The organism is Xanthocytophaga agilis, assembly GCF_030068605.1.
GTDB lineage: Bacteria > Bacteroidota > Bacteroidia > Cytophagales > 172606-1 > Xanthocytophaga > Xanthocytophaga agilis.
Window position 1 is genome coordinate 57,672 of record NZ_JASJOU010000024.1, and the last position, 46,227, is coordinate 103,898.

Sequence of the window (46,227 nt, forward strand, 5' to 3'; positions counted from 1 at the left end):
AGATACAGTTGATGTTGCTGGTCTTTGATGTGCAGAAAAATATGAGATGCTTTGGCATGCTTTAATGTGTTGCCGATTAGTTCCTGTATAATCCGATAGAGAATAAGTTCAGCCTCTTTACTTAGTTCAATAGTGATTTGATGGGTAAACTGAAATTGTATTCCTGCTTCATTTAATTTTTCTGAAAGGCTCTCAACTGCTTCTATCAAACCTAGGTTTTCCAGAATAACAGGACGCAAATCATGTGAAATACGCCTGATATTAAACATCATTTCATCAAATAAGCCATTCATCTTGTTGCTTACCTGTTGCAGGTGTTCTTCCGCTTTGACATAACTGAGTTGGTTGAAATATAGTCGGGATGTCGTAAGTAGTACACCAATTTCATCATGGAGATCATGAGCAATACGATTTCGTTCTTTTTCCTGACTTTCAATAGTAGCCTTTAATAATTGTTTCTGATAATGATGCTCTAGTTGCTTTTGCTGTAAATCCTTGGCAACCATTCTGCGTTGGTGAATCACAAATATTAAGACAATACCCATGGCAAGAGCAAAAAGCCCTATCATGCTTGCTAACAGAATTTCTGATAAACCAATACCATTTTGCTCCATCTCAATTTTAAAAAATAAATGCAGACATGCGATGCCTATAGATAGAAATTATAGCAGTTGAAACGCTTCTAATGAATCCTAATACAATTTTTTGTGGTTGAAGCAATATCTGTTTAGCTTTTTGACGTGCGTGTTTTCTCCTGATTCCTGATTAAAAGTGCTATTGCATACAGGATATAGTGCACAATATTAAACAAAGCATGTGTACCCCAGATTACCCCTTTTGTTTTCATTGACTCTGATATCAAATCATTAGCCACATAAAATAAAACCAAAGAGCCTGAAAAATAGGTAAGTACAGATGCATTAATCCAGAACATAGGCACACGCTCCAGATGTCGGTTTTCCAGATCACGCAGCTCTTTATAAAAATAGAGAATAGCCAGTACAATTAATAAAATGCATTCAACAAATATGGTATGTGAATTAAATTGTTTCAGGCTTTGAAAAAAAACAGTGTTGATGATAGCAAATAAGGCAAATGCAATCATTACCGCAAGCACATAAACAGATTTTATCAATGTATTTATATGTTTTCGGTAAATAGTAGCCAATAGTAGGAATTCTGCAATAGTATAAAAATGGAAAATGAAATTATTATTTATGTGTATTTTCCATAACCATACTGAAACCAATTCGACAGGTAAGGTTATAATAAGAAGATAGAATACTATTTTTTGCTCAAATCGTAAGGTTCGGAATCTGAGAATAGCGATAAGTATACAGGCTAAGATAAGAAGATGGACTATCCATCTTGTTATCTCAAGAAACACAAAGTTCTCCATTTGGATTTTCTACGTTGGGCAGCTTGATGGACAAGGGGATGTGTATTCATAAAAAATGCTGATTGACCCATCTTCCTGTTTGATACTTCTTAATCCAAGTTTATGAATACTAAGAATTAGTTTTGTCTCATCCAGGCGATTTGTATTGAGAACTAATTCAAAGATAGGAGAGAATGTAAACATGTCAGAATGCCTTTCCTTATTCATGTCCGCACCTAAGTGGAAGATTATTTTTTGGATGTGGCCTCTGTTGTCGTTTATCACCTGCCAGAATACTGGATTGATATTTTTTGTGAAATGGTATCCCAACAGTCGTTTTCTGACCAGTCGCTTCAAAGAGCCTATCTTTGCCATCGAATTATCTTCCAGTTTTGCCCCAAATACATCAGTAATCGTCTCAGACTCCATTTCTCTCCAGTTTTTGGATAACCAGTCGAAAAGTTCATAAGAAATTTTGGCGATAGTTAGAGTTACAGATGGAGGCTCTATGTATTGAAACTCAAATGGTTTATCAGGTTCACAGCTAGTTTGAAGAATTGGCTTAAATGTGAAATACTCAGGATTAGATTCTATGGAATCAAGTCCCATCATTATGTTAAAGTCTATGAAATCATTCGCTTGGACCTTGTCAGGAAAAGCTTGATCAAGATCGCGAGCAGTAAGCTCAAGTGAACACAGTCTTTCAAACTGTAATCCATTGTTTTTAGTAAAGTGGTTAACTAATCCAGAAGAATAACATTGCTGCCAGTTTCTAATTTTTTGTTCTGCCTGAGGACGAGTAATTGAGCAATCTTCCATGAGATAAAATGATTAAATAAATGGGTTTGTTATTGGCTCAAGTTATCTGCAACGGCTACAATATCCAAACACATTCATGCTAACCTATTGAAAAACACGGGAAAACCCCTATGTGAATCCGTCATTTCCCCCGTTTGATAAAACAGGAGTTTTTGCGCTTAAAGGCTCTGTCGTTTCTACTGACCTTTGTTATATCAAATGCATTTGAGAAAGGTGGAGCGAAACCACTTTAAAAATGAGCTGGCCTGCACAGAATACAAAGTAGGAGGTGTGTTCCGAAAAGCCTGAAAAGAGTAGGAAGAACTTTTAACTACAACACTAAATTTATGGGTACCAAAAGAACAGAATTCGAATTAGTAAACAATGATCCTCTCAAGACAATTGTTGCTATCAACGTTACGAACTGGTCACGTTATGATTATCCGGAAGAACTTAATCCTTCCCAACTAGAATCTTTGGTTCCTATTAAACCAAATGAGAGCAAGATGATGAGCCTGGAATTACGGAATGGAGCTACCGGATGTCCTTTTTATGTGAAGCTGATTTTTAGTGATAACAGTTATGCTGAATTCAATGTTGTGCAAAGAGATGCATTTGAAAAGATCACAGATAGATCTGTACCATTGTTAACAGGTGTTAGAGCTTTTGAAAATGCAGAGGACAATCAACCTGAAGGTTATCATGGACAGGTACATGTTACTCTTACTAATTACACTTGTTAACGTTGGTTAACAGATTCCTCAAAGGTGAATGCCGAAAAACCTTTATATAAATAGAGTAGGCAGAAAAAAACAATAAATACATTTATGGCAAGTACATATAAAACCCAGTTCGAATTAACAAATAATCTGGAGTTTCCTATCAGTATCCAGAAGGTTACTTTTGATGAATATGATTTTCCAGATGGGCATAACACTCCAGAACAATTAAACAAGAAAACGTTACAGAAAGGTGAAAGTCTTAAAGTTCCTCTAGAACTTCGTGAAGGTGCCAGGTATTGTGGGTTTACAACTGTAGCAGGTGTAAATGAGGATGTTATAACCTTTAAGGTTATTCAGAGAGATGCCTATGAACGGATTATCCGGAAAGAGATACCTGTAGCTACAAGTCTCATCGCTGTCCAGAATTGTACTCAGGAAAAAATGAAAGAAGGTGTACATGGTCGTAATACTATTACAATCAAGATTGAAAGTGCGAACTAGTATTGACTCAACTAAATTACAAACACAACAGGCTCTGAATAGTCAGAGCCTGTTGTGTATATTAAATATATTCTGCCAGTTCCAGCCAACGGTCTGTCTTGGTTCCCAGCGTACGTTCGATTGTTTCAATTTCTTTGGCCCAGCCTGTTATTTCTTCATGGTTGGGACTACCTGTATTTAGCTTGGCAACTAGTTTAGACTTTTTCTCTTCCAGTTCTTCAATCTCTTTTTCCAGTGTCTCATATTCCTTCTGCTCTTTGAAGGACAGCTTTCGCTTGGCTGCTTCCTGGGTAGGAGTAGAAGTCTGTACCACCGGCTCTGGTTTATTTGCTTTCTGAGCCTGAACTTTTTCCTGCTCGTCCTTGTCCTCCAGCCACTCGCGGTAATCGGTATAGTTACCAGGGAAATCGCGAATTTTGCCTTCGCCTTCAAATACAAACAAGTGATCTACCAGACGGTCCATGAAGTAACGGTCGTGTGATACCAATAGTAAACAACCACCAAAGTTTTCGAGAAAATCTTCCAACACGTTTAGCGTAGTAAGATCCAGGTCGTTGGTAGGCTCATCAAGAATCAGGAAGTTTGGATTTTTGATGAGTACACGAAGCAACTGTAACCGACGTTTTTCACCCCCACTAAGTTTTGCTACCAGATCCCATTGCTTGGCAGGCGGGAAAAGAAACAGATTCAAAAACTGAGAGGCTGTTAGTGTTTGTCCATTGGCAAGTGTTACTACCTCTGCTATTTCCTGCACCAGTTCAATAACCCGCTGGTTGTCTTTGTAAACCAATTCCTGCTGAGTGTAATAACCGATTTGAGTAGTATCTCCTTTATCTACAGTTCCTTTGTCAGGTTGCAGATTGCCTGTCAGCAGATTTAGAAAGGTAGTTTTTCCAATGCCATTTTTACCGACAATCCCTATCCGATCCTGTTTTTTGAATACGTAGGTAAAGTCGTCCACCATTTTCTGAGCGCCAAATGACTTGTATACATGGTCCAGTTCAATGATCTTATTACCAAGCCGGGTTGTTTTTACGCTTAATTCCAGTTGGGCATTGGCTTTGGTTCCAGCTGCTTTTTCTTTTAGCTCATAAAATGCATCAATCCGATATTTGGCTTTTGTTCCACGGGCTTTCGGCATACGACGCATCCATTCCAGTTCCTTACGAAGCAGATTGCGGGCTTTTTCCGTTTCTGCTGTTTGTTGTGCTTCCCGTTCCGCTTTCTTTTCCAAAAAATACCCATAATTGCCCTGATAACGGTATAATTGTCCCCGATCTATTTCAACAATGGTATTGGTTACCGCATCCAGGAAATACCGGTCGTGTGTAATCAGGATCAATGTTATGTTTTGTGAAGACAAATGATGTTCCAGCCATTCAATTGCACCCAGATCCAGGTGGTTGGTAGGTTCGTCCATAATCAGCAGATCGGGATGCTCAATCAATACTCTTGCTAGTGCTACCCGTTTACGTTGTCCTCCGGATAGCTGGCTAATCTTTTTCTCCAGATCATGAATATCCAGTTTACCTAAAATCTGTTTTACTTCTGATTCATACTCCCACGCTTTGGTTGCATCCATTTGTGTAATGGCTTTGTCCATCAGGTCTGAATTTTCCGGATGCTCCATGGCCTGTTCATACAACTTAATAGCAGAGAGTGCAGGATGACCAGTGGAAAACAAGGTATCCATAATACTTAGGTCCTGCTCAAAATCAGGATTTTGAGATAAGAAGCCAATGGATATTTCTTTGCGGGTACTAACCTTACCTTCATCAGCAGGCAGTGTACCTGCCAGGATATTCAAAAGTGTACTTTTGCCAATACCATTTGGCCCAACGATGGCTACCTTTTCGCCCCTGCTGACACCAAAAGAAATGTTACGAAACAACCAGCGGTCACTAAACGACTTGCCTATATTTTCGGCGGATATATAATTCATAGGATAGAAAAAACAAATAAACGAAATGCTTGTCAGACAGATAAATCATTGTTTGATGTCATCTATCAAACAAGTATTCTAATAAATACTGAATAAGTTTGCAAAGGTAGGGCTTTTTATATTCAGAAAGATATTATTTTGAAAAGGACTCTATTGTTACTATTTCTGAGTTATTGCTATTTATATACATGAATATCTGGGATCATTGTTTATTGTCACAACGAAAGTTTGGAGGGCAACCGGGAGATTATGAGAAGATCCATAGCTTTATGGATTCTTCCAAATATTTTTTCTATCATAATAAACATAGGTTACTGATACACAATTTATTTGGGGTAGAACTGGCTACAGAGCTATTGGGAAACTTTATTGAAAACTCAGATCATAAAAAGGTATTGGTGCGGGATGTGGCTATCGAACATTGCAGGGAAGATCTGGATGGCAAAATCCCTACGCTGTATGACTGGCTCAAAGATAATACGGAACTGGAAAGTATGCTAGGAGAAGTGCCTGACTTGGGAAATGACACCTGGAATCGGTTTTTATGGCGACCCTTTCTTCGCAGTGAGTTGAAAGCCTCGCTGATTATCACCTGTAGCGACTTTGGTGTATTTCTAATGGAGCATTTTCATGGATTGGAAGCCGCTAAACAGCTTGCACGTAATTTAGATCCGGAGTGTAAAGTAAAGCCGTTTCTGGAGAAATTCAGATTTACACAACGCTGGCAGTACACTCCTCAACAGGAAGAATTGGAGTGGTTGCGTAAAAATGCGGTTTCTCAAAAGTAACAAGTATTGTATGTGGTTTTATTTAAAAAAGGTGTTTACTAACAAAGAGGTAAAATACGAAAAGGGAAAGCTTCTATCAGCATGGCTAAGTAATTCTATAATTCCTCCCTTGACGATTAAGGAGCTTGTAAAGAGTGCTCGTATTGCTGATGAAAAGATTTTAGCAGAGTGGGATGCAGGTGGAGATAATAAGTGTATCAATATAAAAGTAGGGGATGAATATGATGATAGGTTCTTTGGGAAGTTGTGTTCAGAAATTGTGGAAAAGCTGCAGTTGCCTCATGATGGTGATTACTATAATAAAGGATGTGGAGAAATTGATATAAATGAGAAGGGCCAGATTGTATTGACCTATTCTACGCGTGCCCATTATTATGATTATAATGGAGCATGGACAAATCAATCAGCTGGAGACAATTTGATTTCTATTGAATGGGTAGATATAGAAGATGTATTTCAACTTGAACAGTATTTACATCGAGTCAATATTTCCTTTTTGTTAACAATGGGATTAGATGAAAATAAGGAGATTAACTACACTACCTATGGGGAATTGATTGATGTTCGAATTTGGGAAGGTGATGGATTAGATATTTTTGTGCCTTCTGCTGCTTCTGAATTTTATTTGAAAGTTATTAAAGACTACATGAAGAAGTTTGAAAAGGAATTTAATAAGATAGAAGACGTAAGTGGTAGTAAAGAGATGGATTCCATAGAGATCAATGGTACTCTGGAACCTGGAAAAATTAGATTGGAGTTACGAAAAACATATGTAGTCATTGATTATATTATTGAAAATAAATCGGTAGTTTTAATTTACTAATTAAGGTGTCTTATCTACTCTATTTTTAGACATTATAACTATAGCAAAATGTGGTCTTATTGGAAAAAGATATATAATTCATTCTTTACAAACCAGGTAAATACAGAAAAGGAAGAATCTATAATACATAAACAGGGGCCAACAGTATATCCTCCTTTGAATGCAGTGACAACTAAATCAGAAGAAGCGGAGATAGATGTAAGAAAGGAAAGAGATATAAATACTGTTTTGAAAGAGGCAATAGTTGAACAATTATCTGCTGGAAAACCTATTCCTGTAGACTGGAACGCTGGAGGAGACGAAACTATTTGCAATGTACAAATCGGGGAGGCATATGACTACAAGAAAGATGGAATCAATATTGGATGGGAATTGGGCGATCTGATTGCACAGGTATTGGAGTTACCCAATGCTGGAGAGTATTTTAATAATGGAAAGGGGCATATCGAAGTAGACCAGAAAGGGCAGGTTGTATTACATTATTCGGCGCGAGCTTACTACTATGATTACGAAGAAAGTGATTGGGTAGATGGAGAGCCAGCCGAAAATGTTTCGTCTACTGAATGGATACCTGTAGATGATCCCTTTCATCTGAATCAATACTTACATAGGGTCAATATTAACTTTTCTGTCTGGATGCATGTAGAAGGGCGTAATACTATTACGTATGATTCGTATGGAGGCCTGATTCATACACAGGTCCGGGAGGGAGACGAAATGTCTGTTCCTATTCCAAAAGAGGCAGAGGCTTTTTATGGAGAAGTAATCCGGAAACGATTGCAAAAGTTTGAAAAGGACTTTGAATTTAGTGAGGAAGTTGCGAAGAGTAAGTCGTTGCATTCGATTGATGTGAGTGGTAGATTAGAGGAAGGTGGGGTTCGGTTAGAATTACAAAAATCCTATGTAGTGATCGATTTTATCGCTGACAATGAATCTGTGGTTTTAATCAAATAGTACTATGGCAGTGTATACAAAAGGTATAGCTTTCGAGAAATTGGAAACTGTGCTGAAGATTTATAAAAAACAGGCACGATCACAAAAGGAGGTGTTGTCATTGTTCTCTCAGGAAAGCCATCGAAAGACTATTGAAAATACCTATGAGAAACTGACACCTCTGACTATTGCGGAAGCTTTACTGTTATCTAATGCAGAACAGCGTATGGTTGCTTTACAATGTTTTGGGGTCGAAGAGTTGGTGACTAAACTGAATGCAAAACAGTTAGATGCACAGACTATCACCAAAAAACAGATCCGGTGGGATGAGCATCTGAAACCCTATGAACATACCTATGAGGATACCTATGAGCTATACAAGATAGATGCTAAATCACTGGGTATAGAACGTCATTTCTGGCGTGAGCCGGCTATTTATTTTGTCAAGTGTCAGTGTGCTTCTACAGATAGACTATATTATTTGTATGTGTCTGAAGATATTGCTCAGCAACAAGATGCTATTGCCGCTATTGCCTGGACTATGCGATTCAATGGTAAACCGCTGACCAAGCAACAGTATTTGAATCTTATGTATTCAGAAACGTAAACTATGCATAATTTTATGGAATTTGAAAGAGTGTATCGGCACGGTGATGTGCTGTTATTTAAGGTTGCTGAGGCAGGTGTTACTGCCAATGTGAAGGAACGTACCAAAAAACTGACACTCGAACTGGGTGAGGTAACTGGTCACTCACATCAGCTTGCAGGAGATGTAGAAGTATTGGATTCTCCTGTGGAAAAGGATCAACTGCTGTTCAGAGTAACTGATCAGGCTGTGTTAACACATGAGGAGCACGAACGTATTGTACTGGAAAAAGGAGTTTATCTGAAAGTAAGTCAGGTAGAATACGATCCGTTTCAGGACTTGATTGTACGAATAAGAGACTAATATATTTGATACCTACAAAAAGCTAGCTGGTTATATACAATCAGCTAGTCTTAGGTTTTTAATGTGTTAAACGCCTTAACTTACAATGATTGAATTTTTTGATATAGGTTGGTTGACTATAAAATCAGAATCTAAGGAAGCCGTGATTCAGTCTCTGAATCTGAGTGAACCATTTATACAACTAGATTGGAATACTGGAGTTTCTGTTGTGATGGGTGATATTTGGGATGGAGTGCCTTTTAGTAGAGTGTATGTAAGTAGTCCTATGCGAGGTTGGGTTCTGGTTGTTGGAGACTGGATTAGTCAAACAGATAAAGCGGCTTTATGTCAGCGATTAAGTGAAACTTACGAGGAGGTATGGGCTTTTTCTACCCAGATGCGAATGGACTTCTGGTTTTATCTGTATTGCAAAGGTGGGAAGGTAATCCGACATTTTGAAAAAGATGGAGAGAACATTATAGATGAAGGGGAGTTATTAAAGAAAGAAAAGACTTTGCGAAAAGAAAGTCTGCTTGATGAAGAGGAGGATGTAAATAATCCGGAAAACTGGTATGGTGAAGATATTGTGATGGGTGTGGCTGAACTATTTACCATTGATCCTAACGAGCTTCCGGAAGCTATACTGAAAAAACAGTTAGGAACATTGGCTGTAACCGATGTGGGCAGAGAAAAAGGAATATCTGAAAACCCTATCGAACAATGGAAAGAGTCTTAAAAGTGAATCTGTGTATAAGGCAGTAGTTTTTTAATCCGATTTATTTCCTGTTCTGAGAATAAGTTATCCTGTAAATCGAGTTGTTTTAACCGTTTTAGATTCTGAATGCTGTCTGGCAGACTTGTCAAGCGATTTTTGTTTAGACTCAGATACTGAAGATTTTCCAGACTCCCAATACTTTTTGGAATGAACTCCAACTGGTTATTATATACCCTAAGCTCTTTCAGTCTTTTTAATGCCCCAATATTCTCCGGCAACTGCTTTAGCTGATTATTATGCAGGTGCAGTTTGGTCAGCTTTGGTAAGCTATTGAGATCAATATCTAACTCTTCCAATTGGTTGTTGACCAGAAACAAACGTTTCAATTGAGACAGTTTTTGAAGGTTAGCTTTTTTGATTTGGTTGAAACTCAGGTTGATTTCCTGCAACGGCTGAATTTCGTTTAAGGTATCAGGCCATTGAGTTAGTTGATTGATATATAAATTGAGTATCCGCAACGATTTGGATCGTGTCAGACCAAAAGGAAGTTTCTGCAGATAATTATGACTAAGATTAACCAGACGTAAATGTTCAAGTTCTCCTATACTATCTGGCAGAGTTTGCAAATAGTTATGTGGTAAGAAAAGGACAGATAAATGCTTTACATTCCCTATTGTATCTGGTAATTGTGTAAGTTGATTAAAACCTGCATATAAACTTTCCAACTGTTTGAGATCCTCTACTCTGCGTGGAAGGGTTGTAATCTGGTTGTGATTGATGTTAATGGTTCTGAGACCAGCTTGTTTGAGTAATGCCTCCGGAAAATAGCGAAAACGATTATATGCTAGGGAGATGCTCTGTACAGCGTTGGCTACATGTTTATCTTTGTAATAAAAAAACTCAAATGGAAGATCTTCCAGAAGATTGTGACTCAGATTAAGAGATGTAGAATACCGGGATGTTGATAATAGACTACCTATAGTGGGAGGAAGTTTGGTGAGGTTGCAATGACTCAGATCAAAGTTCGCATTCCAACGGTCATAGGTTTGAATCGTAATCTGATCATAGGCAAGCTTTAACCATAATTTTTTCTTTTCAATAGAGGCATTGACAGGTATGTATTTTACAACAGGATGTTTTAATCCTTTCAGCATCTGAAAGGCCAGTTCAATATTGGTATTATAATCAGAAGCAATCAACCGGATTAGGTTCTGCGTCATCTCAAGCCCTCCTTCTAAGTCTTCCGGATAACCGTTATACGTTACCCAAGAACGGGTAATAGGTGTAGACGCTTCTGTGGATACTTCTTTTGTCTGTTCAACTGGTAAATGGACTACCTGTTCCTGAGTTTCTTGTTGAACTGGTTGCTGCTCCTGTAACGGTTGAGATACAGACGAACGGGTGAGTTTATGAATAAATGCTTTTAATGACTTCAACATCTGTAGTGGTAATAACAGTTGATTCAGGCACTCTCTCAGGCTTTTCTTCCTGGTAATCCGCAATAGATTGTATATACTAAACCAAAGAAAACACTTGTTTGGATTTATTGCTCAAAAAATAATCAAATAACCTTTTGTCCTTTCTCTTTTTTTGACCGCTTTTTGTTGCTAAAGTGAATAAGGGTATAAGGCAGTAGTTTTTTAATCCGATTTATTTCCTGTTCTGAGAATAAGTTATCCTGTAAATCGAGTTGTTTTAACCGTTTTAGATTCTGAATGCTGTCTGGCAGAGCTGTCAAGCGGTTTTTGTTCAGACTCAGATACTGAAGTCGCTCTAGGTTGCCAATGCTTTCTGGAATAGACTCCAGTTGATTATTATAGACCCTAAGTTCTTTTAGCTTTTTGAGTGAACCAATACTTACTGGCAGGTTTTTCAATTGATTATTATGTAAGTGAATTTTCTCTAATTGACTCAGATTTTCAGGCTCAATCTCCAATACTTCCAACCGATTACTGACCAGTAAAATACGTTGTAGCATCGGAAGATCCTTCAGATGTAATTTACGTATTCTGTTAAAGCTTAATTTAATTTCCTGTAGCTGTACCAGTGCACTGAGATCGGTAGGCCAATACTCAATCTGATTAATATATAGATTGATTTTTTGTAGAAATCTTAGTTTGCCCAAGCTTTCCGGAAGCACTTTTATACGATTGTTACTTACATCTAATTCAACCAAGGAGTCGAGATTACCTATACTTTCAGGTAAAAATTGCAATAAGTTATTTTTAACTGCCAGGTTGCGTAGAAACCATATGTCTTTGATTGTATAAGGTAGTTCTGTGAGTTGATTGAAGTTTAAAGATAACCAACGCACTTTTTTGAGTCCCTTTAACTGATCAGGTAACACAGACAACTTATTTGAACTTAAATCCAGCTTCTCCAGATTAATTTGTTCCTGTAATACTACTGGGAACTTTTTCAAGCGGTTGTGGGCTAGCGAAATGCTATAAAGCTGATTAAAAGCTTCTTTATCGTTATAAAATAAAAACTCAAAGGGAAGATCTTCCAGAAGATTGTGACTCAGATCCAGATAGATAGAACCAGATGCTGTTGATAGTAGATTTCCAATAGAGGGCGGGAGGTAAGTGAGCTGCAGATGGCTGAGATCAACGTTGTACCAACTTTTAGAAGGATGACCCGTAAGTTGATCATAAACAAGTTTTAACCATACTCTTTTCTTTTCAACAGGTGCGTCAGCCGGAATTTGTTTTATAACAGGATGTTTTAAACCCTTCAACATCTGAAAGGCTAAATCAGTATTAGTGGTCTCACTGGAGGAAATTAACCGGATAAGGTTTCGGGTTATTTCCGGCGGGCCTTCCAAATCTTCCGGATAACCGTCATACGTTACCCATGAATTTTTTGTTACTGATGAATCTGATTGATTTTCCATAGTTGGTTTGGTTGTTTACTATATTACTTGTGTATATACCGATTGAAAAGAGATTTGGCTTTTCTTTCTAGCGATAAACACTTTTGATGACTTTTACATCCTCGGGAATACTATTGTGTTTCGGTTGCGATGATTGATTCTGTATAATAAATTCCTGGAGCTGAGGATCTTTTTTTCCTGTGATTGTTAGTTCCTGAATATATGTGTTAGTAGCCATCCCTTCTCTCAATCGTGCTTTGCCAAATTTTGTCATACCAGTTCTGTTCAACTTAAGTGAGATTACTGTCTTATTCTCTTCCAGAAATTTCTTCAATGCCCTGGCTGCACGATCAGAGATATGATTGGCAGAAGCTCCCATTACCCTGGTAGAAATACTATAACCCAGATCCAGTGAATGGATGCTGTTATTAGTTGCCATATGTGTAAATAAGGTAACCATTGCATTTTCTCCCAGACCACAACTGGCAAGTCCGAGTTCTTCCAGTGTCGTATTGTCTGCCAATGCTTCAGCCAGTATAGTTCCGCCTTTATCACCTAGTTCGTTTACGCTAAGAAGTAGAGCTTTCAGTGTTTTGTTCTGGCGCAATACCTCTGCCAGATAAGAGGCTCCTTCTGCATTGATCTGATTCCCTCCCAGATATAATCTTTCCAATGTCTGGTTTTGTGTAGCCAATACTTCGCATATCGCTTTTAATCCTGCAGTGCCAATCTGTGTATTGACCAGATCTAGTGTTCGGAGATGGCGATTTTGTTTCAGTACATTCGCTATGTGGTAGGCTCCTTGTTCTCCGATCGGATTACGTTTTAACCACAGTCCCCGTACAGATGTATTGGTGATCAGGGCTTGTGCCAGTTTTTCGGTACCTTCGTTTTCAATTAGATTACAACCAAGATAGATTGTCTCCAGGTTTTCGTTATGTCCAATAAGTTGAGCTACTTTTTCTGCACCTCCATTTCCGATCCCATCTGTTCCCAGTAGCAAACTTTTGACACGAGTATTGTTCCACAAAGACTCTACTACAAAGCTACATCCTTCTGGACCCAGGCTTTGTTTGCATAGATCCAACCGTCCATCGTCGGTAATCGTACCTCTTGGAAAAGCCATGTTGATGGAAGGTAGTTCATCTTTCTTAAGATAGGAAAGCAAAGGTTCTATTTCCTGAAAATCATAGGGAAGTAGTTCTGTAATACCTTTGATAGGACAAACAATGATGTTCTTTTGCATAGAAGTTAAGATAAAGTAGGTTGTGCTAATCAGACTTTACCATGGATAGGGTTGGTAATCCTTCAAAAAGTGTCCATATAATGGTGTTTCCGGATTGTTGATACCACAGGCCACTGGATCATAGATACGTGCCATACCATCCGTTTCGTCCAGTGGGGTTACAAATCCTCGTTCCCGGATTCGGGATCTTTTAGGAAATGGATTTTCCTGTGTAATCCAGCCTGTATCTACACTATTCATGTAGATACCATCCTTTGCATAGTCGTTGGCAGAAGTTCTTGTGAGCATGTTCAGCGCTGCCTTTGCCATATTGGTATGCGGATGGAAGACGGTTTTATTTTCACGGGCAAACTGACCTTCCATAGCCGATACATTGACAATAAAGCGTCTGTCAAATTCAGACTGTTTTAGCAATGGTTTTAGTCGGCTATTGAGTAAGAATGGAGCTACTGAGTTTACGAGTTGCACTTCCAGCATTTCTATCGTATCTACCTCATCCAGTTTTAATGTCCAGCTATTTTGTGGACGAAGATCTATTTGCTGGCGATCTCTATCCAATTTTCCTTCCGGGAAATAATCATTGCTATTGGGAAGTGCAAGCTGATGTTGTTTTTCTATTAGCTGAAAGCGGGTTTCCTGGCCTAATGGCAGGATAGATTGCAATTCAGCAGAAAGTTGTTCAAAAGGCGTTTGTTCAAATTCAAGCAGGTGTCGGTAAAACTCCAGAGGACGTTTTACTGTTTGGGCAGCATTATTAATGATAATATCTAGTTTGGGTTCATGTACAAGCAGATAGTCAATAAATTGTTCGACAACAGGAATATTGCGCAGATCCAGTCCAAATATCTGAAGACGATGCTGCCAGTCGGCAAAATCTGCTTCTTCACTAAAACGTCTGGCACAGTCTTTCGGAAAGCGGGTAGTGATAAGTACTCTTGCTCCATCACGTAACATACGCAGGGCGGTCAGATAACCAATTTTGATACGTCCGCCTGTTACCAATACAACCCGATTGGTAAGATCGCTACGCTGAAAACGTTTTTCATAGTTTAAGGATGCACAATCAGGGCAAAGCAAATGATAGAAGAAATGAATATTCTGGTAGGGATTCTTACATATATAACAGTTAAGCGGGCGTTGAATACGAAGAACAGAAGGAGACGTATTTTCTGGAAGCACTAACGGTTGGGTTGTTTCATCAACCGGATTATTCTGATGCAGGAAAGTCTGTTCCAGAATGGCTTTATCTGCTAACTGAATTTTTTGCAGGTTTTCCTTTCGGATCGTTTTTCGGGCGTTCTTATGTAGTTTGGTTACCAGCCCTTTGAGTGTCATAGTATCCAGAGCCAGATCAGGATCTCTGGAGAGTGCTTTCAGTACCTTTATACAGGTGTCCCATTCTTCAGAAGTAAAGGGCGATTGTGTGTTCATCATAATCGATATAAGGTAGAGGCAGACAGGGCTCGAACCTGTAGCCGCCCAGGTTATGAGCCAGGGCATCTTCCAATTGAGTTACTGCCTCTGTATACATAGTTTTTGCGAAACTGAGAGGATTCGAACCTCTAACCTTTGCCACAGGTAGCAATGCTCTTCTATTTGAACTACAGTTTCCTTTGTGAGACTAGGGAGAGTCGAACTCCCAACTTCCTTCCTGAAAAGAAGGCGTTCTTCCAGTTGAACTACAGCCTCATAGTAAATAGTTTTTTTCAGGTATAGTTACAAAGATGGAGGAAGACAAGCGTCGAACTTGTATTCATCCGGTTAGGAACCGGATATTCTTCCATTGAACTACTTCCTCCGAATTTAGTGGTGAGACAGGGAAGAGTCGAACTTCCAGCCCCCTGCTTGCAAAGCAGGTGCTCTTCCAGTTGAGCTACAGTCTCTTTTTATTATGCTTTCAAGGAAAGTTTCCGATTGTTAGACTGGGAAGGTTCGAACTTCCGACCTACTGCGAGACAGACAGTTGCTTTTCCACATCTGAGCTACAGTCTAAGTATACTATAGTTGTAAAAAGTAATAACGTCCTTAAACTCTCAACAGACATTAATCTGCGGCTTTTTCAGGGGTATCAGCCCTTTTTTCTGCAAGTGTTATGATTTTTTGTGACGTTTTGTATCTGTTATTTACCTGAATCAAACATATTTTAAATGTTTGAGATATGCAATACTTACATAAATATGTGAGATTCAAGGTATGATTTACACTGAAAATGTACTTCTTTGGCTGGGGTGGTTTATTTGAACTTAACCTTTAGGTTGGGCCACAAGGTGCGGATCTTAACCTGATCCTCCCACGAAAAATGATTTCCCTTTGATACAAACTCTTCCAGATTTTTCAAATTACTTATTTCTTCTGGCAGTGTCTTGAGTCGAGTTGCATTCACTTTCAATTTCGTAAGGTTGGACAATTGACCAATTTCTAATGGAATAGATCCTAATGGATTATTACTTAATCTTAAATCAGTTAGATTTTTGAGATCGCCAATTTCTGGAGGGATAGAGGTAAGATTATTATCTGATATATCCAGATATCGTAATTGTGTACAATGCCCTATTGTAGTAGGAATAGAGTGTAGTTGATTTTTGTCCAGATTCAGGATGTCTAAGTGAATCAGTTTGCCAACTGCTGTTGTTACTGTATGTAAGTGATTGCCTGTTAAACTTAATTCATACAGATTGTAGCAATTTCCAAGTTCGTTAGGAAGAGTAGATAGTAAGTTGTAATCCAGATACAATTCTTCCAGATTAGTAAGACAACCAATTTCAACAGGTAATTCCACAATCTGATTATAGGAAAGGTCTATAGATATCAGATTTACCATATATTTAATTCCTGTAGGTATATGAGATACTTTTACAGAGTCTGTAGATGCATCCTTGTCTGAGCAATAGATATGTGTCTGGTGTAATAGATGATATATTTTCTCACTCAATAATACCACACTTTTTTCCCATCTGTGAATCCTGACAATCCAATCATACAGTTCTTCTATATCTTTTTTAAAGTCCTCAATATGAATCTCTAGAGAATCTGCTATTGTCAGTCCTAACGTGATACTTTCCAATTGACCAGAGAGTAACAACCGCATTACATTTTCTTTTTCGTTGCTGGTTTCTGACATGGTTAGTCTAGGATATCATTCAATATATTAGCGACAAGTTCCAATAAGGAAGATATAACTTCTATATCTAGTTTTGATGAGTCGTCTTTTGTCGAGGAAGTATTTTCAGTATCATTCATGCACTTATGAGTATCTGGAAGAATTGGGTTTAATTTTTACTCCTTTCTTTGATATGTCAACACCCACCAATCATCTAACCCTTGACCTTAATTACAGAATGATGGAGGAAGACAAGACTCGAACTTGCACCCTTCCAGTTAGCAACCGGATATTCTTCCGTTGAACTACTCCCTCCAGAAGTATTAGTGAGACTGGGAAGGTTCGAACTTCCGACCTCCTATTTGCAGGGTAGGCGCTCTTCCACATCTGAGCTACAGTCTCATATACAATAAAATAGGGTAGGGACTGACAGGACTCGAACCTGCAACCTCCTCGATCCGGAGTCGAAGTGTCTTCCAATTGACCACAGCCCCTGTATAAAAAACAATGCTGAAAACTCACGTTCTGGGGGCAAAAATAGTATCTTTTTTGAATGGACGTTGATTTGGTGAATAAGTTTGAGAAAAAATCGTAAATAAAATGGAAGCTTGTTTCACTTTCATTAAAAAGTGAATTATCTAATCATGAAATAGTGCATATAGATAATATACAGAGGCAATTATAGTTCTATTTACTTTATTGTTTGTATAACATTAGCTACTATATTGCAGTTATTACTAATAGAGATAGAGAAATTTACAATACAGTGAAATTTATGAAGGTAAAATATATTGTTTATGCAATAGTCATTATAAGCCTGGGCGTTTTAGTTGCATACCGAATTATACAGAATAAGAAAAAAGATGAGGCTACAGCTTCTGGGAAGGGAGGAGGTAAAGCGGGCTCATCCAGACCTGTACAGGTTTCAGGCATAGTAGCAACTCCACAACGTTTTTCGGATGCTATTGCTGTATCAGGGTCTATTGATGCCAATGAACAGGTTCAGATACGTAGTCAGGTATCAGGTCTTGTGAAAGGAATCTATTTTAAAGAAGGAAGTATAGTGAAAGAAGGCCAGTTACTGATTCAGATTGATAATCAGGAACTGGAAGCACAGCTTTCTCAGGCTCTTACCCGTGAAAAGCTATCTGCTGCCAATGAGGAACGTTCGCGTAAGCTTCTGGCTGTGGAAAGTATCAGTCAGCAGGAATACGATGTGGCGTTGGCTGATCTTCGGGCATTACAGGCTCAGACCCGACTCATTCGGGCTCAATTGGAGAAAACACAGATTCGAGCACCTTTTACAGGAACGATAGGTTTACGTGCAATTTCTGTAGGAGAGTATTTATCTTCAACTACTACAGTAGCAAATCTTGTAAATACAAATCCTGTGAAAGTGACTTTCTCTGTCCCTGAAAAGTATATGAATCAGTTAAAAGTTAATACGGAGGTTCACTTTACGGTAGCAGGTTCTGAAAAAAAATATACAGCACGTGTCTATGCTATTGAACCACGTATAGATGTCACAACCCGTACACTGCAATTACGTGCTCTGGCAGATAATCCCAAAGGAGAACTTTTGCCCGGAGCATTTACCAGTGTCGAGTTACCCTTAACTACTATTAATGACGCAATTTTGATTCCAACAGAAGCTATTGTCCCTATTCAGGATGGCAAGAAAGTTTTTGTAAGTGAAAATGGAAAAGCAAAAGAAGTAAAGGTAGAAACTTCTACCAGACGGGAAAAAGATATTCTGATTACGTCAGGTTTGCATCCTGGAGATACTGTTTTGACAAGTGGGGTTATGTCTCTGAAACCTGAATCACCAGTCAGGGTAGTTATTGATACAACCCGGTAAATAATATAATACCGCCTCTAAAGATAAGGAAAAGGAGAGGAATGAATTTTTCTGTTCTCTCGGTAAGTAAGTGAATCTGTAAAGTAAACTTTCTATGAGTTTATCGACATTAAGTATTAAAAGACCAGTATTCACCATTGTAGTCAATCTGATATTGATCTTATTTGGTGTTATTGGATACACGTTTCTGGGAATTCGGGAATATCCCTCTATTGACCCAGCTACTATTTCTGTACGTACCAGTTATTCAGGAGCTAATGCTGATATTATTGAGTCTCAGATTACAGAGCCTTTGGAGAAATCTATTAACTCCATTGATGGTATCCGAAATATATCTTCTTCGAGTACGCAAGGAACAAGCAATATTACAATAGAGTTTAACCTGGATAAAAATCTGGAGGAAGCCGCCAATGATGTGCGTGATAAAGTATCTCAGGCTACACGAAGTTTACCCCAGGATATTGACTCACCACCAGTAGTGTCCAAAGCAGATGCAGATTCTGAGCCGATCATCATTCTTACAGTACGTAGCAAAACACGTAACCAGTTGGAGTTGAGTGATTATGCTGAGAACGTAATTGCTCAACGTATACAGACCATTCCGGGTGTGAGTAGTGTCCAGATATATGGGCAGAAAAAATATGCGATGCGTTTATGGATTGATCCTATGAAGCTGGCTTCCTATGGTCTAACGGTCTCAGATATCAGAACTGCACTAACCCGGGAAAATGTAGAACTGCCTTCCGGGAAAGTAACTGGTGCTAATACAGAACTAACTGTAAAGACATTAGGTAATCTTTCTTCTGATGAAGAGTTTAACAGACTAATCATCCGGACTTCAGGAGATAAAATTGTGCGTTTCAGTGATATTGGTAAAGCTATCCTTGGTCCTGAGAATCTGGAGACCCAAATGACAGAGTCTGGAACACCTATGGTGGGCTTGGCTGTCATTCCTCAACCAGGTACTAATTACCTGGAAGTAGCTTCCGCCTTCTACACACGTTTGGAGCAGATCAAAAATGAAGTGCCTGAAGATTTACAACTAAACGTGGGAGTAGACAATACCTTATTTATCAAGAAGTCTGTTACTGAAGTTGCTGAGACTATCATTATTGCACTGGTTCTGGTTGTTATCATTATTTACCTGTTTTTCAGGGATTGGGGTATTGCATTTCGTCCATTGATAGATATTCCGGTTTCATTGATTGCGACCTTTTTTATCATGTATATGTTTGGTTTTTCAGTTAATGTACTTACACTCCTGGCAATTGTACTGGCAACGGGGCTTGTGGTTGATGATGGGATTGTGGTGACTGAGAATATTTTTAAAAAGGTAGAAGAAGGAATGAGTCCTATTGAGGCTGCTATCAAGGGAGCGAATGAGATTTTTATAGCTGTTATCTCGATTTCCATTACACTGGCAGCCGTATTCCTACCTGTTATTTTCCTGCAGGGATTTGTAGGACAATTGTTCCGGGAGTTTGGAGTTGTTATTGCTGCTGCAGTACTTATTTCAGCATTTGTGTCTCTAACATTAACCCCTATGCTGAATGCATATCTGATTAAAGATGTGCATAAGAAGTCATGGTTTTATGAGAAGACAGAGCCTTACTTTGAAAAATTAAACTCTGTTTATGCAGAAGCTTTAGGAGGCTTTATGAAACGCAAGTGGCTGAGTATTCCTATTGTACTGGGTTGTGTAGGATTAATTGTATTATTTTATACTATTCTTCAAAAAGAAACAGCTCCTTATGATGATCGAAGTTATTTGCGTGTACAGGTAACTACTCCCGAGGGGTCTTCTTATGACTATACAGATCGGTTTATGCAGGAGTTGATGCAATTGGTGAATGATTCCATTCCTGAGAAAAAGGTGAATCTTGTTATTACCTCTCCAGGGTATGGAACGGCTTCTACAAATAGTGGACGGATGATTATGTCATTAACTCAACCTGAGGAGCGAAAACGCAGCCAAAAGGAGATTGCTGGTAAACTCACACAGATGACGCGGCGCTATTCAGAAGCACGTATTCTGGTAACAGAACAGCCCACTATTGCTGTGAACAGGAGAGGAGGCTTGCCCGTTCAATATGTTATTCAGGCTCCGAATTTTCAGAAACTGGAAGAGAAAATACCTGAATTTATGGACGAGGTTCAAAATGATCCAACATTTTCATCCTCGGATGTGAATTTGAAGTTTAACAAGCCAGAGCTAGATGTATCAATAGACAGAGACAAAGCACAAAGCCTGGGAGTTTCTGTTATAGATGTTGCTCAATCGTTGCAGTTAGCTTTAAGTGGACAACGGTTTGCCTATTTTATGAAGAGTGGCCGGCAGTATCAGGTCATTGGGCAATTTGATAAGAAAGATCGTGATGATCCATTGGATCTGGCTTCAATATTTGTACGAAATACAGCAGGCGATCTGATACAATTGGACAATGTAGTTACTATAAAAGAGCAAAGCAGTCCGCCACAGTTATACCATAGTAATCGTTTTCTTTCGGCAACTGTATCTGCAGGTCTGGCTCCCGGAAAAAGTATAGGAGATGGCATTGAGGCAATGGATCGTATTGCAGAACGTGTATTGGATGATAGTTTCTCTACAGATCTGGCTGGTGAATCACGGGATTTCAGAGAAAGTGGTTCTAATACATTATTTGCATTTGGCTTGGCTCTACTGCTGATCTATCTGATTCTGGCTGCTCAGTTCGAAAGTTTTATGGACCCTTTTATCATCATTTTGACTGTTCCAATGGCAGTTGCCGGCGCATTGTTTTCCCTATGGCTGTTTGGACAGACCTGGAATATTTTCAGTCAGATCGGTACAATTATGTTGATTGGCCTTGTTACTAAGAATGGTATTCTGATTGTTGAATTCGCGAATCAGTTACGTGAACATGGAAAATCCAAAATGGATGCTATCATGGAAGCTGCTGAGTCTCGCTTGCGTCCTATTCTGATGACAAGTCTGGCTATTGCATTAGGGGCATTACCTATTGCAGTTGCCTTAGGGGCTGCTGCACAAAGTCGTATGGGTATGGGAATTGTGATTGTGGGAGGCACTACCTTTTCGCTTGTACTTACCTTATTCATTATTCCTGCTATCTATGCTATGTGGTCACGCGGACACAAGCCGCACCCTGAACTGGAAAAAGCTGTAGCTGCACAGAAACGTCAGGCAGGTATCTCTTATCCAGTAGAATAATAGTCATATATACAGTGAAAATATATAAAACGAAAGAAGTCCCTTTTCACAAAGGGACTTCTTTCGTTTTATTGTAAATTACGAATTTAATCAGCAGATAGCTGAGCTATTTTTGATCTCAATAGGCTTTTTTCTACTTCTGATTGGGTTAGAGATAATGCTTCTTCCAAATGTGTTCTGGCAATATCCGCTTGGCCTAACTGCTTATAAAACTCTCCCAGAGTTGCGGGAAATAAATAAAATTCTTTTAGTGCATCCTTATCTGGTATGTCTTCTATTGCTTCTAAGCCTGCCCGTGCACCTTCTGTTTCTCCAATGGCAATAGCTCTGTTAAGGGCAACAATAGGAGAGGGGTATAATTGGTAAAGCAGATTATATAGATATACAATATTATCCCAGTCTATCATATCATAGGTTTCCGCATTGGAATGTTCGTAAGCAATCCCTGCTTCCAGATGGTAGCGGCTAAGTTCACCTCCCTCGGCAGCTGCATCCAGACAACCCTTTCCGAACCAGATTAACTCCTGATTCCAGAGATGACGATTTTGCTGTTTTAACAATAGTATATTTCCATTTTCATCCAGTCTTCCCGGAATACGTGCTGCATGAAAACACATCAATGCCATTAGTGCAAGTACCTTTGGGTGATTAGTGACAGGATGTTCACTCAACATTTTGATTAGAAACATGGCATCTTCTACTAAATCCTGCCGAATCAGATCCGAATGATGAGTGGAATTATATCCTTCATTGAAGATTAGGTAGACAGTTGTAAGAATAGCTTCTAATCTTTGAGGCAAGTCCTCCTCTGCAGGAATTTCAAACTGAATTTTGCCTTCACGGAAAAGCTGTCGTGTGCGGTACAAACGTTTAGTAATAGTCTCTTCAGAAGAAAGATAGGCACGAGCGATTTCTGCTGTACTAAAGCCACATAGCGTTTTAAGAATTAATGTAACTTGAGCCTCTTCACTAAGCTCCGGATGACAACAGGCAAACATCATTCGAAGTTGATCATCTTTTATCTCACTTTCATCCAGTAACTCATTTAAAGTGGGATGAAGAGTATACTCAGATTCAAGGAGTAATGTAATATCCTTGGCAAATTCGTACGTGCGTTTCTGCTGGCGTATCACGTCCAGTACCTTATTTTTAGCTACAACAAACAACCAGGCTGTGGGATTTTCCGGAACCTTATCATTCCATTGCTCCATTGCTTTTACTAGTGTATCCTGTACTACATCTTCGGCTAATTCCAGGTTATGTGATCCAAAAATGCGTGTTAATACAGAAATTAACTTGCCTGATTCCTGCTTAAGGATGCGTTCCAGTGTTATATGATCTGCCTGATTACTGTCCATTCTTGTTTTTATGTAAAATGTACAGCTATTTTAACTATAAAAAAAGTCCTAACAATGTTTGAAACTGTCAGGACTTTAAAAATAGAGTATTGTAAATGCAAGAAAATCAGGATAATAAAACAATTTCTCTCACTTCTATTACCCCATCATCTTCTAAGATAGGACAATCCTTTGCAAGAGCCAATGCTTCTTCATAATCAGTAACTCTAATTATGGAATAGCCTCCTACAATTTCTTTTCCTTCTATATAAGGACCATCTGTTATTTTCTTTGCTTTTCCTTTCAATGTCTTTCCCTGAGGATATAAAGGTTGACCGCCATCTGTAAGTTTACCCTGCTGGGTAAGAGCGCCTAACCATGCACTCCATTTAGCCAGATTAGCTTCCAGAACTTCAGGGGATTGTTGAGCATATAATTCTTCGGCTTCTAGAGTGTTCCGATAGATAAGCATAAAATCTTTCATACAAATTAGATTTAAAATGATAGATGTTTTATAAATATTTGTTCTTTAAGACGAATGCATTTGGGAAATATGGACATGGCTATCAAAAAAAAATCAGACATTCTTTACCTATATGAATATGGGAATAAAATAGAACTTCCTGAATCTATTGACCCAGACACATTAAAATATTATTTACAAAAGGTCTGGCAGAACAGGTACTGGATATACAACTATACAGAAGATGAACTTGTAGAAAATACGGATGGACAGCCATTTCTTCTATTTGATGGAAGATTCATTCAGGCATGTAACTATGCTGGTGTTATTTCTTTTCAAAGTGTTACTATAGTTCTCATTCCCAAGCTATTTAAAAGCATACCTTATTCTGCACAGACTCTTCCTCATCTGCATTTTTATTTATCGTATTGCCGTCATGTCCACTTTCCTTTTCAATGGATAGAATCTGAGAGTGTTATAATGGATATACTTGCTCAGTGGATACATTTTTTTACAAATTTCACAAGAAACTTACTACAGGAACAACCCTATTTAACCTATCAGACCTACACAGGGCAAACAGATTTTCTTAGAGGAAAACTGGCTGTACAACATTATATAAATGAACAGATTTCAAAAGGGTTATGGCATCAAATGCAAACCGAACAACAACCTTTTGTTGTAAATAATTTGTTCAATCAGATTATAAAATATACAACTTCTCTGTTGATGCCCTATACTAAGGGAGAAACATACAACATGTTACTGGATCTTTTGCATATGCTGGAAGATGTGGAGTTACGCAGTTGTACTACATCAGACTGTGATAGTGTCCATTTAAACCGACTTTACCCGGAACATCAGAAAATAGTAGATATGTGCCGCTTTTTTCTGCTTGGAGATATGGGGACATACAGAGAAGATCATCCTTTGAATATTGCATTCCTGTTGCCTATGGAGCGAATTTTTGAGGACTTTATAACAGGGTTCATCCAAGAACATTTTCCTCAGTGGCAGATAGTAGCTCAAAAGTCTTTCACTTGGGCTACAAGTAGTAAGCAGCGAAATCTAGTAGTGACTCCTGACATATGGCTCCCATTACAACATACTGTCTGGGATGCAAAGTACAAACTATCGCCTGTTCAGAGTGATTTGTATCAGATGCATGCATATGCCACTGCCTTAGGAGTGCATAAGGTACATTTATTATACGCTTCTTCCAGAGAAATGACCTCTGAATGCATTGAGCTTCAGAGTGGAGTACATACCGTAACTATCTACATTCATCATTTGCCTATCATTCTTCTCAGTGATAGTGATACATTTTCAGATTTAACCTTACGACTGAAAGAAACGCTTCAAAAAATAGCAGATAAATAATCCGTTTCTACCGAAATTAGAGGTCATAAATCAGAAAGTGTTGAACGCTATTGTGGGTTATAACTGCAGATTCTAAGGGTATCTATTTACTAAAATCCGTCATAACTAAAATAAAAGTATGCCTCAAATTCCCTCTATGGAAGTTCTGATCGATGAATCGTTTGGAACTTTTGGTTATAATGTAGAACTGAAGTGCGTGTTTCATTTCTGGAAAGGTTTTCTAACCTTGGAAGAAGTAAAACGAGTAGCAGAGATCACCAATCCATATATGGAAAAGCTAGGGCTTACTTATGTTGTAGCTGATCATTGCAATATGGAAATGTTTAGTGAGGATGTATCTGCATACATCGCAGATGTCTGGATTCCTGCTCAGGAGAAAATAGGTGTGAAGACTGCATTTATTGTGATGTCACCCGAAGCATTTACACAAATCTCTGCAGAAGAAATGCATGAACAAGCAAGAGCAACTTCTTCTATTGAGATTTTACATTTTGATAGTATGGAAATAGCGCTGGAAGCACTAAAAGCCCAGGTTCGTACGTCTGTCAACGTAATGGTATAAGATCAACAAAGAGCTTAGTAATTATATAATGCAAACGCTTTCATTCAATGAAAGCGTTTTTTGTTTCATGTAATATAATTTGTTGTTCAATATTATGTAATTGTTAAATTAATGTTAAATTTGTTAAGAATGTTAACATGATTATGCCAAGACTTTACTGCATTGAGACAAGTTATCTATATCTGGATTCTGATTTTATCAGGAATAGCAATGGATGGAGCGCAGGGGCAGACTATCCGTTGGCACTCTTCGTTTGAAGAGAAAGTTTTTACGCAATGGACTGATTCTTCCAGTAAAGAATTAGCGGCTTTTTTTGCTGCTGATCCTGTGATTACGGATAGTTTATTTTTTCACAAAGAAACAGAGCTTACTTCGTTATGTAATCAGTTAGCCAAAAAACGTAAAAAATTTCTAGCAGAGTCCCAATTCCTGTATTATGTATTCAAACAGGTTCATAACCGATACATGTACCATTATCAGCCGTATCCACTTTTTACCAGTCTTCAGGATAGTGTATATAATTGTGTAAGTGGGACAGCCCTATATGCATGGGTGCTGGGAAAGCTTGGCTTTGTCACTGAGGTGCGGGAAATGAATCGACATGTCTATTTACGTGTACATACTGTGCGAAGTACTTATCTTATAGATGCAACAGATCTGGACAATGGATTTGTATCTGATGATGAAGTATTGATCTCAAGAAGAGAACTCTGGTATGCATCCAATGAAATTGCCCAGGCAAGGCCCTGCAATAAAATAATAACCTTATCAAACCTGGCAGGGTTGCAATATTTCAATGAAGCAGTTAAGGCATTTAACAGAGGTACATATGAAAAATGTATGCAGATATTGAATAAAGCCAACATTCTTTATCCTGATTCTGAGAAAATTGCCAATCTACAAATCATGGCTCAAAAACAGTTACCCTCTGCTGTTGCCAGGATAAGGTGATAGTGAGGCATTGTTTATTTTTAAGACTATGTTTCGCTTATTGGGTTTACGACCCTGTTCGTTTAATTTTTAGTACTGTTTATTTCCTTCTTCTCTAGAGGTGTTGATACCTCATAGTATTAAATAAGTCTAATCAAATTTCTGGAATAAAGCTTTATTCTTTAAAGTTTTTTAGAGTAATTTTTAAATCGCTCAACAAGTAGATTTTGGAAACAAATCTATTTAAGTCATGGGCAGATTTTGCAGTGAAGTTGTAGCCAAAAGATGCCTTTGCAGCTTTACAAAATTATTTCAAACAACTTCTTTAGTAAGCTATACTGATCTACTATCAGACTTTATTCTATGTAGCTGAATCTCATTGTTCTGAAAGGAATGTGAGTGTAAAGTTGGTTACCTGTGAGTTCAAAGAAGAATCAACAGTAGAATTAACACGAAAACAATTGTATATTCTATTGTGTAGAACTACACATTGATTAAAAAAGAATTCAAAAACAGTGATTTAATCTTTTGTCTGCCTATTTTCCTGTAGGCAGAATGCATATATTTTGTATCAAGTATGTCTTTTTTACTGTTATTCTGACAGAACTTGTTAAAAAATACAAGGGCCTTACATTTGCTTATTTCCTTCATACTCCCTCAGAAAGGCTTTTTTTCATCATTGCATACAATTTTCATGTAAAAAGCTCTGAAATATTAGCTGTGCATCCTATTGCTTGTTTGTGACCAGCATTGCGCATTCTTATCTATTAATATTGCAGAAGGTAATCGACAAAATAAGTGTTAAACAGGATCTCTTACGTTCAATGTTCCCTGCCTGGTATTTTACCTGCTGAACAAAACAGGTAAGATAATAGACTCAGAACTTCGAAATCAGAATCAGATAAAAAAATGAATCAAAGACTGCACACACTGGCCGCTTTGCTCATCTCGGGAGCGTTACTTACGGTCCATACTGATAGCTGGGCACAGGCCAAGAACCCGGAAGTAGAGAAAAGAATTAAGAAAGCGGATGCGTTTCTGGCTGCTAAGGATTATAAACAAGCCATTCCTGTATATCTGGAACTGGATAAGTTAACTCCTAATGACCCTGCCAATCATTATGCATTGGGTTTGTGTTATACGCAGGCTGGAGAGCCTCAGAAAGCTCTGCCATATCTGAAGTCTGCTATTGAAAGCAAAAATCAGGATGTGCCAAACAAAGTTCATTTTTGGTATGGTAAATCCTTGCATTTGAGCGGGAAATTTGATGATGCAATAGCTGCCTTGAATAATTTTCGTCAGTCAGATAATAATGTTGAGCTGGTTACAGAAGCTGCCAAATTAGTGCAGCAGTGTAATGTAGCAAAAGCATTGACATCCAAACCGGAGGATGTATTTATACAAAGCGTAGATGCTATCAACACACCTTCTACTGAATACGGTCCTGTAATTTCTGCTGATGAATCTGTGTTGATATATACTACTATTAAGAAAAATACAACTCCCGGCACTTCTTCTGTTAAAGAATACGAAGATGTTATGATTACCCATAAAAACGGAAGCCAGTGGGGGCCTTCACAAAGTGTAGGTATTCCAGTTCCGGTAGCCAATGGTGTACGAAGTAATATCGGATCTGTAGGTTTATCACCTGATGGTCAAAAACTGTTGGTGTACATTGGAACTACAGCCAATAGTGCGGATATATATTCCTCTGTACTACAGGGTGATAAATGGGGAGCTCCTGCTAAGTTGGGAAGAGAAGTAAACTCAACCTATCAGGAAAATAGTGCAAGTTTTACTCCTGACGAGAAGGTTGTATATTTTGCAAGTAATCGTCCGGGGGGGTTAGGTGGACTTGATATTTACAAAGCAGAGAAGCAAGCTGATGGATCTTGGGGGGCTCCTGTGAATCTGGGGCCGACTGTCAACTCAAAGTATGATGAAGAAGCTCCATTCATTCACCCTGATAAAAAGACATTGTACTTCACTTCCAATGGTCCTAACTCTATGGGTGGAACAGATATCTTTAAGGCTGTTAACGATAAAGGAAAGTGGACTACTCCAACAAACGTAGGTGCTCCTGTTAACTCAGTTTATAACGATAGTTACTTTGCTCTTTCTGCAGATGGTAAAAAAGGATATTTTTCTTCAGATCGTCCAGGCGGAAAAGGTGGTAGTGATATCTACTTCCTGGGTATTCCTGAAGAACTGGGTGTAGTAGCACTGACTTTGATGAAAGGTCGTATTCTGGCTGGTGAACCTGCAAAACCTGTTAAGACAACAATCAAAGTTGTAGATAAGTTGACTAATGAAGTTATTAAAGGAGTATATAATCCCAATGCGAAAACAGGTGACTACCTGATTATTTTCCCTCCTAACCGTCAGTATGACATGATTATCGAAGCGGAAGGTTTTAAGCCTTATCTGGTAAATATTCATGTGCCTAATCAGGATTATTTCTACGAATTATACCAGGAAATTGTACTGTTGCCGGTTATGAAAGATGGAAAAGTTGTGGGACAAGGAATTGCTGTAAAGAATGCATTCGAAGATGTTGATAAAGGAAAGGCTAAATCCAATAATGATAATGTGTATGCTTTGATGGGCAAAATCCTGACAGCTGAAGATTCACTTGCTTTAGGAGCCCTTCTCGAATCGGTTTACTCTGATCCAACAGATGTGTCTTCTGTAACAAAGAATGAAACCGCTGCTGAAGCCAAGTATATGTACAATGATGCTAGTGGCAAAATGCAGGCAACCAAAGTAGGTAATGAAACTGTCTATACTATGGCTGCTCTGGACACAAAGGCTGCTCAGGCTGCTGCAAATGCAAAGAAAGAGGTAATTACACAATCTACAGTGTTAAAACCCAATCAAGTATATATTGTTTACTTTGATACGGATAAAGCTGATCTGAAAGCGGATGCAAAACCTGAACTGGATAAAGTATATGAGTTTCTTAAAAAGAATCCTACATATGGTGTAAAGATTGCAGGTCACACAGATAATTCAGGTACTCCAGATCGTAACCTAGCCATCTCTGACAGTCGTGCAAAAGCTGTAGTAGGCTATCTGGTAGGAAAAGGAATTGTGGCCAAACGGGCAAATGCCAAAGGTTACGGCCAGACAGAACCATTGAATGACAATGCTAATGAAGAAGAGAAAAAGAAAAATCGCCGGGTTGAGATCACATTTGTAGAAATGACACAAGGAAATTTAAGCAGCAATTAATGCGCTTTTAAAGATACATAAATAGGTGGTTATGGATAATTACTAAAGAGCCGTAGCGGTTTCCGCTTCGGTTCTTTTCTTTTGTAACGGTTGCTGGCATGCTATTTTTAGGCTATTTGAGAAAAATATTTTTATTGAAAAAGATTTTTTTTTCAGTGAAAAATCAGGACATTTTAATTGGTTTTAGAGCTTTACAGACTACTTTCTCTTTCTGAAATTGTCTTTGAAGCAACATATAAATGAACTTATTGTATCTGGTTTCGGAAGTATCTTATATAAATCTTGCTAGGTATATGATAAGGTTTTTTTACGCGATTTTGCTGATTCATATAGAACGGCTATACTGTCAGAAACAGTCCTAAACTACAGGAAATAGCTATTATATCACTTTTTTTGACAAAAAAAGTAACCTGATATGCTAACAGTGAAATGTGTAACTGAATAACAGGAGTGTAGAATAAGAATCTGAAAATAATCTTTTGCTGTAGATACATTCGAGAAAAATGAAAATATTACATACCTGTCTGGGTACATTAGACATAGCACTTGGGATTTGACTGAGGAATTGTTAATTTTAACCCATAAGTTGTATAAACAGGTATATGAAATTATAAAAAGGCATTCTGCCTGATTTAAAGTGTATTCAGGTTGGTTACCAATCTTTGTTATTTAGTATTAAATCTTAGCACTGCTTAAAAATGAGGGATAGCGAAATCCTTGAACGAATCAGGAAAGGCGATGAGAGTGCACTGGATTACCTTTACAAAAAAAACTTTAAAATGATGACTAAGTTAGTCATCAATAATAACGGAACAGAAGACGAAGCAAAGGATATTTATCAGGAAGCCTTAATCGTGTTCTGGCAAAAGGTAACTAGTGGCAATCTAATGCTTTCTTCCAAGATCAGCACCTTCCTGTATAGTATTTGCCAGAATTTATGGCGCAAGGAACTGGAGCGTAAGAGCAGAATGAGCAATGAAGAGAAGGACACAGAAGAAGAATTAGATTTTGATCAGCAAGAACGAATTGACATTATCAATCGCTGTATTAATCAGATGGGAGAAACATGCCGTCGTATTCTGACATACTATTACTTCGATAATCTGTCTATGCACGATATTGCTGATTTGCTTGGATTTGCTAATGCAGATACAGCTAAAACAAAGAAATACAAATGTAAAAAAGAACTGGACGAGTTGATTAAAGCCAAGTATAAAGCCAGTGATTTCATGGATTAAATGCTTATAAGATAACCAGCTTTCAGTTTGTGTACCACCCAAAGTAGAAAATACTCATGAACAAAGAGTACCAACATTCGGAGATGATCGATGCTTACCTGAGAAACGAGCTTTCTGCAGATGAGAGGGCTGATTTTGAGCAGTTGGTTCAGAAAGATCCTCTGTTATACAATGAATTTTTGTTACAAAAAGAGATCGTTACAAATCTTCAAAGCTATCGAAAGGCGCAATTGAAGAACCGCCTGAATCAGATCGATGTTAGCAACAATTCTTCCTGGAGTGGTGCTGCCTCTGCCGGGATGTGGGTTGGTGGACTAGCTTTGATCGGGTTATTGAGCTGGTTTGGGTACTCCTCATTGAAAGGAACTACTTCTAACACTGCAGTTGTAAATGTACCTGCTACTATATCGGCAACATCTCCTGCAACGTCTTCTCCTGAGGTTTCCCCCACTGACAATGCAAATAATAAAAGTGCAGAAGCCATAACAGAGACAAGTGTATCTGTAAGCAAGCCTGTGGAAAAATCTTCTTTACCCGTAAAAACGACATCGAGAAAAAATTATACTACACGTAAGAGTTCTCAATCTGCTGATCAGTTGATTGTTTCGGCTGCTGATACTGAAGTGAGTCCTCCTGCACAGGAAGATGGTATCAGAAAGATTGATTCAGAACCTGTTATTGAAAAGCCTGCTATGTATGGCAATACTTCTTCTTCTAACCGGTTAAATGTGGTTGATAATACAAATGAAGCATTAAAACTGCATTATTATTATCGTAACGGACGTATTGCATTGCTTGGTTTTGATAAACCTTATACGTTTCTGGATATGCCTGCAGAGAACATAACATATCTGTATTATGAAGGCAATTTTTACAAATTGAATACCAGTCAGATACAACCTGCTCCTATTCAGAGCGTATTGATTACTGAAAAACCGTTGATTGATTCTCTGAATAAGATGCTTGTCAATCGCAAATAATAAAAGATTTTCTCTGAGAGCCTTCCTGATATTCAGGAAGGCTTTTTGTTTTTAAGTATCTTTGGCTGATATGCAAAGATTAAAGGTAAATTCCTACCTTTGTCTCTGATACAATGGATTTGGAAATACTGTTTACTTATACCGCATACCATTGAAAAAAAACCGTACATACAAACGTTTTGGCAGTTATCCATACGTGACAGTGATTTTTAGCATTACCTTTGCTTTATTTGTATTGGGACTTAGTGGCTTATTGGCCTTACAGGCATTTCGCCTGTCTGATTCTATTAAAAATACTATAGAAGTCTATGTGTATCTGGATAAATATATGGATACAGATGAGACCAGAGAAATTGGGCAGAAGATGCGTAGGAAGGATTATTTGTCTGTAGTTGATAACAGGCCCCAAATCCGTTTTATATCCAAAGATGAGGCTGCCCGTAAATTTATTAAAGAAACACATGAGGATTTTGTAACATTACTTGGCGAAAATCCTCTTCGTGATGCTTACGTCATTCGTATTAGACCTGAGTTATATCAGAAGGAGATGATGCGTCAGATTAAAGCAGATCTGGAATCTGTGAAAGGTGTGTTTGAAGCTGTGTATCTGGAGCAACAGGTGGAGGAAGCAAACCGAAATATTTATAAGTTGACATGGGTTTTGCTGGGTTTCGCTATCATTTTATTTGTTGCTGTTTTTATTCTGATTAATAATACCTTAAGATTAGCCATGTATTCTCAGCGCTTCCTGATTCGGAGTATGCAACTGGTAGGAGCAACATCTTCATTTATTCAGAAGCCATTTTTACTTCGTGCTGTTTTTTATGGACTTTTTGGTGGACTACTAGCCTCTGCTGGGTTATATGGTCTTTTATCCTATGCGGCATCTGAACTGGAATTGTTCACACTAATACAAGAACCTCGTGCGTTGTATATGTTCTTTGGTGGCCTGTGTACATTAGGCATACTGGTTAGTATGGGAAGTTCTTATCGGGCGTTGAATAAATATTTAAATATGTCACTAGATGAGCTGTATTAGGCTCTGTTTTGTCACTACTTTGTATTCATTTGAATTTAACTCTAATATTTAAGATATGGACAACAAAAATAAACTGGCATTTGGCAAGCAAAACTACCTGATCATGTTAGTAGGTATCGCCTTGATTACTATTGGCTTTATTGTAATGTCAATGGATAAAGAGCCTTTTGGTTTTGGTGCACTGGGACTGACAATCGGACCATTGATTGTATTAAGTGGATTTGTTGTTGAGTTTTTTGCGATTTTGCGTAAGCCAAAATAATCTCTGAACAATCATTTGATGGCTTTGTAAGTTTACATTAAGCTACTTTCTATATACTACTATTTTTGCCCCGCAGAAGGTATACTTTCCTGCGGGTTTTCTTTAAATGATCTATTTAAAGACATTCTTCAAACACTATCACTTACCTTACCATCATTCTATGAATATTTTGCACGCTATTATCTTAGCTATAGTTGAAGGCTTAACCGAGTTTCTGCCTGTATCATCTACAGGGCACATGATCATAACAGCAGCCTTACTAGGTATTCCTCCAGGAGATTTTACAAAAGTTTTTATTGTAGCTATTCAGTTTGGTGCAATTTTGTCTGTCGTGGTACTATACTTTAAGCGATTCTTTAAGGGTCTTGACTTTTACTTTAAGCTTTTTGCTGCATTCCTACCTACTGCTATTCTTGGATTTTTATTGAAGTCTACTGTAGATAAGTGGTTGGAAAGTGTGACTATAGTAGCGGTTACGTTGTTAGTGGGAGGAATTATTCTCCTGTTTGTTGATAAATGGTTTGCAAAGAATGAACAACATTCTCCTGATGAAGATACGATCAGTTATCCTACTGCCTTATTGATAGGTCTGTTTCAATCTCTGGCAATGGTTCCTGGAGTTAGCCGTTCGGCTGCTACTATCATTGGAGGGCTTACGCAAAAACTAACCCGGCAAACGGCTGCTGAGTTTTCGTTCTTCCTGGCTGTACCTACTATGTTTGCTGCTACTGCAAAAAGTCTGTGGGATGATCGCGAACTTTTTATGGCACAAAGTGATAACTGGGGAATTTTAGTAATTGGTAATATAGTTGCTTTTATAGTTGCTATGGCTGCTATTCGGTTTTTTATTGGCTTCCTGACCAAGTATGGTTTTAAGGCATTTGGATACTATAGAATTATCGTAGGCGCTATTCTATTGATTCTTATTATTATGGGAATCGATCTTAAAATAGTTGATTAAATAAGAAGAGTTATACATTTACTTTCTATTTAAGAATTTGCTTCAGGCGTTCCAGGGCTGCCTGATTGCGGGGATCATAAATAGCATTTTTGAGATTTTGCTTCTCCCGGGCAGTCAGGCGCCAGCTTAAAGATACCCGTTCATAATTCTGACGTCGAACACTGTCTTTGGTCGTAATTGCTGTTGTATCCGCATTTTGGTAAGTCGCATAGCTGACCTCAATCTGATGTACGGGAATTTTGGGAAACATCTCCCGTGTATATTCAATTACATTGTCATTGTTGATATCCTGAAGATGTGACCAGTTGCGATAAAGGCTACTGATAGGTGTAAACATCCTGTTAAATAGTGAGCGATCCTCGTTTTTTTCAATTGCATGTTCTTTGGGTGTATCGCGAACTGAAAGAAAAACAACTCCGGATGTATTCCTGGCAATCCATTCTCTGAATACATATACAAAGCGTATAGCATCTGATATGCCAAAATTATCAGATAATCCAGCATCCATTATTTCCATAGCAGGTTCGCTGGGAAGCACTACATTGGGTGTAATGTAAGGGAAGGTAGCACTCATTCGTAATGCGCTTAGGAAACGAAGATTATGTGCCTCCTGTTTTTCAAAAAATCGTAAAAATTCAACTCCCTTTAATTTAGGAATCAGATAACGAGGCGACACATGATCTGCCTCCGTCATGTAAGAGACATGTTGAGGTGATATATAGAGTTTTCTGCCATCGTTAATAATAGTTGGGGAAAAAAGCAACATGGGTACCTTAGCTAGTCGTTCAGGTTCCTGATAATCCATGACTGTTTTATCCATAACATTTTCAGTATTCTTATTGAGTTGTTGCTCAAAGGCATAACCCCGATCTTTGTAATACCAGTGATTCTTATAGTGAAACTGTTGAAATTTGAAAAACATATCACTTACTACCAGAGAAAATGTAATAGCATTGAGGTTATCTTTTGCTATATTGTCCAGGTATTTATGATTGTACAAATCCAATGTAGTATCAGTCTGGCTACGCAGATATAATTCCCGAAAATAGCTGGCTCCCACTAAACCACCTGAAGCTCCTGTAATCAGAAATGTATGAGGGATAAGTGTACCATTGAGTGAACTGTCTGCTGCCTGAAGAACCCGCATTGTCCATAAAGCGGCTCTTTCGCCACCACCACTTACACAAAGAAACAAAAGCTTAGGCTTTTTTCTGGGAAGCAGAGGCTTTCCTGTTGCTTCCTCTTGTAATGATTTTCTGTTTCGCAGATCTGTGATCTTCGCTTTCCAGCGTTCCAGGATGGCAAGTGTTGAGTCTTTATCTACCTGATAGTGTTCTGCATTGCTAAGGCTATCTAGTTGAGTAATCGAGTAATCTGCCTTTTCTATTTTATAATTGAGGCCAAACGCTTCATAATCGGTCTGAATGATTCGAGCTTTAACCAATTCATTATAACCAAACAGAACTAAGATAAATACAGGAATAGACCACTTTCCCAGCCAGAAGGATATAGCTCCCACAAATAATGTAGCTAGTGTAAAAAGTAAAAGCATACTGGCACCTGCAGGTATCTGAAAGCCGGGAAGGTCACGAAATATACCTAAACCAAGAACTATGAGAAAAACAAAGACCTGAATAATAAATGCATTCAGGTGATTCTGACGAAGTACCTTTAAGGCTGCTGAGACATCTATCAACTGACTTTCTGCTGGACGGATACGTAAACGGGCATCCAGAAAAGATTCAATGTGCATGCCATATCTGCGCACAGTATCTACTTTTTTGCGCATAACATTCACACGTGTTACTTTATGTTTCGGCTGAAGCGGAGAGGCTGCACTGGCCGCCAGAACTTTGAAAATATCTTTGTTTGTACTGGTAAAATATAAAAACAGTAGTTCCACCGTAATTATACTACCCAAAAGTAGCCCTAATGATTCCCAGATAAGATCCTCTACAGGTACGTTTTCTTTATATTGAAAAATAACAAACTGAACCAGATAAGTTACCAGAAAAATGAGAGGGATAGTGCTGTTATTTATGCTGAATTTACGAAACGGATCTTTTTCATTGCCAAGGAAGCCACAACGATGGGCATCCAGTATATAACATGTGATATGGAAAGCCATAGTGAATCCACCAAGGGTAATTCCAATGATAAGTAGACTGGCAAAGTTAACCTGATGATTATATTCCGGATCAAGGAAGAGATACGGCAAACCAAATAATGTTCCTACTCCCTGAAGTACAAATCCAAACAAAATAGCCCAGAATAAAAGTAGCCACTGGTTCTTTTTAAGATGTAAAACCAATAGCTGGACAGGAAAGAAATACCAGATGTCAGATATAATTTTTCGAACACGACTTAACATACTACTGATTGAGAAATAAAAGGATACATATTTAACGCATTTGCACTAAACTGTATATACATCGGCTTTTCCTGGTTTTATCAAGGAAGGTACATGAAAATCTTAATTTTTGTATTAGTTTCTTGCGAATTCTTCCAGATTTTAGCATTGAAACTAACAGAATTGTTGCAATGTCTCAATGGTAGAGAATATAATTTATTACATAGGAACGTTTTCTTTTTGGAAAGATACGATTGGGAATGTGTCTGAGTCGAAAATTTATTGCTAATTTTGTGAAGTTAAATTTACTTGTTGGGTAATCTGAAAATAATCCCGACCCTGGAAAACAGAACTTAAGAAATAAGAACTCAATGGAGAACATCCGTAATTTTTGCATTATTGCTCATATTGATCATGGTAAAAGCACCTTAGCAGATCGACTGCTGGAATTTACCCAGACAGTTTCTAAAAGGGAGATGCAGGCTCAGCTGTTGGATGATATGGATCTGGAACGAGAGAGAGGTATTACCATTAAGAGCCATGCTATTCAGATGAATTATGTATATCAGGGAAAACCGTATGTTTTTAACCTGATCGATACACCTGGACACGTAGACTTCTCCTATGAGGTATCCCGTTCCATTGCTGCCTGTGAAGGGGCTTTGTTGCTGGTAGATGCATCACAGGGTATTGAGGCGCAGACAATCTCCAACTTCTTTCTGGCATGGGGAAACAACCTGACTATTATTCCGGTATTGAATAAAGTAGATTTGCCTGGTGCAATGGTTGAGGAGGTAAAAGATGAGGTGGTGGATTTGGTAGGATGCGACCGGGATGATATTATTCATGCCAGTGGGAAAGAAGGAATTGGTATTGAAGATATTCTCAATGCTGTAGTAGAACGTATTCCTGCTCCAAAAGGAGATCCGAATGGTCCTCTGCAAGCCTTGATCTTTGACTCTGTATTTAACTCCTTCCGTGGAATCGAGGTTATTTTCCGGATTAAAAATGGTACACTACGCAAAGGAGATAAAGTGAAGTTTATGGCGACAGGTAAAGAATACAATGCTGATGAAATTGGTATTCTGCGTCTGGATAAAGAGCCACGTGATGTTGTACATACAGGAGATGTAGGTTATCTGATTTCTGGTATCAAGCAGGCTAAAGAAGTAAAAGTAGGGGATACCATTACACATGTGGAACGTCCCGCAGCAGAAGCGATCAAAGGATTTGAAGATGTGAAGCCCATGGTATTTGCAGGTATCTATCCAGTAGAAACTTCTGAGTACGAAGATTTGCGTGATGCCATGGAAAAGCTTCAGTTGAATGATGCTTCACTGGTTTGGGAGCCTGAAACCTCTGCTGCGTTAGGATTTGGTTTCCGTTGCGGATTTTTGGGAATGCTCCATATGGAGATTGTACAGGAACGTTTGGAACGGGAGTTTGACATGACTGTAATCACAACGGTGCCTTCTGTACAGTTTACCTGTTACATGACCAAAGGAGATCCGATTACAATTCATGCTCCTGCTGATATGCCAGACCCCAACAATATTGATCATATCGAAGAGCCTTTCATCAAAGCACAAATTATTACCAAAACTGAATATGTAGGTCCGGTAATTGCTCTTTGTATGGACAAAAGAGGGATTATCAAAAATCAAAACTATATTACAGCTGAACGAGTGGAGATGACATTTGAAATTCCACTATCAGAGGTAGTATTTGACTTTTTTGATCGTCTGAAGACAATTTCCCGTGGATATGCTTCTCTGGATTACGAACTAATCGGATACAGAGAATCTACTATGGTGAAACTGGATATCATGCTGAATGGTGATAAAGTAGATGCTTTGTCTGCTATCGTACATAGAGACAAAGCCTATGAGTGGGGGAAACGCCTGTGTGAAAAACTTCGGGAGCTATTACCTCGTCAAATGTTTGAAATTGCGATTCAGGCTGCTATCGGACAAAAGATCATTGCTCGTGAAACGATTAAAGCTCTTCGTAAAAACGTATTGGCTAAGTGTTATGGTGGTGATATCAGCCGGAAACGGAAACTATTGGAAAAGCAGAAAAAAGGTAAAAAGCGGATGCGCCAGGTTGGTAACGTAGAGATTCCTCAAGAAGCGTTTATGGCAGTACTTAAACTGGAATCATAATTGATTGATATATGTACTATTTGATAGACCCAGCTGGATAAAGGCTGGGTTTATTTTTTTATCAGGTCATAAATAAAAAGAATTATAGTAATTAGCAGAGGTTACAATATGGATGTTTGTTCATTAACAGAAAAAAAGTAATTTGTTCACCTTTTGATCACTGGCAACCTGGTTTTATATATGTCATCTCAGGAACAACTTCAAACACTGATACGTGCACTAATTACAAACGGCACACTTAGCGAGGTACAGAAAAGTATTATCTACTCTCATGCAGAATTACAAGGTGTACCACCTGAAGAGACAGAACGCATGATTCAGGAGGCGCTACAACAGGCTTCACAGACAAATACTCCATCTGCAACTGATCAATCCGGATTCATTACTAACAATCCCACTAATTCTGATACAACAGGTTCTTCATTTGTAGATTCGAACTCCTCTGCATCTCAGCAAAATGTGTCTCAAAGCAATGCTTCACAGGCTAATTACTCTGGTATACAGTTTGGAGCGGGGACTGGGTTTACAGATGCCACTTTATTAAGTGAGCAAGGAGGAATGAGTATAACACAAAAAGCTCGTCTGGATGGTCGCTGGGTGGTTGTTAAGCGGGTTGCTTCTACATACAAATACAATCAGACCTATGCAGATCTCTTATTTAAAGAATATTTCAACGGACGGGATCTGGAACATCCACATATAGTCAATATTTATGGAAGAGGAGAGGATACAGAAGGGCCATTCTTTTATATGGAATACATTGATGGACAATCTCTGAGAAAGCGTATTCCAGAGGGAGGAATAAAAGATCAGCGATTGATCCGAAAGATTGCTGTTGAAATACTGGATGCCTTAAGTTATGCACATAAGAAACAGGTTTATCACAGAGACCTGAAGCCTGAGAATATTCTGATTACCAATAAAGGAGATAATGTAAAGATTATTGATTTTGGCCTGGCTGCTGCTGACAAGTTTGATGATTTGTCAGGTGCCACCTTTGTGGGTACACAAAAATATGCAGCACCTGAACAATCTTCTGCCTTGAATCAGGTAGATGGACGTACAGACTTATATGCTTTTGGCCTTATTTTACTGGAAATGTTTACAGGTAGTCCGGAACCCAAAAATCTGAAGCAATTACCTGTTGGTTACTGGCGTAGTATTATTGATAAATGTTTGCAGTCCAATCCTTCTGACCGATATCAGAATGCCGGTGAAATTCTGGAATATATAAACAGTTACAGTAGTTCTGTTAGTCAGCCAGTCTCCAGCCCACCAGTGGTAAATCAGTCGGTTACTCCACCTCCGGTTCCTGTAATAGAAAATAGACCTGTACATACCCAGCCTAAAACACCTGTTAACAGGTCCCAAGCCAATCAACCTGTGATTCAGGGATTACAGAAGTTGCCTAATGATGTGTTGATACTGGTATTAGGTATTCTTTCTATTATAACCTGTGGTTGTGGTTTCTTTGTTGGCATTATTGCGTTGATTTTGGCAAGCCAGAGCCATGCTGCTTATATGCAAAATCCGGCAGCCTATGATCCTGGATCACGCCAACTGGTCAATACAGGAAAAATATGTGCTATTGTGGGTACGATCCTGGGATCTTTAATTGCCTTAAACTGGTTTGCCGAATGGTTGTTCTAACAGAAGAGAAGTGTCCTCTATCAAATTTATTCAGACAGAGGATACTTGCAATAGTATTTCTTAATGCTTTTGTTCGGTTAGAATAAATGACATATTACCACCTTGCATCAGATCATTGTGTTTTAGAATATAACTATTAAATAGTTTACCATTAAGTGATATTTCCTGAACATAAATAGCCTTTTCATTTGTTCTCTTTGCACTTATAGAAAATGTTTTCTGATTAGGAAGATGCAGCGTTACTTTACTGAATAGTGGTGATGTAATCGCATATTCGTCGGAGGCTGGATTAATAGGGTATAATCCCATTGACGCCAGTACATACCAGGCACTTACTTGTCCGGAATCATCATTGCCACTCAAGCCACCCGGACCATTCGCATATTCCTCTTTCAAAATATGATTAACCCAGTATTGAGTCTTATAGGGAGCATCTGTATAAATATATAAGAAAGGGATTTGCTGACCCGGTTCATTTCCGTGCCAATACTCATTCTTCTGGAAAAGATCATCAAGAGCTGCTTCAAATTTAGTAGTCCCTCCTATAAGCTTAATCAGGCCATTGATATCATGAGGTACATAGAAGCTATATTGACGAGGTGTACCTTCTGTAATAAATAGTAATTTCTTATCGGGATTATAGTTTTTCATCCAACTTCCATCTGCATATCTGCCATTAACAAGTTGTAACGAAGGATCAAATACATTTCTGTAATTGGCAGACCTTCGTATCAAATCGCGGTAATCACTATTTTTTTGTAAGCCTTTGGCCAGTTGTGCCACACAATAGTCATCAAAGGCATATTCCAGTGTTCGGGAAACTTGTTCATTTTTATGAAAGGCATAGGGTATAGTATCTTCCATTGGATAGTAACCATGGTTGAGGTATGAACCTAGAGAACGTCTGCCTCGTCCATCTTTCAGCGCCACCTGATCCGGAATCTCATACGCATTTTTACGCATTGCTTTGTAGGCCTCCTCAACATTGTAACCTCTGATGCCTTTTATATAGGCAGAAGCAATAAATGCAGAAGCGTGATCACCAACCATCGCAGAAGTATAACTATTCCAGCAGGGGAAGTTTGGTAGCCAGTTGCCTTGCTGACTTTTCAGGATAAGAGAATTTACCAGATCATTTACCAGGTCAGTATCAATAATTTCCAAAAGAGGGAGCTGAGCTCTGTAAATATCCCACATTGAAAAATCATCGTAATAATTGCCTTTGGCAAGTTGTTTTATCTGATAATTTCCTGCAAACTGAGGATATTTACCGTCTGCATCACTAAACAGGCGGGGATGCTGAAATGCATGATAGAGTGCTGTATAGAATATTCTTTTATCATTTTCATTGCGGGTTTCTACAACAATTTTACCTAAGGCTTGTTCCCATGCTACTTCTGCTTTCTTACGAATTGCTTCAAAGTTCCAGTCTGTGATTTCCTCTTGCAGATTAGCTCTGGCACCTTCGATACTGGTAAAAGAGGTCCCTACCTTAAGCCGGATGACCATCCCTTTCGTTACTTTAAAACCAATGTATGCACCGATATCTGGTCTATGAGAAAGGCTATCAGAAGAAAATAGTTGTGTATTACTGTAAGTTCCCTTGGTGGAAAATGCCTGTTCAACTTTGACTGCAAAGTATCCACTGAACCCTGCGGGTTCTCCCCAGCCCTGATAAATCCGATGAGCAGGGTTGTAGCCTGTCACTTCCTGCTGAGATGCATTGACATGGATAAATCCTTTGTTGTAGTCGCTATTAGGTGTTATGAGTATATACAGGCTATCGTCCTTCTGTGCTGTAAACTGTATTATGGCACTTCGTTTGGTTGGAGTGACTTCTGTCCTGATCTGATAGTCTGGCAATTCTACACTATAATAAGCAGGAGTAGTAATTTCTTGTTGATGAGAAAATGATGTTTCATAACGGGTCGTTTTTAAATGGCCTGTAATGGGCATGATAGTAAATGTTCCATAATCCTGAACGCAACTTCCGCTGAGCCAGTGAGTACCTCTGATGCCACTAAACATAGTGTCTTTATAATAATAGGGGGGAAGACATTTTTTTTCTGTGTATTGTGTCTGCGGGGTCCATTGAGTCATTGCAAAGGGAAGCGTAACGGCAGGTATAGTGTTGGCTAGTGGTTCTGTGCCTTCTGCATGTTTTTGTGTTGACAGAGTGGTACTTCCTGAAGTACCTGTTAATGGATTAACATAGGGCAGGAACTTATTTTGTGCCTGAAGCGTGAGAAAAGGTAGTAGGGTAAGTAACAGAACTGCTATTTTTCTTGTAATACAATGTATCATAAAATTTGGTAATCTGATAAGTTACAGGTTTAAAGTCGTAGTTAACAGGATGTTAGAGGGTATATTATAATTCCTGTGGAAATGGAATTAATATAAATACATTTCTGAGCTATAATGTCCATTATAACTCTAATAAACGGATATTTTCGCGTTATCAAAGTTATATTTTTATCTTTGCATTTTTTACTGTAATGATTTGAATAACTATGCGTACCGAATTACCATTGGATCAGTGGAACCGGAAAGAGCATTTTCAGTTTTTTTCGGGGTTTGATGAACCATTTTTTGGAATTGTTGCAGAACTGGATATAACACATGCTTATCAAAAGGCAAAAGCAGCCAATGCATCTTTTTTTCTATATTATTTGTATCAGACGCTAAAGATTGTTAATGCTATAGAAGAATTTCGGTATCGGATAGCTGAAGGAAAAGTATATTGTTATGATACAATTCATGCATCACCTACTATTAGCCGCGATGATACTACGTTTGGCTTTGGTTTTATTGAGTTCAAAGATACATTCGAATCATTTTTGCCAGGAGCTTTAACAGAGATTGAAGCTGTAAGGCAGACTTCCGGATTGTGTCTGAGTGATCAGACAGGGCGTATAGATGTAATTCATTTTTCTGCTATCCCATGGACCCGTTTTACAGGGCTTACACATGCCCGCCATTTTGCTTATAAGGACAGTGTTCCTAAAGTATCTGTAGGAAAATATTATACACAACACGGAAAGATGTTGCTACCTGTTGCTGTGAATGTACACCATGGCTTGATGGATGGATATCACGTTGGAAAATTTCTGTCAGAACTACAAAGTTTGTTTGATCAGTAGGCCTGCTGAAGAAGTTTAAACATGTATTTGATTTAGAGAGGCTTGTAGAGTAGTCTATTCGCCATATACAGGTATAAGATGTGTTTAAGTAAATAGACTTTAGTTATTTTAACCAGATTCTAATGAAAAAGATAAAAGTAATTGCATTTGATGCCGATGATACATTATGGGTGAATGAGCCTATTTTTACAAAAACACAGAAGGAGTTTAAAACACTGTTAGAGCCCTATCTAACGGGGGATGAAATTGATACAAAGCTGTATAATGCAGAAATTCGGAATCTACGGCTTTTTGGATATGGAGTGAAAGGCTTTATGCTTTCAATGATTGAAACTGCTATAGAATTAACTCAGGGAAAAATAACCGGAAGTGAAATTCAACGGATTATTGATTTGGGAAAGGAGATGATTGAACACCCAATTGAGGTATTGCCTAATGTAGAAGAAACCATTAAACTTTTGCAGGACCAATATGAGCTAATGGTGATTACAAAAGGAGATTTGTTTGACCAGGAAAGTAAAATTGCCCGTTCAGGGCTTGGTATTTACTTTAGTAAGGTAGAGATAGTTAGTGAGAAAAATGAACAATCTTATCTGAATATCATCCGTAAGAACAATATCATAGCCGATGAGTTTATAATGATTGGCAATTCTCTCAAGTCCGATATCTTGCCTGTGTGCAAAATAGGAGCACATGCAGTACATATTCCTTTTCATGTAACGTGGGCGCATGAGTTAGTAGAAACTCATCAGATTGAAGGTGTTGCATATCAGGAGCTGGCAGACATCAGTTTGCTACCAGAATTGCTGAACCAGTTTCTGATTGTGTAAAGCCCGGAAGTACTTGCATGAGAGTAAAGTAGTGCAAGTTGTTAGTACCCTCCAAAAAGCACTACAAAAGAGTCTTGTCATCAGCAAGACTCTTTTTTTGTAATAGGATCTGGCTGTACGATTGGTATACAATGTATTTACATTTTACTCTTACGTTTTGTCTGTTAATACATTTCTTTTTACAGTTCATGTAGCTTCATATTCTTTTCTCTGCTTTTCATAGCCACCTTTGTTATATACTTACAGGTAAGGGTACAATCTCAATGAGTTTTATATCTATATGACATTCTTATTCAATTACAACTACACTATGAATTGTTTTGTAGAAGTTATTTCTAGCATTCTTGGAGGAACGCCTGCTAAGCTGAATTTCAGAGTCTCAACTTTCAAAGAAAGTACTGGTTATGGAACCTTTATCTCAGACAAGAGACAAATCAACAACGAAGCTTCAACAACGAATACATTTGAGTCCAATGCAGATGGCAATGTGTTCGTAGAAAAATAAAGTAGAGGCCTTCTGTTGCTGTTTATTTGAGTTAGATCTGAATTGCTCTGGTCTGATTATAAATAAAATAGGATAGAGAGTCACAACTTGGGAAAGAGTAAAAAAGATAGCGGATTTTCTGCTATCTTTTTTGTTTATACTGACTATTGAAAAAATATAAACAAATTGTTTTTTATGTGCTTCTGTAAGAAAAAAGTTATCGAAAGATGATTTACTATTTATTTTATACTACTCAGGGATTACATAAGAAAGGTTTGTGAATTGTGATGGTTATTTATAAAGTTTTGTTTTCTAAGATAGTACAGTAATTACAAAATAAGATAGTAATATTTACTTATCTATTATTTAGGGATCTTGTATTCAATTCTGACATATGTAAGTTAAGGTGTTTGTGTAGTACAATTGCTGAGTCAATTTTTGTGTAGAATTGCTGCGGAAAAATACCATCAAATGATATGCAGCATTTTTTTACAAGATTTTCATCAGAATGTATACAGAAAATAGTACTACTACTTTTATGTATACTGGTTGGGGTAAAGAGTCAGGCTCAGAATCTGATCGTGAATGGAAACTTTTCTAATGGTAACGCCAACTTTACTTCAGAGTATACATATACTACACAAGCTACAAATGGTACAAATTACTCACAGGGTTTAGGTCCGGAAGGAAGATACACCGTTGGGACAAATCCAAAATATTATCATCAGGACTTTTGTGCATTGACCACTGAAGGAGTACGATCACCTATTTCAGGAGGCAATATGCTGATAGGAAATGGTTATAATGGATCTTCCAAGAAATTATGGACTCAAACAGTTGCGCTGCAAGCTAATACCAATTATAAGCTGACATTTTATGCCATGAGCCTGGCAGGTGCAAATACTTTATTGTTTGGTTTGTATGGCAACTGTACCCGTTTAGGACAAGATATAGATGTGGGTAATACATGTACATGGACACTATATACGATGACCTTTAATAGTGGAGTACTAACTTCACTGGAACTATCTCTTCGTAATATAAGTGTCAATGCTTCAGGTAATGACATTGCTGTTGATGATATTATATTGGTAAAAGATAATCCCGCTACCAACTATGCCACAATCAGTGATGACTTTATCTGGCAAGGATATACTACTGACTGGACTAATGCTGATAACTGGGGGTCCTGTACAGTACCTACCTGCTCAGATGATGTGGTGATCCCTGCTGGACTGACCAACTATCCTATATTAGCTTCCAATGCTACCGGAGCAGTTAAATCTATCACTATTCAATCAGGCGCGAAAGTAACTTTAAACAGCGGAAGTGAACTACAGGTATGTGGAGATCTGTTGAACAGTGGCACACTTACTACCAACTCCACTGCTACCATCACTATGATGGGAACTACCA

General features: G+C 38.3%; 38 protein-coding genes and 9 tRNA genes (1 of these 47 cut by a window edge). 25 read left to right on the top strand and 22 right to left on the bottom strand.

Annotation, left to right across the window (positions count from 1 at the left end; translation table 11 throughout):
• From QNI22_RS38115 to QNI22_RS38125, 3 genes are all read right to left on the bottom strand, one after another.
• Positions 1–614 carry the 5' portion of a sensor histidine kinase gene (locus QNI22_RS38115; RefSeq protein ID WP_314519595.1) on the bottom strand. Its footprint begins 181 nt before the window's first position, so the window shows 614 of its 795 coding nt (coding positions 1–614); it begins with the start codon at positions 612–614; its stop codon lies off the left edge, out of view.
• 113 nt (positions 615–727) lie between these two features.
• Positions 728–1,135, bottom strand: coding sequence for a hypothetical protein (locus QNI22_RS38120; RefSeq protein ID WP_314519598.1), 408 nt, complete (start codon positions 1,133–1,135; stop codon positions 728–730).
• Between the two features lie 273 nt (positions 1,136–1,408).
• Complete coding sequence (locus tag QNI22_RS38125; RefSeq protein WP_314519601.1) at positions 1,409–2,197, bottom strand: hypothetical protein; 789 nt, start codon at positions 2,195–2,197, stop codon at positions 1,409–1,411.
• A gap of 326 nt (positions 2,198–2,523) precedes the next feature.
• On the opposite strand from QNI22_RS38125, the gene QNI22_RS38130 reads away from it, so the two are divergent.
• Together QNI22_RS38130 and QNI22_RS38135 are read left to right on the top strand one after the other, a co-directional pair.
• Positions 2,524–2,919 carry a hypothetical protein gene (locus QNI22_RS38130; RefSeq protein WP_314004477.1) on the top strand — a complete coding sequence of 132 codons (396 nt, stop codon included), beginning with the start codon at positions 2,524–2,526 and terminating at the stop codon, positions 2,917–2,919.
• A gap of 84 nt (positions 2,920–3,003) precedes the next feature.
• The gene (locus tag QNI22_RS38135) at positions 3,004–3,399 is read left to right on the top strand and encodes a hypothetical protein (protein ID WP_314004479.1); all 396 of its coding nucleotides are present in this window, start codon (positions 3,004–3,006) and stop codon (positions 3,397–3,399) included.
• A gap of 61 nt (positions 3,400–3,460) precedes the next feature.
• Here QNI22_RS38135 and QNI22_RS38140 read toward each other — a convergent pair whose 3' ends face one another.
• Positions 3,461–5,341 (bottom strand): ABC-F family ATP-binding cassette domain-containing protein, encoded by a 1,881-nt coding sequence (locus tag QNI22_RS38140; RefSeq protein ID WP_314519604.1) that lies wholly within the window; start codon positions 5,339–5,341, stop codon positions 3,461–3,463.
• A 188-nt stretch (positions 5,342–5,529) separates the two neighbouring features.
• Here QNI22_RS38140 and QNI22_RS38145 point away from each other — a divergent pair, with 188 nt between their 5' ends.
• The 6 genes from QNI22_RS38145 (at position 5,530) to QNI22_RS38170 (ending at position 9,549) form a co-directional block, all read left to right on the top strand.
• A complete protein-coding gene (locus tag QNI22_RS38145) occupies positions 5,530–6,129 on the top strand; it encodes a DUF6915 family protein (RefSeq protein WP_314519606.1) in 600 nt (199 codons plus the stop codon).
• Between the two features lie 10 nt (positions 6,130–6,139).
• Positions 6,140–6,952 carry a hypothetical protein gene (locus tag QNI22_RS38150; RefSeq protein ID WP_314519608.1) on the top strand — a complete coding sequence of 271 codons (813 nt, stop codon included), beginning with the start codon at positions 6,140–6,142 and terminating at the stop codon, positions 6,950–6,952.
• A 48-nt stretch (positions 6,953–7,000) separates the two neighbouring features.
• A complete protein-coding gene (locus tag QNI22_RS38155) occupies positions 7,001–7,906 on the top strand; it encodes a hypothetical protein (protein ID WP_314519610.1) in 906 nt (301 codons plus the stop codon).
• A 4-nt stretch (positions 7,907–7,910) separates the two neighbouring features.
• Positions 7,911–8,492 carry a hypothetical protein gene (locus tag QNI22_RS38160; RefSeq protein WP_314519613.1) on the top strand — a complete coding sequence of 194 codons (582 nt, stop codon included), beginning with the start codon at positions 7,911–7,913 and terminating at the stop codon, positions 8,490–8,492.
• Positions 8,493–8,495: 3 nt separating this feature from the next.
• Positions 8,496–8,834: a hypothetical protein gene (locus QNI22_RS38165; protein WP_314004491.1), complete on the top strand. Its 339-nt coding sequence runs from the start codon at positions 8,496–8,498 to the stop codon at positions 8,832–8,834.
• A gap of 85 nt (positions 8,835–8,919) precedes the next feature.
• Complete coding sequence (locus tag QNI22_RS38170; RefSeq protein ID WP_314519615.1) at positions 8,920–9,549, top strand: hypothetical protein; 630 nt, start codon at positions 8,920–8,922, stop codon at positions 9,547–9,549.
• Here the strand turns inward: QNI22_RS38170 and QNI22_RS38175 are convergent.
• The 14 genes from QNI22_RS38175 to QNI22_RS38240 form a co-directional block, all read right to left on the bottom strand.
• Positions 9,546–10,967, bottom strand: coding sequence for a leucine-rich repeat domain-containing protein (locus QNI22_RS38175; protein WP_314519618.1), 1,422 nt, complete (start codon positions 10,965–10,967; stop codon positions 9,546–9,548). The genes QNI22_RS38170 and QNI22_RS38175 overlap by 4 nt on opposite strands.
• 122 nt (positions 10,968–11,089) lie before the next feature.
• On the bottom strand, positions 11,090–12,421 hold the full coding sequence (locus QNI22_RS38180; protein ID WP_314519620.1) for a leucine-rich repeat domain-containing protein: 1,332 nt from the start codon (positions 12,419–12,421) through the stop codon (positions 11,090–11,092).
• A gap of 67 nt (positions 12,422–12,488) precedes the next feature.
• The gene (locus QNI22_RS38185; protein WP_314519621.1) at positions 12,489–13,646 is read right to left on the bottom strand and encodes a leucine-rich repeat domain-containing protein; all 1,158 of its coding nucleotides are present in this window, start codon (positions 13,644–13,646) and stop codon (positions 12,489–12,491) included.
• Positions 13,647–13,682: 36 nt separating this feature from the next.
• A complete protein-coding gene (locus QNI22_RS38190) occupies positions 13,683–15,080 on the bottom strand; it encodes an SDR family NAD(P)-dependent oxidoreductase (protein ID WP_314519622.1) in 1,398 nt (465 codons plus the stop codon).
• 14 nt (positions 15,081–15,094) lie between these two features.
• Positions 15,095–15,168: transfer RNA gene (locus QNI22_RS38195), tRNA-Met, on the bottom strand.
• Between the two features lie 17 nt (positions 15,169–15,185).
• A tRNA-OTHER gene (locus QNI22_RS38200) sits at positions 15,186–15,257 on the bottom strand.
• A gap of 5 nt (positions 15,258–15,262) precedes the next feature.
• Positions 15,263–15,335 (bottom strand) — tRNA-Glu (locus tag QNI22_RS38205).
• Between the two features lie 37 nt (positions 15,336–15,372).
• Positions 15,373–15,444: transfer RNA gene (locus QNI22_RS38210), tRNA-Arg, on the bottom strand.
• A 9-nt stretch (positions 15,445–15,453) separates the two neighbouring features.
• Positions 15,454–15,529: transfer RNA gene (locus QNI22_RS38215), tRNA-Ala, on the bottom strand.
• Positions 15,530–15,563: 34 nt separating this feature from the next.
• Positions 15,564–15,638: transfer RNA gene (locus QNI22_RS38220), tRNA-Asp, on the bottom strand.
• Between the two features lie 241 nt (positions 15,639–15,879).
• Positions 15,880–16,767: a leucine-rich repeat domain-containing protein gene (locus QNI22_RS38225; RefSeq protein WP_314519626.1), complete on the bottom strand. Its 888-nt coding sequence runs from the start codon at positions 16,765–16,767 to the stop codon at positions 15,880–15,882.
• 221 nt (positions 16,768–16,988) lie between these two features.
• A tRNA-Ser gene (locus QNI22_RS38230) sits at positions 16,989–17,062 on the bottom strand.
• 11 nt (positions 17,063–17,073) lie between these two features.
• Positions 17,074–17,148 (bottom strand) — tRNA-OTHER (locus tag QNI22_RS38235).
• A 19-nt stretch (positions 17,149–17,167) separates the two neighbouring features.
• A tRNA-Arg gene (locus tag QNI22_RS38240) sits at positions 17,168–17,240 on the bottom strand.
• Between the two features lie 281 nt (positions 17,241–17,521).
• On the opposite strand from QNI22_RS38240, the gene QNI22_RS38245 reads away from it, so the two are divergent.
• Entirely contained in the window at positions 17,522–18,604 is a 1,083-nt protein-coding gene (locus tag QNI22_RS38245) for an efflux RND transporter periplasmic adaptor subunit (protein WP_314519629.1), read from the top strand.
• Positions 18,605–18,698: 94 nt separating this feature from the next.
• Entirely contained in the window at positions 18,699–21,812 is a 3,114-nt protein-coding gene (locus QNI22_RS38250; protein WP_314519631.1) for an efflux RND transporter permease subunit, read from the top strand.
• Positions 21,813–21,898: 86 nt separating this feature from the next.
• On the opposite strand, the gene QNI22_RS38255 is transcribed toward QNI22_RS38250, so the two are convergent.
• Together QNI22_RS38255 and QNI22_RS38260 are read right to left on the bottom strand one after the other, a co-directional pair.
• On the bottom strand, positions 21,899–23,170 hold the full coding sequence (locus QNI22_RS38255; RefSeq protein WP_314519634.1) for an RNA polymerase sigma factor: 1,272 nt from the start codon (positions 23,168–23,170) through the stop codon (positions 21,899–21,901).
• 106 nt (positions 23,171–23,276) lie between these two features.
• Positions 23,277–23,633 carry a YciI family protein gene (locus QNI22_RS38260; protein ID WP_314519636.1) on the bottom strand — a complete coding sequence of 119 codons (357 nt, stop codon included), beginning with the start codon at positions 23,631–23,633 and terminating at the stop codon, positions 23,277–23,279.
• A gap of 75 nt (positions 23,634–23,708) precedes the next feature.
• Between QNI22_RS38260 and QNI22_RS38265 the strand changes: the two genes are divergently transcribed.
• The 9 genes from QNI22_RS38265 to QNI22_RS38305 all read left to right on the top strand — a co-directional run bounded on the left by QNI22_RS38265 (position 23,709) and on the right by QNI22_RS38305 (position 34,195).
• A complete protein-coding gene (locus QNI22_RS38265) occupies positions 23,709–24,992 on the top strand; it encodes an McrC family protein (protein ID WP_314519639.1) in 1,284 nt (427 codons plus the stop codon).
• A gap of 118 nt (positions 24,993–25,110) precedes the next feature.
• Complete coding sequence (locus tag QNI22_RS38270; protein WP_314519640.1) at positions 25,111–25,554, top strand: hypothetical protein; 444 nt, start codon at positions 25,111–25,113, stop codon at positions 25,552–25,554.
• A gap of 162 nt (positions 25,555–25,716) precedes the next feature.
• The gene (locus tag QNI22_RS38275) at positions 25,717–26,505 is read left to right on the top strand and encodes a hypothetical protein (RefSeq protein WP_314519641.1); all 789 of its coding nucleotides are present in this window, start codon (positions 25,717–25,719) and stop codon (positions 26,503–26,505) included.
• Between the two features lie 888 nt (positions 26,506–27,393).
• Positions 27,394–29,715: an OmpA family protein gene (locus QNI22_RS38280; RefSeq protein ID WP_314519643.1), complete on the top strand. Its 2,322-nt coding sequence runs from the start codon at positions 27,394–27,396 to the stop codon at positions 29,713–29,715.
• Between the two features lie 698 nt (positions 29,716–30,413).
• Complete coding sequence (locus QNI22_RS38285) at positions 30,414–30,953, top strand: RNA polymerase sigma factor (protein ID WP_313988554.1); 540 nt, start codon at positions 30,414–30,416, stop codon at positions 30,951–30,953.
• A 56-nt stretch (positions 30,954–31,009) separates the two neighbouring features.
• Entirely contained in the window at positions 31,010–31,933 is a 924-nt protein-coding gene (locus QNI22_RS38290) for an anti-sigma factor family protein (protein WP_314519644.1), read from the top strand.
• Between the two features lie 151 nt (positions 31,934–32,084).
• On the top strand, positions 32,085–32,972 hold the full coding sequence (locus QNI22_RS38295) for a cell division protein FtsX (protein ID WP_314519645.1): 888 nt from the start codon (positions 32,085–32,087) through the stop codon (positions 32,970–32,972).
• A 55-nt stretch (positions 32,973–33,027) separates the two neighbouring features.
• A complete protein-coding gene (locus QNI22_RS38300) occupies positions 33,028–33,234 on the top strand; it encodes a DUF3098 domain-containing protein (RefSeq protein WP_313988545.1) in 207 nt (68 codons plus the stop codon).
• A 160-nt stretch (positions 33,235–33,394) separates the two neighbouring features.
• Positions 33,395–34,195, top strand: coding sequence for an undecaprenyl-diphosphate phosphatase (locus QNI22_RS38305; RefSeq protein ID WP_314519647.1), 801 nt, complete (start codon positions 33,395–33,397; stop codon positions 34,193–34,195).
• Between the two features lie 25 nt (positions 34,196–34,220).
• Here the strand turns inward: QNI22_RS38305 and QNI22_RS38310 are convergent, their stop codons facing one another.
• Positions 34,221–36,566: a patatin-like phospholipase family protein gene (locus QNI22_RS38310; RefSeq protein WP_314519649.1), complete on the bottom strand. Its 2,346-nt coding sequence runs from the start codon at positions 36,564–36,566 to the stop codon at positions 34,221–34,223.
• A 350-nt stretch (positions 36,567–36,916) separates the two neighbouring features.
• Between QNI22_RS38310 and lepA the strand changes: the two genes are divergently transcribed.
• Both lepA and QNI22_RS38320 read left to right on the top strand, forming a co-directional pair.
• Positions 36,917–38,707 (top strand): translation elongation factor 4, encoded by a 1,791-nt coding sequence (lepA, locus tag QNI22_RS38315; RefSeq protein WP_314519651.1) that lies wholly within the window; start codon positions 36,917–36,919, stop codon positions 38,705–38,707.
• Between the two features lie 180 nt (positions 38,708–38,887).
• Positions 38,888–40,357 (top strand): protein kinase domain-containing protein, encoded by a 1,470-nt coding sequence (locus QNI22_RS38320; RefSeq protein ID WP_314519653.1) that lies wholly within the window; start codon positions 38,888–38,890, stop codon positions 40,355–40,357.
• Between the two features lie 60 nt (positions 40,358–40,417).
• Here QNI22_RS38320 and QNI22_RS38325 read toward each other — a convergent pair whose 3' ends face one another.
• On the bottom strand, positions 40,418–42,661 hold the full coding sequence (locus QNI22_RS38325) for a GH92 family glycosyl hydrolase (protein ID WP_314519656.1): 2,244 nt from the start codon (positions 42,659–42,661) through the stop codon (positions 40,418–40,420).
• 206 nt (positions 42,662–42,867) lie between these two features.
• Here QNI22_RS38325 and QNI22_RS38330 point away from each other — a divergent pair, with 206 nt between their 5' ends.
• From QNI22_RS38330 to QNI22_RS38345, 4 genes are all read left to right on the top strand, one after another.
• Positions 42,868–43,497, top strand: a complete 630-nt coding sequence (locus QNI22_RS38330; RefSeq protein ID WP_314519657.1) for a CatA-like O-acetyltransferase — start codon at positions 42,868–42,870, stop codon at positions 43,495–43,497.
• A 122-nt stretch (positions 43,498–43,619) separates the two neighbouring features.
• Positions 43,620–44,327 carry an HAD family hydrolase gene (locus tag QNI22_RS38335; RefSeq protein WP_314519659.1) on the top strand — a complete coding sequence of 236 codons (708 nt, stop codon included), beginning with the start codon at positions 43,620–43,622 and terminating at the stop codon, positions 44,325–44,327.
• A gap of 310 nt (positions 44,328–44,637) precedes the next feature.
• On the top strand, positions 44,638–44,832 hold the full coding sequence (locus QNI22_RS38340; RefSeq protein WP_314519660.1) for a hypothetical protein: 195 nt from the start codon (positions 44,638–44,640) through the stop codon (positions 44,830–44,832).
• 455 nt (positions 44,833–45,287) lie between these two features.
• A partial coding sequence (locus QNI22_RS38345) for a hypothetical protein (protein WP_314519663.1) occupies positions 45,288–46,227 on the top strand: 940 nt, incomplete at its 3' end.

Bases quoted from the DNA above. Each gene is read 5' to 3' on its own strand.
- QNI22_RS38175 (WP_314519618.1), bottom strand. From the start codon at position 10,967: ATGTTGAAGTCATTAAAAGCATTTATTCATAAACTCACCCGTTCGTCT.
- QNI22_RS38170 (WP_314519615.1), top strand. From the start codon at position 8,920: ATGATTGAATTTTTTGATATAGGTTGGTTGACTATAAAATCAGAATCT.
- QNI22_RS38325 (WP_314519656.1), bottom strand. From the start codon at position 42,661: ATGATACATTGTATTACAAGAAAAATAGCAGTTCTGTTACTTACCCTA.
- QNI22_RS38225 (WP_314519626.1), bottom strand. From the start codon at position 16,767: ATGTCAGAAACCAGCAACGAAAAAGAAAATGTAATGCGGTTGTTACTC.
- QNI22_RS38250 (WP_314519631.1), top strand. From the start codon at position 18,699: ATGAGTTTATCGACATTAAGTATTAAAAGACCAGTATTCACCATTGTA.
- QNI22_RS38145 (WP_314519606.1), top strand. From the start codon at position 5,530: ATGAATATCTGGGATCATTGTTTATTGTCACAACGAAAGTTTGGAGGG.
- QNI22_RS38260 (WP_314519636.1), bottom strand. From the start codon at position 23,633: ATGAAAGATTTTATGCTTATCTATCGGAACACTCTAGAAGCCGAAGAA.
- QNI22_RS38310 (WP_314519649.1), bottom strand. From the start codon at position 36,566: ATGTTAAGTCGTGTTCGAAAAATTATATCTGACATCTGGTATTTCTTT.
- QNI22_RS38330 (WP_314519657.1), top strand. From the start codon at position 42,868: ATGCGTACCGAATTACCATTGGATCAGTGGAACCGGAAAGAGCATTTT.
- QNI22_RS38280 (WP_314519643.1), top strand. From the start codon at position 27,394: ATGAATCAAAGACTGCACACACTGGCCGCTTTGCTCATCTCGGGAGCG.
- QNI22_RS38190 (WP_314519622.1), bottom strand. From the start codon at position 15,080: ATGATGAACACACAATCGCCCTTTACTTCTGAAGAATGGGACACCTGT.
- QNI22_RS38180 (WP_314519620.1), bottom strand. From the start codon at position 12,421: ATGGAAAATCAATCAGATTCATCAGTAACAAAAAATTCATGGGTAACG.
- QNI22_RS38185 (WP_314519621.1), bottom strand. From the start codon at position 13,646: ATGCAAAAGAACATCATTGTTTGTCCTATCAAAGGTATTACAGAACTA.
- QNI22_RS38265 (WP_314519639.1), top strand. From the start codon at position 23,709: ATGGCTATCAAAAAAAAATCAGACATTCTTTACCTATATGAATATGGG.
- QNI22_RS38155 (WP_314519610.1), top strand. From the start codon at position 7,001: ATGTGGTCTTATTGGAAAAAGATATATAATTCATTCTTTACAAACCAG.
- QNI22_RS38335 (WP_314519659.1), top strand. From the start codon at position 43,620: ATGAAAAAGATAAAAGTAATTGCATTTGATGCCGATGATACATTATGG.
- lepA (WP_314519651.1), top strand. From the start codon at position 36,917: ATGGAGAACATCCGTAATTTTTGCATTATTGCTCATATTGATCATGGT.
- QNI22_RS38285 (WP_313988554.1), top strand. From the start codon at position 30,414: ATGAGGGATAGCGAAATCCTTGAACGAATCAGGAAAGGCGATGAGAGT.
- QNI22_RS38125 (WP_314519601.1), bottom strand. From the start codon at position 2,197: ATGGAAGATTGCTCAATTACTCGTCCTCAGGCAGAACAAAAAATTAGA.
- QNI22_RS38130 (WP_314004477.1), top strand. From the start codon at position 2,524: ATGGGTACCAAAAGAACAGAATTCGAATTAGTAAACAATGATCCTCTC.
- QNI22_RS38165 (WP_314004491.1), top strand. From the start codon at position 8,496: ATGCATAATTTTATGGAATTTGAAAGAGTGTATCGGCACGGTGATGTG.
- QNI22_RS38150 (WP_314519608.1), top strand. From the start codon at position 6,140: ATGTGGTTTTATTTAAAAAAGGTGTTTACTAACAAAGAGGTAAAATAC.
- QNI22_RS38245 (WP_314519629.1), top strand. From the start codon at position 17,522: ATGAAGGTAAAATATATTGTTTATGCAATAGTCATTATAAGCCTGGGC.
- QNI22_RS38135 (WP_314004479.1), top strand. From the start codon at position 3,004: ATGGCAAGTACATATAAAACCCAGTTCGAATTAACAAATAATCTGGAG.
- QNI22_RS38255 (WP_314519634.1), bottom strand. From the start codon at position 23,170: ATGGACAGTAATCAGGCAGATCATATAACACTGGAACGCATCCTTAAG.
- QNI22_RS38320 (WP_314519653.1), top strand. From the start codon at position 38,888: ATGTCATCTCAGGAACAACTTCAAACACTGATACGTGCACTAATTACA.
- QNI22_RS38340 (WP_314519660.1), top strand. From the start codon at position 44,638: ATGAATTGTTTTGTAGAAGTTATTTCTAGCATTCTTGGAGGAACGCCT.
- QNI22_RS38160 (WP_314519613.1), top strand. From the start codon at position 7,911: ATGGCAGTGTATACAAAAGGTATAGCTTTCGAGAAATTGGAAACTGTG.
- QNI22_RS38270 (WP_314519640.1), top strand. From the start codon at position 25,111: ATGCCTCAAATTCCCTCTATGGAAGTTCTGATCGATGAATCGTTTGGA.
- QNI22_RS38290 (WP_314519644.1), top strand. From the start codon at position 31,010: ATGAACAAAGAGTACCAACATTCGGAGATGATCGATGCTTACCTGAGA.
- QNI22_RS38305 (WP_314519647.1), top strand. From the start codon at position 33,395: ATGAATATTTTGCACGCTATTATCTTAGCTATAGTTGAAGGCTTAACC.
- QNI22_RS38300 (WP_313988545.1), top strand. From the start codon at position 33,028: ATGGACAACAAAAATAAACTGGCATTTGGCAAGCAAAACTACCTGATC.
- QNI22_RS38140 (WP_314519604.1), bottom strand. From the start codon at position 5,341: ATGAATTATATATCCGCCGAAAATATAGGCAAGTCGTTTAGTGACCGC.